This window comes from Olsenella sp. An188 (genome assembly GCF_002160255.1).
GTDB lineage: Bacteria > Actinomycetota > Coriobacteriia > Coriobacteriales > Atopobiaceae > Thermophilibacter > Thermophilibacter avistercoris.
Map to the genome: position 1 here is coordinate 167,321 of NZ_NFKF01000003.1, position 54,517 is coordinate 221,837.

Annotated in this window: 56 protein-coding genes and 1 riboswitch (2 of these 57 cut by a window edge); of the genes, 38 read left to right on the plus strand and 18 right to left on the minus strand. The window is 71.1% G+C overall.

Features of this window, described 5'->3' with window-relative positions; all coding sequences use genetic code 11:
• The 4 genes from B5F23_RS04850 to B5F23_RS04865 all read left to right on the plus strand — a co-directional run.
• Positions 1-65, plus strand: partial view of an MBL fold metallo-hydrolase gene (locus B5F23_RS04850; protein WP_087352336.1) — the 3' end only. The gene continues 772 nt to the left of window position 1, outside the view; 65 of the gene's 837 nt are visible here — the last part of the coding sequence; its start codon lies off the left edge, out of view; the stop codon is at positions 63-65.
• A gap of 77 nt (positions 66-142) precedes the next feature.
• On the plus strand, positions 143-337 hold the full coding sequence (locus B5F23_RS04855; protein WP_087352338.1) for a hypothetical protein: 195 nt from the start codon (positions 143-145) through the stop codon (positions 335-337).
• 52 nt (positions 338-389) lie between these two features.
• Positions 390-539, plus strand: a complete 150-nt coding sequence (locus B5F23_RS04860; protein ID WP_206392262.1) for a hypothetical protein — start codon at positions 390-392, stop codon at positions 537-539.
• Between the two features lie 67 nt (positions 540-606).
• The gene (locus tag B5F23_RS04865; RefSeq protein ID WP_087352340.1) at positions 607-1,758 is read left to right on the plus strand and encodes an aldo/keto reductase; all 1,152 of its coding nucleotides are present in this window, start codon (positions 607-609) and stop codon (positions 1,756-1,758) included.
• 58 nt (positions 1,759-1,816) lie between these two features.
• On the opposite strand, the gene B5F23_RS04870 is transcribed toward B5F23_RS04865, so the two are convergent.
• Positions 1,817-2,458, minus strand: coding sequence for a TetR family transcriptional regulator (locus tag B5F23_RS04870; RefSeq protein WP_087352342.1), 642 nt, complete (start codon positions 2,456-2,458; stop codon positions 1,817-1,819).
• A gap of 165 nt (positions 2,459-2,623) precedes the next feature.
• Between B5F23_RS04870 and B5F23_RS04875 the strand changes: the two genes are divergently transcribed.
• From B5F23_RS04875 to B5F23_RS04890, 4 genes are all read left to right on the plus strand, one after another.
• Positions 2,624-3,805: an iron-containing alcohol dehydrogenase gene (locus B5F23_RS04875; RefSeq protein WP_087352344.1), complete on the plus strand. Its 1,182-nt coding sequence runs from the start codon at positions 2,624-2,626 to the stop codon at positions 3,803-3,805.
• Positions 3,806-4,186: 381 nt separating this feature from the next.
• Positions 4,187-4,741 carry a flavin reductase family protein gene (locus B5F23_RS04880; RefSeq protein ID WP_087352346.1) on the plus strand — a complete coding sequence of 185 codons (555 nt, stop codon included), beginning with the start codon at positions 4,187-4,189 and terminating at the stop codon, positions 4,739-4,741.
• Positions 4,738-5,256: a cyclophilin-like fold protein gene (locus B5F23_RS04885; RefSeq protein ID WP_206392265.1), complete on the plus strand. Its 519-nt coding sequence runs from the start codon at positions 4,738-4,740 to the stop codon at positions 5,254-5,256. Before B5F23_RS04880 ends, B5F23_RS04885 begins: the two co-directional genes overlap by 4 nt.
• Positions 5,257-5,301: 45 nt before the next feature.
• Positions 5,302-5,838 (plus strand): flavodoxin family protein, encoded by a 537-nt coding sequence (locus tag B5F23_RS04890; RefSeq protein ID WP_087352348.1) that lies wholly within the window; start codon positions 5,302-5,304, stop codon positions 5,836-5,838.
• Positions 5,839-6,117: 279 nt separating this feature from the next.
• On the opposite strand, the gene B5F23_RS04895 is transcribed toward B5F23_RS04890, so the two are convergent.
• Positions 6,118-7,002, minus strand: a complete 885-nt coding sequence (locus tag B5F23_RS04895; protein ID WP_087352350.1) for a LysR family transcriptional regulator — start codon at positions 7,000-7,002, stop codon at positions 6,118-6,120.
• Between the two features lie 131 nt (positions 7,003-7,133).
• Here B5F23_RS04895 and B5F23_RS04900 point away from each other — a divergent pair, with 131 nt between their 5' ends.
• The 4 genes from B5F23_RS04900 to B5F23_RS04915 are packed head-to-tail and all read left to right on the plus strand — an operon-like array spanning position 7,134 to position 9,788.
• Positions 7,134-7,523 (plus strand): cyclophilin-like fold protein, encoded by a 390-nt coding sequence (locus B5F23_RS04900; protein ID WP_158096123.1) that lies wholly within the window; start codon positions 7,134-7,136, stop codon positions 7,521-7,523.
• 10 nt (positions 7,524-7,533) lie between these two features.
• Positions 7,534-8,550, plus strand: a complete 1,017-nt coding sequence (locus tag B5F23_RS04905; RefSeq protein WP_087352354.1) for an aldo/keto reductase — start codon at positions 7,534-7,536, stop codon at positions 8,548-8,550.
• Positions 8,551-8,609: 59 nt separating this feature from the next.
• Positions 8,610-9,338: a carboxymuconolactone decarboxylase family protein gene (locus B5F23_RS04910; protein ID WP_087352356.1), complete on the plus strand. Its 729-nt coding sequence runs from the start codon at positions 8,610-8,612 to the stop codon at positions 9,336-9,338.
• 27 nt (positions 9,339-9,365) lie between these two features.
• Positions 9,366-9,788: a cupin domain-containing protein gene (locus B5F23_RS04915; RefSeq protein WP_087352358.1), complete on the plus strand. Its 423-nt coding sequence runs from the start codon at positions 9,366-9,368 to the stop codon at positions 9,786-9,788.
• Between the two features lie 232 nt (positions 9,789-10,020).
• Here B5F23_RS04915 and B5F23_RS04920 read toward each other — a convergent pair whose 3' ends face one another.
• Complete coding sequence (locus B5F23_RS04920; protein ID WP_087352360.1) at positions 10,021-10,293, minus strand: GNAT family N-acetyltransferase; 273 nt, start codon at positions 10,291-10,293, stop codon at positions 10,021-10,023.
• A 161-nt stretch (positions 10,294-10,454) separates the two neighbouring features.
• Here B5F23_RS04920 and B5F23_RS04925 point away from each other — a divergent pair, with 161 nt between their 5' ends.
• The gene (locus B5F23_RS04925) at positions 10,455-11,141 is read left to right on the plus strand and encodes an SdpI family protein (RefSeq protein WP_087352362.1); all 687 of its coding nucleotides are present in this window, start codon (positions 10,455-10,457) and stop codon (positions 11,139-11,141) included.
• A gap of 536 nt (positions 11,142-11,677) precedes the next feature.
• Positions 11,678-14,479: a magnesium-translocating P-type ATPase gene (gene mgtA, locus B5F23_RS04930; protein ID WP_087352364.1), complete on the plus strand. Its 2,802-nt coding sequence runs from the start codon at positions 11,678-11,680 to the stop codon at positions 14,477-14,479.
• Between the two features lie 30 nt (positions 14,480-14,509).
• Here mgtA and B5F23_RS04935 read toward each other — a convergent pair whose 3' ends face one another.
• Positions 14,510-15,988 carry an ATP-binding cassette domain-containing protein gene (locus tag B5F23_RS04935; RefSeq protein ID WP_087352366.1) on the minus strand — a complete coding sequence of 493 codons (1,479 nt, stop codon included), beginning with the start codon at positions 15,986-15,988 and terminating at the stop codon, positions 14,510-14,512.
• 613 nt (positions 15,989-16,601) lie between these two features.
• On the opposite strand from B5F23_RS04935, the gene B5F23_RS04940 reads away from it, so the two are divergent.
• The 6 genes from B5F23_RS04940 (at position 16,602) to B5F23_RS04965 (ending at position 23,047) form a co-directional block, all read left to right on the plus strand.
• Complete coding sequence (locus B5F23_RS04940; RefSeq protein ID WP_087352368.1) at positions 16,602-18,620, plus strand: elongation factor G; 2,019 nt, start codon at positions 16,602-16,604, stop codon at positions 18,618-18,620.
• 124 nt (positions 18,621-18,744) lie between these two features.
• Complete coding sequence (locus tag B5F23_RS04945) at positions 18,745-19,935, plus strand: MFS transporter (protein WP_087352370.1); 1,191 nt, start codon at positions 18,745-18,747, stop codon at positions 19,933-19,935.
• A gap of 58 nt (positions 19,936-19,993) precedes the next feature.
• Entirely contained in the window at positions 19,994-20,431 is a 438-nt protein-coding gene (locus B5F23_RS04950) for a hypothetical protein (protein WP_087352372.1), read from the plus strand.
• Positions 20,432-20,659: 228 nt separating this feature from the next.
• Positions 20,660-21,592, plus strand: a complete 933-nt coding sequence (locus B5F23_RS04955) for a GNAT family N-acetyltransferase (RefSeq protein WP_241145801.1) — start codon at positions 20,660-20,662, stop codon at positions 21,590-21,592.
• Positions 21,593-21,614: 22 nt separating this feature from the next.
• Positions 21,615-21,827 carry a hypothetical protein gene (locus B5F23_RS09845; RefSeq protein WP_206392267.1) on the plus strand — a complete coding sequence of 71 codons (213 nt, stop codon included), beginning with the start codon at positions 21,615-21,617 and terminating at the stop codon, positions 21,825-21,827.
• 74 nt (positions 21,828-21,901) lie between these two features.
• Entirely contained in the window at positions 21,902-23,047 is a 1,146-nt protein-coding gene (locus tag B5F23_RS04965; protein ID WP_087352378.1) for a DNA glycosylase AlkZ-like family protein, read from the plus strand.
• Between the two features lie 4 nt (positions 23,048-23,051).
• On the opposite strand, the gene B5F23_RS04970 is transcribed toward B5F23_RS04965, so the two are convergent.
• Positions 23,052-23,588, minus strand: a complete 537-nt coding sequence (locus B5F23_RS04970) for a flavodoxin domain-containing protein (protein WP_087352380.1) — start codon at positions 23,586-23,588, stop codon at positions 23,052-23,054.
• Between the two features lie 2 nt (positions 23,589-23,590).
• On the minus strand, positions 23,591-24,214 hold the full coding sequence (locus tag B5F23_RS04975; protein WP_087352382.1) for a TetR/AcrR family transcriptional regulator: 624 nt from the start codon (positions 24,212-24,214) through the stop codon (positions 23,591-23,593).
• 119 nt (positions 24,215-24,333) lie between these two features.
• Here B5F23_RS04975 and B5F23_RS04980 point away from each other — a divergent pair, with 119 nt between their 5' ends.
• A complete protein-coding gene (locus B5F23_RS04980) occupies positions 24,334-25,170 on the plus strand; it encodes a TipAS antibiotic-recognition domain-containing protein (RefSeq protein ID WP_087352384.1) in 837 nt (278 codons plus the stop codon).
• 111 nt (positions 25,171-25,281) lie between these two features.
• Here the strand turns inward: B5F23_RS04980 and B5F23_RS04985 are convergent, their stop codons facing one another.
• Positions 25,282-26,067: a helix-turn-helix domain-containing protein gene (locus B5F23_RS04985; RefSeq protein WP_087352386.1), complete on the minus strand. Its 786-nt coding sequence runs from the start codon at positions 26,065-26,067 to the stop codon at positions 25,282-25,284.
• Positions 26,068-26,178: 111 nt separating this feature from the next.
• Complete coding sequence (locus tag B5F23_RS04990) at positions 26,179-26,529, minus strand: DUF2200 domain-containing protein (protein ID WP_087352388.1); 351 nt, start codon at positions 26,527-26,529, stop codon at positions 26,179-26,181.
• 48 nt (positions 26,530-26,577) lie between these two features.
• Between B5F23_RS04990 and B5F23_RS04995 the strand changes: the two genes are divergently transcribed.
• Complete coding sequence (locus tag B5F23_RS04995) at positions 26,578-27,324, plus strand: GrpB family protein (protein ID WP_206392274.1); 747 nt, start codon at positions 26,578-26,580, stop codon at positions 27,322-27,324.
• Between the two features lie 234 nt (positions 27,325-27,558).
• Here the strand turns inward: B5F23_RS04995 and B5F23_RS05000 are convergent, their stop codons facing one another.
• The gene (locus tag B5F23_RS05000) at positions 27,559-28,077 is read right to left on the minus strand and encodes an AAA family ATPase (protein ID WP_087352392.1); all 519 of its coding nucleotides are present in this window, start codon (positions 28,075-28,077) and stop codon (positions 27,559-27,561) included.
• A 320-nt stretch (positions 28,078-28,397) separates the two neighbouring features.
• On the opposite strand from B5F23_RS05000, the gene B5F23_RS05005 reads away from it, so the two are divergent.
• The gene (locus tag B5F23_RS05005; RefSeq protein WP_087352394.1) at positions 28,398-29,645 is read left to right on the plus strand and encodes an MFS transporter; all 1,248 of its coding nucleotides are present in this window, start codon (positions 28,398-28,400) and stop codon (positions 29,643-29,645) included.
• A 121-nt stretch (positions 29,646-29,766) separates the two neighbouring features.
• Here the strand turns inward: B5F23_RS05005 and B5F23_RS05010 are convergent, their stop codons facing one another.
• The 3 genes from B5F23_RS05010 to B5F23_RS05020 all read right to left on the minus strand — a co-directional run bounded on the left by B5F23_RS05010 (position 29,767) and on the right by B5F23_RS05020 (position 31,294).
• Positions 29,767-30,216, minus strand: a complete 450-nt coding sequence (locus tag B5F23_RS05010; RefSeq protein ID WP_087352396.1) for a zinc ribbon domain-containing protein — start codon at positions 30,214-30,216, stop codon at positions 29,767-29,769.
• A 302-nt stretch (positions 30,217-30,518) separates the two neighbouring features.
• A complete protein-coding gene (locus B5F23_RS05015; protein ID WP_143786358.1) occupies positions 30,519-31,079 on the minus strand; it encodes a hypothetical protein in 561 nt (186 codons plus the stop codon).
• A gap of 5 nt (positions 31,080-31,084) precedes the next feature.
• A complete protein-coding gene (locus B5F23_RS05020; RefSeq protein ID WP_072372408.1) occupies positions 31,085-31,294 on the minus strand; it encodes a helix-turn-helix transcriptional regulator in 210 nt (69 codons plus the stop codon).
• 195 nt (positions 31,295-31,489) lie between these two features.
• Between B5F23_RS05020 and B5F23_RS05025 the strand changes: the two genes are divergently transcribed.
• Positions 31,490-32,017 carry a YcxB family protein gene (locus B5F23_RS05025; protein ID WP_087352400.1) on the plus strand — a complete coding sequence of 176 codons (528 nt, stop codon included), beginning with the start codon at positions 31,490-31,492 and terminating at the stop codon, positions 32,015-32,017.
• A 42-nt stretch (positions 32,018-32,059) separates the two neighbouring features.
• Here B5F23_RS05025 and B5F23_RS05030 read toward each other — a convergent pair whose 3' ends face one another.
• Positions 32,060-33,061 carry a calcium/sodium antiporter gene (locus B5F23_RS05030; RefSeq protein WP_241145802.1) on the minus strand — a complete coding sequence of 334 codons (1,002 nt, stop codon included), beginning with the start codon at positions 33,059-33,061 and terminating at the stop codon, positions 32,060-32,062.
• Between the two features lie 142 nt (positions 33,062-33,203).
• A riboswitch (guanidine-III (ykkC-III) riboswitch) is annotated at positions 33,204-33,264 on the plus strand.
• Positions 33,265-33,281: 17 nt separating this feature from the next.
• Between B5F23_RS05030 and B5F23_RS05035 the strand changes: the two genes are divergently transcribed.
• Together B5F23_RS05035 and B5F23_RS05040 are read left to right on the plus strand one after the other, a co-directional pair.
• Complete coding sequence (locus B5F23_RS05035; protein ID WP_087352404.1) at positions 33,282-33,605, plus strand: DMT family transporter; 324 nt, start codon at positions 33,282-33,284, stop codon at positions 33,603-33,605.
• Between the two features lie 104 nt (positions 33,606-33,709).
• Positions 33,710-34,624 (plus strand): ketopantoate reductase family protein, encoded by a 915-nt coding sequence (locus tag B5F23_RS05040; RefSeq protein WP_087352406.1) that lies wholly within the window; start codon positions 33,710-33,712, stop codon positions 34,622-34,624.
• A 333-nt stretch (positions 34,625-34,957) separates the two neighbouring features.
• Here B5F23_RS05040 and B5F23_RS05045 read toward each other — a convergent pair whose 3' ends face one another.
• The 3 genes from B5F23_RS05045 to B5F23_RS09850 form a co-directional block, all read right to left on the minus strand.
• Positions 34,958-35,686 carry a nitroreductase family protein gene (locus B5F23_RS05045; RefSeq protein ID WP_087352408.1) on the minus strand — a complete coding sequence of 243 codons (729 nt, stop codon included), beginning with the start codon at positions 35,684-35,686 and terminating at the stop codon, positions 34,958-34,960.
• Positions 35,667-35,900 carry a hypothetical protein gene (locus tag B5F23_RS05050; RefSeq protein ID WP_087352410.1) on the minus strand — a complete coding sequence of 78 codons (234 nt, stop codon included), beginning with the start codon at positions 35,898-35,900 and terminating at the stop codon, positions 35,667-35,669. The genes B5F23_RS05045 and B5F23_RS05050 overlap by 20 nt, the downstream gene beginning before the upstream one ends.
• 390 nt (positions 35,901-36,290) lie before the next feature.
• On the minus strand, positions 36,291-40,100 hold the full coding sequence (locus B5F23_RS09850) for a DUF7601 domain-containing protein (RefSeq protein ID WP_206392276.1): 3,810 nt from the start codon (positions 40,098-40,100) through the stop codon (positions 36,291-36,293).
• A 209-nt stretch (positions 40,101-40,309) separates the two neighbouring features.
• Here B5F23_RS09850 and B5F23_RS05060 point away from each other — a divergent pair, with 209 nt between their 5' ends.
• From B5F23_RS05060 to B5F23_RS05075, 4 genes are all read left to right on the plus strand, one after another.
• The gene (locus B5F23_RS05060; protein ID WP_087352412.1) at positions 40,310-42,283 is read left to right on the plus strand and encodes an oxidoreductase; all 1,974 of its coding nucleotides are present in this window, start codon (positions 40,310-40,312) and stop codon (positions 42,281-42,283) included.
• Between the two features lie 520 nt (positions 42,284-42,803).
• Complete coding sequence (locus tag B5F23_RS05065; RefSeq protein WP_087352414.1) at positions 42,804-43,277, plus strand: DUF4430 domain-containing protein; 474 nt, start codon at positions 42,804-42,806, stop codon at positions 43,275-43,277.
• A gap of 5 nt (positions 43,278-43,282) precedes the next feature.
• Positions 43,283-44,155 (plus strand): energy-coupling factor transporter transmembrane component T family protein, encoded by an 873-nt coding sequence (locus tag B5F23_RS05070; RefSeq protein WP_087352416.1) that lies wholly within the window; start codon positions 43,283-43,285, stop codon positions 44,153-44,155.
• Positions 44,152-45,561, plus strand: a complete 1,410-nt coding sequence (locus tag B5F23_RS05075; RefSeq protein WP_087352418.1) for an ABC transporter ATP-binding protein — start codon at positions 44,152-44,154, stop codon at positions 45,559-45,561. The genes B5F23_RS05070 and B5F23_RS05075 overlap by 4 nt, the downstream gene beginning before the upstream one ends.
• A 22-nt stretch (positions 45,562-45,583) precedes the next feature.
• Here B5F23_RS05075 and B5F23_RS05080 read toward each other — a convergent pair whose 3' ends face one another.
• Positions 45,584-46,021: a hypothetical protein gene (locus B5F23_RS05080; RefSeq protein ID WP_087352420.1), complete on the minus strand. Its 438-nt coding sequence runs from the start codon at positions 46,019-46,021 to the stop codon at positions 45,584-45,586.
• A 45-nt stretch (positions 46,022-46,066) separates the two neighbouring features.
• Here B5F23_RS05080 and B5F23_RS05085 point away from each other — a divergent pair, with 45 nt between their 5' ends.
• A complete protein-coding gene (locus tag B5F23_RS05085; protein ID WP_206392278.1) occupies positions 46,067-46,777 on the plus strand; it encodes an ECF transporter S component in 711 nt (236 codons plus the stop codon).
• Between the two features lie 134 nt (positions 46,778-46,911).
• Complete coding sequence (locus tag B5F23_RS05090) at positions 46,912-47,712, plus strand: YebC/PmpR family DNA-binding transcriptional regulator (RefSeq protein ID WP_087352563.1); 801 nt, start codon at positions 46,912-46,914, stop codon at positions 47,710-47,712.
• A 223-nt stretch (positions 47,713-47,935) separates the two neighbouring features.
• Here the strand turns inward: B5F23_RS05090 and B5F23_RS05095 are convergent, their stop codons facing one another.
• Positions 47,936-48,202 (minus strand): hypothetical protein, encoded by a 267-nt coding sequence (locus B5F23_RS05095; protein WP_087352424.1) that lies wholly within the window; start codon positions 48,200-48,202, stop codon positions 47,936-47,938.
• Positions 48,203-48,308: 106 nt separating this feature from the next.
• Between B5F23_RS05095 and B5F23_RS05100 the strand changes: the two genes are divergently transcribed.
• From B5F23_RS05100 to B5F23_RS05125, 6 genes are all read left to right on the plus strand, one after another.
• Entirely contained in the window at positions 48,309-49,598 is a 1,290-nt protein-coding gene (locus B5F23_RS05100) for an aminotransferase class I/II-fold pyridoxal phosphate-dependent enzyme (RefSeq protein ID WP_087352426.1), read from the plus strand.
• Positions 49,599-49,763: 165 nt separating this feature from the next.
• Positions 49,764-50,549: a tetratricopeptide repeat protein gene (locus tag B5F23_RS05105; protein WP_087352428.1), complete on the plus strand. Its 786-nt coding sequence runs from the start codon at positions 49,764-49,766 to the stop codon at positions 50,547-50,549.
• A gap of 23 nt (positions 50,550-50,572) precedes the next feature.
• On the plus strand, positions 50,573-50,905 hold the full coding sequence (locus B5F23_RS05110) for an STAS domain-containing protein (RefSeq protein ID WP_087352430.1): 333 nt from the start codon (positions 50,573-50,575) through the stop codon (positions 50,903-50,905).
• 37 nt (positions 50,906-50,942) lie between these two features.
• Positions 50,943-51,494: a Sec-independent protein translocase subunit TatA/TatB gene (locus tag B5F23_RS10030; protein WP_087352432.1), complete on the plus strand. Its 552-nt coding sequence runs from the start codon at positions 50,943-50,945 to the stop codon at positions 51,492-51,494.
• Positions 51,495-51,497: 3 nt separating this feature from the next.
• On the plus strand, positions 51,498-52,286 hold the full coding sequence (gene tatC / locus B5F23_RS05120; protein ID WP_087352434.1) for a twin-arginine translocase subunit TatC: 789 nt from the start codon (positions 51,498-51,500) through the stop codon (positions 52,284-52,286).
• Between the two features lie 21 nt (positions 52,287-52,307).
• Positions 52,308-54,517, plus strand: the 5' portion of a protein-coding gene (locus B5F23_RS05125; protein WP_087352436.1) for a DNA topoisomerase I. 313 nt of this gene lie beyond the right edge of the window; 2,210 of the gene's 2,523 nt are visible here — the first part of the coding sequence; its start codon is at positions 52,308-52,310; its stop codon lies beyond the right edge, outside the window.

Sequence of the window (54,517 nt, forward strand, 5' to 3'; positions counted from 1 at the left end):
TCCTGCGCGACGAGCTGGGCGGGCGCGTGAGCTACCTGCACGTGGGCAGCCGCGTGACGCTCTGATCGGCTCGCCGGGACGGGGCGGGCGGCGCGTCGCGTCGGCGGGGTACAATCGGGGAAAGTCGTTCCCGGGAGGTCTGATGCAGGTCGTTGGTGCGCTCCTCGCGTTGCTGCTCGTCGCGTTTGTCGTCTCGCTCGTGATCTCGTTTTTGGTCAACATCGTTGCCGGCGCGCTGTCCATTCTTCCGGCGATCTTTGTGATCGTGGTCATCTGGTTCCTTGTCCGCGGCGGAAGGATCCACATCGAGTTCCCGGACCGCCGCGACCGCCGCTAGGGGGCGGGCATGGCAACGCCTGAGTTCATCGTGCGCCTGCGCGAAGCCGCGCGTGGCCGATGACGAGAGCCTCGAGGTGGGCTGGTTTGCCCCGGACGCGCTGCCGGAGCCGCTTGCGGCCTCGACGCGGGAGCGCTTCGAGGCGCTTGCCGCGTGGCGTGAGGCTGGCTCGTCCGCTGCGCTCTTCTCGCTGGACGCGTGAGCGCCGCCTCGGACCTGCGCCGCCTCTGCTGCGCTACCATGGAGCCACGAGCGAGAGGGGAGCTGGCATGCGCTATCGGGAGCTGGGCCGCACGGGCCTCAAGGTGAGCGAGATCGGCTTTGGCGGCGAGTGGATGGACGGCACGCCGGAGGCCACGCGCGCGGTGGTGGAGGCCGCCGACGCCGCGGGCATCAACGTCCTGGACTGCTGGATGCCCGACCCCACGCGCCGCTCCAACCTCGGTGACGCCCTGCGCGACCTGGGCCTGCGCGGGCGCTGGGTCATCCAGGGGCACCTCGGCTCCACGTGGCAGGGCGAGCAGTACGTGCGCACGCGCGAGCTCTCCGCGGTGAAGCCCGCCTTCGAGGACCTTCTCGCGCGCTTCCACACCGACTACATGGACCTCGGCATGATCCACTACGTGGACCGCGTCGACGACTTCGAGGCCGTCATGTCCGGTCCCTTCATCGACTACGTGCGCGAGCTGCGCGCCTCCGGCACCGTCCGCCACGTTGGCCTCTCCACGCACAACCCCGAGGTCGCGCGCCTGGCCGTGCTGGACCCCGAGGTGGAGATGATCCTCTTCTCCGTGAACCCGGCCTTTGACATGATGCCCGCGACCGACGACCTCGACGCCTACTTCGACGAGCGTGGCGAGTCCGCCGCCATGGACGGCATGACCCCGGAGCGCGCCGAGCTCTACGCGCTGGCAGAGGAGACGGGCACGGGCATCACGGTCATGAAGGGCTACATGGGAGGCCGGCTCTTCGACGCGGCGCAGTCGCCGTTTGGCGTGGCGCTCACGCCGGTTCAGTGCCTCCACTACGCGCTCACGCGCCCGGCGGTGGCAAGCGTGATGGTGGGGTTCGGCGAGCCGGCGCACGTTGCCGAGGCCGTGTCCTACGAGGGCGCCTCGGAGGCCGAGAAGGACTACGCGAGCGTCCTCGCCGGGGCGCCTCGCCACGCCTACCTGGGCAGCTGCACCTACTGCGGCCACTGCGCGCCGTGCCCGCGCGGGATCGACATCGCCTCCGTGAACAAGTTCTTCGACCTGGCGAGCGCCTACGACGAGGTGCCCGACTCGCTGCGCGAGCACTACCGCGCGCTCGGCGCCACGGCCGAGGCGTGCGTCGCGTGCCGCGCGTGCGAGGGACGCTGCCCGTTCGGCGTGCGCGTGGCCGAGCGCATGGCGGCCGCGGCGGAGCTCTTCGGCTGCTAGGGGCGTGGGGGTTGCCCGCGCGGCCCTTCTCGCCCCGCGCTTTTCCTCCGCCGCGCCCCTAGCGGGCGTAGTGGGAGAGGCACATCCCGATGAAGTCGCGCATCTCGGCGCGGAAGTCCAGCTGCGGACGCTCGTGGCCGATCGCCTCGAGCGCCTCGGCGACGAGCGGGTTCTTCCAGCAGGCGCTCACGAACCCCACGGCGTGGTAGTAGATGGCCAGCAGAAGCGGCTCCACGCGCTCGGGGGCCATGTCGAGGATCTGCGGCAGGCGCTCGCGCATGTCGGCCACGCGGTCGTAGTAGGCGCCCTTGAAGTCCGCGAGGCGCTCCACGCTCACGTTGGTCTCGATGATCGTGGAGAGCAGGTCGCCGAGGCGGAAGTACTCCTGGTGCGCGTTGGCGATCCCCGCCCACACCTCGGCGATGACGTCGGGCGCGAGCCCGCAGCCCTCGGGCAGCGCGGCGAGGAGCGCGTCGAAGTAGGCGTCGAGCTCGTCTGCCGTGAGCAGCAGGAAGACCTCCTCCTTGGTGCACACGTACTTGTAGAGGTTGGCGCGCGACCATCCCAGCTCGTCGGCGATGGTGGTGAGCGTGATCTCGTGGTAGGGGCGCGTGGCAAACTGGCGCCGCACCGCGTCCTTGATCTGATCGAGGCGCTGCTCCTTCTGCTCGGCGCTGCGCGCCCGTATGAACTCGGCCATGGGACCCTCCGTGCTTCTCGACACGTGAAGTATAGCGCAGCCGGGGTATCAATTAGCAAATCCGCGTCAATTAACCCTTTACAAGTTACGTGACGTCACGTAACCTATAGAGCAGACGGGAGGGGGAAGGCCCCTTCCCACAAGGGCACGGCGAGAGGAACGGACATGCTCGGCAACTTCACGTACCACAACCCCACCAAGCTCATCTTTGGCGCCGACGCCATGGCCTCGCTCGCGGGCGAGCTCGCGGCGTACGGACCGGTGGTGCAGCTCGTCTACGGCGGCGGCTCCATCAAGAGAAACGGCATCTACGAGGCCGTGACGGAGGCGCTCGCCGCGGCGGGCAAGACCGTCGTCGAGGACGCGGGCGTCATGCCCAACCCCACCGTCGAGAAGCTCTGCGAGGGCGCCCGCATCGCGCGCGAGAACGACGTCGACCTCATCCTCGCCGTGGGCGGCGGCTCGTGCATCGACTACGCCAAGGCCGTGGCCGTCTCCGCCAACCTCCCGGAGGGCGTGGACCCCTGGCAGAAGTACTGGGTGGACTTTGACGAGCCCTCCGCGGACCTCGAGGTGATCCCCGTGGGCAGCGTGCTCACGATGGTGGGCACCGGCTCGGAGATGAACTGCGGCTCGGTCATCACCAACCACGAGGCCAAGATGAAGGTCGGCCACGTCTTCGCGGACGCGCGCGTGTTCCCGCGCTTTGCGGTGCTCAATCCCGAGTTCACCTACACGCTGCCGCGCTACCAGATGGTCGCGGGCATCTTCGACATCATGAACCACATCACCGAGCAGTACTTCTCGGGCACCGACGACAACACCTCCGACTACCTCTCCGAGGGCCTCATGCGCAGCCTCGTGGCCGCGAGCCGCGCAGCCGTGCGCGACCCGCGCGACTACGAGGCCCGCTCCAACATCATGTGGTGCGCCACCTGGGCGCTCAACACGCTCGTTGCCTGCGGGAAGTCCACCGACTGGGAGGTCCACATGCTCGGCCAGGCCGTGGGTGCCCACACCGACGCCACGCACGGCATGACGCTCTCGGCCGTGGCGCTGCCGTACTACCGCCTCGTCATGCCGTACGGCGTGGAGAGGTTCGCGCGCTTCGCCACGAACGTGTGGGGCGTCGACGCGGCGGGCAAGGGCGCCGAGGAGCTCGCGGCGGCGGGCCTCGACGCGATGGAGGCGTGGATGCGCGAGATCGGCTGCGTGATGAGCATCTCCGAGCTCGGCGCCGACGAGTCCATGCTCGAGGGCCTGGCCGACTCCACGCTCATCATGCAGGGCGGCTACCATGCCCTGACGCGCGACGAGGTCATCGAGGTCTTCCGCGCCAGCCTGTAGCGCTTGTCCCGCGGGACCTGGCGTTTCTTATCGCCGCTCGCGCGGCCATCCGCGGAAAACCCTTGCGATTGGGTGGCCCACGCGGTCGAGGTTCTCCGTCCCCAGGGTGTGGCCCCGCACAAAACCCCTGCGATTGGGTGGCAACCTTGATATGCGTCATCAAGAATGCCACCCAATCGCACCCCAGGCGTGGCAGGACGGGCGAGAAGAACGTGTCTGGGGCGCAAAGATCTTCTCGCCGCATCAAAGATGCCGCCCAATCGGAGGTGGTTTCGGTCAGGAGGGGGCCTCTCGACGACGCGAGAGGGGCCAGACGCCCAATCGGGCACGTTTTGTGGCAGGCGCGTGGGCCCGTTCGCCCCGCGGAGAAGGGATTCCATCATGCGAAGGAACATCGGCAGCGCGCTTGCGCTCTACCCCATGCCGGTCACCGTGGTCGGCGCCATGAACGGTGACGAGCCCACCTGGACGCTGGTGGCGCACGTGGGCATCATCGGCCACGACCGCGTGACGGTGAGCCTGGCGTCGGCGCACTTCATCAACGACTGCATCAAGAAGGCCGGGCGCCTCTCGGTGAACCTGGCGAGCGAGCCCATGCTGCCGCAGGTGGCGGTGGCAGGCGCCGTCTCCGGTGCCAAGCAGAGCAAGGCGGACCTCTTTGCGTGGGAGGCGGCGGAGAACGGCGCGCCGCTCATCGGCGAGGCGCCGGTCTCGGTGGCGTGCACGGTGGCGGACGTCTACGAGACGCCGGGCTTCGAGACCTTTGTCTGCACGATCGACGGCACCTACGTGGACGAGGCCGACCTCACCGAGGCGGGCAAGATCGACTACGCGCGCGTCAGGCCGGTCCTCTTTGAGTTCCCCACCTATAGCTACCTGCGCACCGGCGAGGTCATCGGGCCGTGCGCGGACTTTGCGAGGGCGGCGCGAGCATGATGGGCCGAAGGGCGTTCCTTGCCGTTGCGGGCGCCCTGCTCCTGGGCGGCTGCTCGGCGGGCGAGAAGGACGCGGTGCCGGCGGCGCGGGGTCGCGCGGTGGCGTCGGCGGACGCCCCCGCGGACGTGACGGACGAGAGTGACGAGGAGGTGGGCACGGTGGGCGAGCTGCTCATGACCGTGGCCTGCGGGGACGCGGTGGTCACCTACGAGCTCAACGACAGCCCGGCGGCGAGCGCGCTTCTCGCCCAGCTGCCGCTCACGCTGGAGGTTGACGACTTCTCGGACAACGAGAAGGTCTTCTACCCGCCAGCGAGGCTTGACGTGGCGGGCGCGCCGCTCGCCGAGTCCGGCGAGGCGGGGACGCTGGCCTACTACGAGCCGTGGGGCGACGTCGTGATGTTCTACGGGCCCTTCTCGCCCAACGGAGCGCTCTACGAGCTCGGCCAGGCCGTTGCCGGCGAGGACGGGATCGCCGGGCTCAGTGGCACCATCGAGCTCGCGCTGGTGGAGTAGGCGGCGCATGACGCGTGTGCGCCACCCGCAGAGAGAGGGGACAACGTGAACGTCATCATCTTGCAGGGAAGTCCCAACCGGGACGGGTCCACGGCCATCATGGCAGAGGAGTTCGCGCGCGGGGCGCGGCAGGCGGGCCACGAGGTGGAGCGCGTGGACGTGTGCGCGCTCGACGTGGCCCCGTGTAGGGGCTGCGTGGCCTGCGGCTACGGCGCGCGGCCGTGCGTGCAGCGCGACGGCATGGGCCCGCTGCTGGACAAGATCGCGGCCGCCGACCTGCTCGCGCTGGCCACGCCGCTCTACTACTACGGCATGACCGCGCAGCTCAAGTGCGTGATCGACCGGTTCTGCTCGGCAAACTCCGCCATCTCGGCGCGCCGGCTCGACGCGGTTCTTCTCGCCGTTGCGTGGAACGCCGACGAGTGGGCCTTCGACGCGCTCGTCGCGCACTACGAGACGCTCTGCCGCTATCTCAACATGCGCGACCGCGGGCAGGTGCTCGGCTACGGCTGCGGCACGCCGGGCATGACGCGCGCCTCGGCGCACCTGCGCGAGGCGTTTGAGCTGGGGGCGTCGCTCTAGCGGGGCCGGCGGGCGTCGCGGTGCACAAATTCGGAATTGTGCGGGGATGGGCGGCTCCCCCGGAGCAAAGCGCCAGTTGAGGTTCTTCTCGCGCTTAGAGAAGTGGGGTTGTGCGGGGCGTTTTCCGCACAATTTTAAAATTGTGCGGCCGAGAGGGCGCAACGAGGCCGCTTTCCCGGGCGAGAAGAACCACCTGCTGGCACTCTGCCCCGCGGGGGCCTTCGGCCTGCGCACAATTCCGGAATTGTGCGCCCCGGCCACCGGCCACCGGTCGGGCCGTCACGCCTCCCGGAGGCTCTCCAGGAACAGGCGCACCGCGCGCGAGGGCGTCGCGGTGCGCTTCCACACCACGTCGATGATCGAGACCGCGGGCGGGTAGAGCAGGCGGAAGGCGAGGCCGCTGCCCGGGCCCGTCGGCGTGAGCCCCTCGAGGGTGAGCATGCGGCCCACGCCCTCCTGCACGAGCAGCGCGGCGTTGAAGGAGAGGTTGTAGGTCGCCGCGACCTCGACGCCCTCCCCGTCTTCGCCGAACCAGGTGGCGAGCGGCCCCGCGAGGCGCTCTCTCGTCCACGAGCGCTCCGGCATGATGAGCGGGCCCTCGGCGAGGTCGGCGGGCGAGATGACCTCGCGCTCGGCGAGCGGGTCGTCCTCGCGCACGACGAGGCCCCAGGCGTCGCTGAGCGGCAGCCTCAGGTGGGAGCAGCGCTCGTCCTCGGGGTAGGACATGAGCACCGCGAGGTCGTCGAGCCCGTGCTCGAGCCGCTCGACGAGGTCGGTCGCCACCGCGCTGTGCAGGTGGAAGCGGACGTCGGGGTAGCGCTGGCGGAAGGCGCGCACGTGCCGGGCGATGAGGCGCATGCTCGCGCTCTCGCCGGCGCCGATGTGGATGTCGCCCGCCACGATGTCGTCTCCATGCGAGAAGTCTGCCGAGGTCTGGTCGGCCAGCCCCACGATCTCCTGGGCGCGGCGCCGCAGGTAGAGGCCCTTCTCGGTTGGTCGAACGCTGCGGCTGCGGCGCTCGAGCAGCTCGCATCCGAGCTCGCGCTCGAGGCCGGCGATCTGGCGCGAGAGCGCCGGCTGCGTGACGTGCAGCTCCTCGGCGGCGCGCGACATGGTCCCGCACTCGCAGACGACGAGGTAGTAGCGAAGGGCCCTGAGCTCCATGGCCTCCCCCAGACGGCGTAAAACGTATAAGCAAAACGCATATCAGGATATAGATTATAAGCAATTGTATTCCCTTGCGCCCGGGTCCACACTGGAGTCGTACGAGGTGGAGACGGCGAGAGGAGGCGGCCGTGGGAAGGCGAATCGTTGTGCGCCTGGGCGACGTCACCGTGCGCGCCACGCTCAACGACACCCCCGCAGCCCGTGCGCTCGCCGAGCGGCTCCCGCTGACCCTGCGCATGTGCGCCTCGACCGTGGGATGCTGCGGCGCGCTGCCCCTCTCGCTTCCCGCCGACCCCGCGCTCGTCCACCGGGGCTGGACGGACGGGGACCTCAACTACAACCCGGCGGGCGGCTGGCTCGCGATCTTCTTCGACGACGAGAGGAACTCCATGCGCTACGGCGACCAGCTCACCATCGGGCGCGTCGAGGGCTCGCTCGAGCCGCTGCGCGCGCTCGAGGGCCGGCTCGACGCCCTCATCGAGACGGACGAACGCCGGGTCATCCCGGAGACGGACTAGGGAGGAAGACATGAAGTACACGAAACTCGGCAATTCCGGCATAGAGGTCAGCCGCATCTGCCTGGGCGGCATGAGCTTCGGCGTCCCCACGCCGGACCACCACCAGTGGACCATCGACCCCAGCGAGACCCGCGCCGTCATCGCCCGCGCGCTCGAGCGGGGCGTGAACTTCATCGACACGGCCAACTGCTACGCAAACGGAACGAGCGAGGAGTACATCGGCGCCGCCCTGCGCGGGCTGGGCGTTCAGCGCGACAAGGTGGTGCTGGCGAGCAAGGTCTACTTCAACGAGGGACGCCTCTCGGCCGCCGCCATCGAGCGCGAGATCGAGGGCACGCTGCGCAGGCTCCAGACCGACTACCTCGACCTCTACATCATCCACCGCTTCGACTACGACACGCCCGTCGAGGAGACCATGGGGGCCCTCGACGGCCTCGTGCGCGCCGGCAAGGTCCGCGCGATTGGCGCGAGCGCGATGTATGCCTACCAGCTCCACAACATGCAGGTCGCGGCCGAGCGCAACGGTTGGACCAAGTTCACGTCCATGCAGTGCCACTACAACCTGCTCTACCGCGAGGACGAGCGCGAGATGATTCCCGTGTGCCGCCAGTACGACATGGCGCTCACGCCGTACAGCCCGCTCGCGTCCGGCCACCTCTGCCGTCCCACCTGGGACTCCGACTCCGTGCGCAGCCGCACCGACCAGGTCATGGTGAACAAGTACGACGGCGCGCGCGACAACGACATGAAGATCGTGGCGCATGTGGCCGAGGTCGCCGAGCGGCATGAGGTGCCGATGTCGCGCGTCGCGCTCGCGTGGCACTGGGCGCGCGGGGTGGAGGCGCCGATCGTGGGCTGCTCGCGCCCCGAGCGCGTGGACGACGCCGTCGCGGCGCTCGACGTGGAGCTCTCGGCCGAGGAGCTGGCCTACCTCGAGGAGCCCTACGTGGCCCACGAGCTCGTGGGGCCGCTGGGCCGCCCCGGCGAGAAGCCCCTCGCCGGCACGACAGACCCCAACGCAAAGTAGACGCGCCCGCGGGCGACGCCGCCCCCGGCGCCTCCCGACGGACAGAAAGGAGAGGAACCATGGCAGACTATCAGGGCGTCGCGGGGCTCGAGCTGACCGACCCCGAGTTCGCCGAGCGCTTCGCGTACTTCGCGGGTGAGGAGGTGCCCGGCGAGGCCGCGGCGGAGCTGCCGCCCCGCGAGCGCTACCTCGTGGTGCTCGCCGCGCTTCTCGGCTGCCAGGGGCTGGACGAGTTTCGCCTCATGGCCGCCGAGGCGCTCGACGCGGCCGTCACGCCGGTCGAGCTCAAGGAGGTCGTCTACCAGGCGTGCGCCTACCTCGGCATCGGCCGCGTGCGGCCGTTCCTGGATGCCGCCAACGAGCTTCTCGTCGCGCGCGGCGTGGAGCTTCCGCTCGAGCCCCAGGCGACCACCACGCTCGAGACCAGGTGCGCGGCCGGCAACCAGAAGCAGGTCGACTACTTCGGCGAGGGCATGCGCGAGAGCTGGGAGAGCGGGCCCGCGGAGCGCGCGCACGTCAACCGCTGGCTCGCCGAGAACTGCTTCGGCGACTACTACACGCGCGGCGGCCTCTCCGACCTTGACCGCGAGATGGTCACGTTCTGCTACATCGCCGCCCAGGGCGGCTGCGAGCCGCAGGCGGCGGCCCACGCGGGCGGCAACATGAACCTCGGGCGCACCAAGGATTTCATGTACCGCGTGGTCTCGCAGATGCTGCCCTACATCGGCTACCCTCGCAGCCTGAACGCCCTCTCGTGCATCGACAGCGCGGCAGCCGCGCGCGCATAGCGACCCATCGACCAAAGGAGAAGAGCCATGGCAGAAAGCGACGACTTCACCCCCATGTTCGGCAAGGGCGCCCCGAACGAGGCCTTCGCCCAGTACTTCATCGGCAACTCCTACCTCAACCCGCTCACGAGCGCCGCCGAGTGCGGCGTGGGCCTCGCCAACGTGACCTTCGAGCCGGGCTGCCGCAACAACTGGCACGTCCACCACGCCACCAGGGGCGGCGGGCAGATCCTCATCGTGACCGACGGGCGCGGCTGGTACCAGGAGTGGGGCAAGGAGCCGCGGATGCTCACCCCCGGCGACGTGGTGGTGATTCCCGCCGGCGTGAAGCACTGGCACGGCGCCGCCGCAGACAGCTGGTTCTCGCACATCGCCTTCGAGGCGCCGGGCGAGGGCTGCTCCAACGAGTGGCTCGAGCCCGTGGACGACGCCTCCTACCCGCAGGCGTAGCCGGAGCCGGTCTTTCGGCCCGCACAATTTCCGATTTGTGCGGACCTCGCCTCGCTCGCGGCGGATCTTACCGGCGCGAGAAGAACCTCAACTGGCGTTTTTCCTCCAAACGCCCCGCCCCCGCCGCACAATTCCGGATTTGTGCGGCGGGGCGGAGCCGTCTCGCGGCGGCGGGGGCGGAGCCGTCGCGCGGCGGCGAGGGTGGGGCTGTCGCGCGCCCTGCGACCCTGCCCTAGGCGATGAGCGCGGCGCGCTCGGGGTGCTTCTCGAACCAGCTCACGGCATAGGAGCACGTGGGCCGCGCGGCGAGCCCGCTCGCCGCGATGCTTGCCACGGCACGGCCCATAAGCTCGCCCGCGACGCCGCGCCCGCGCAGGGACTCGTCCACGAAGGTGTGGTTGATCTCCGCGACGCCGGGCTCCACCTGGGGGAAGGTCACCTCGGCGAGCACGTTTCCGCCCCCGCCCAGATACTGCACGCGGTCGCGCTCCATGACGACGTCCATGACTGCTCCTCTCGTCTGACTGCCGCCTCCAGTCTAGCAAGCGCCCGCCCCCGCGAGCGGCAGGCTCTTGTCGCCGAGCGTCTGGTCTGCACGGAGCTGGAAAACGCGGCGGGAAAGGGGTATACCGTCGGGGAAGCTGAGGCTCGTCGAAGGAGGCTGCGATGTCTGGCCTGAACCTCGATGGTCGCGACCGCGCCCTGTGGGTGGGGCTTCTCGCCCTGTGCGCGGCGAGCGCCGCGGCGTACCTGCTGTGGGCGCTCCCCGCGATGCCGGAGACCGTCCCCGTGCACTGGGGTGCCGACGGCGCCGCGGACGGGTGGGGCCCCAAGGGGTCGACGGTCTTCATGGGAGCCGTGCTGCCGCTCCTTGTCCTCGCGCTGCTCTTTGCCGTGCCGCGCCTCGACCCGCGCGGCGAGGCCTTCAACCGCTTCAAGGGCGTCTACCAGGGATTCTCTGCCGCCTTTGTCGTGTTCATCGTAGTCGCGGGCTGGCTCACGCCCCTCACGGCGTTCGGCGCGATCCCCTCGGGCTCCCCGGTCGTGAGCCTCATCACCTTTGGGTTCATGGGTCTGCTCTTTGTGGGGCTCGGCGTGGCGTGCCCGCGGATCGAGCCAAACTACACCTTCGGCATCCGCCTGCCGTGGACGCTGGCCGACCCGGACAACTGGCGGCGCACGCACCGCTTTGCGGGCCCGGTCTTCGTGGTCGCGGGCGTGGCCACGGTCGCCCTCGCGCTCTTCTCGGCGTCGCTTCCCGAGGCAACGCTGGTGGCGGCGCTCCTCGTGGTCACCCTCGGGGGCGTGGGCGTGGTCGCGCTCTACAGCTTCGTGATCTGGCGCCGCGGCTGAGGAGTCCCCGCGGCCGTTTGGGGCGTGCCTTGGCCTCTCCTCCCGGTTGTCAGTGGATTTTGGCGAGAAGCCCGAGTAGCCAGCGCCCCTCGTCTCAAAGACCCGCAGGTAGAGAAATGGCACCAGCAAGGTGATACTTCGGGAGGGCAAGAAAAACCACTGACAACCGCCTGGGGGGGACAAGGCGCTGGCGAGAAGGACCGGCGGCCCGGCGCCCGCCCTCGGATGTGGGCGCGCTGTGGGCGGCCTTGCGGCCGCCGGGCCCTTGTGCCATAGTCACGGCACTGCAAGGCGCGCGACGCGCGCGGACCACGAGGAGGTGCGACCATGAACGACCGAAGTAGCGATGCCTGCGGCGCCGGGTCGCATCGACCTTGCGTGAGGGTCGCCTAGGCATCGCCGGGCACCCGCCCAAGACCCCAGACAACCGAGCACGCACGCCGCCGGGCGCCCCGAGGCGCCGGGCGACTCCGTGCGGCCCGCTCGCGGGCATCCCCCTCGACCAGCCGGAACCTTAGGTATTGGGAGGTGTCAGGATGCTGAACCTCAAGAACTTCGCAACCATCGCAACCCGTGCGCGCGGCGTGCGCCCGGGCTCCGACCACCGCGCGCAGGGACGCCCCGGCGCCGGCGAGCTCGGCGCGTGCGTCGAGTACGCCGCCACCGCGCCCGTCGCGGAGCTGCTCGCCGCACTCGGCAGCTCCGAGCGCGGGCTCGACCCCGCCCGTGCCGCCGCGCGCCTCGCGCAGGACGGTCCCAACGAGCCCACGGCCCCGCGTCGCGCCCCCGCGGCCCTGCGCCTCGCGGCGAGCTTCGCGAGCCCGTTCACGCTCATCCTCGTGGCGCTCGCCGCGATATCGCTCTACACCAACGTCCTTCTCGCCGCGCCGGGCGAGGAGGACCCGTCGACCTGCGTGGTGATCGCCGTGATGGTGGTCGTCTCGGGCGTCCTGGGCTTTGTCCAGGAGGACCGCGGGGTGGCCGCGGCGGAGGCCCTGGGCGGTCTTGTGACCTGCACGTGCTGCGTCGAGCGCGCGGGCGAGCCCGGGCGCGAGGTCGCGTTCTCCGAGCTCGTGGTCGGCGACGTCGTGCGCCTGGCCGCCGGCGACCTCGTCCCGGCCGACGCGCGCGTGATCGAGGCCAAGGACCTCTTCGTCAACCAGGCCGCGCTCACCGGCGAGGGCGAGGGCGTCGAGAAGTGCCCGCGGCCCTGCGCCGTCCCCGAGGGCCGGCCGCTCTCCGTCGCGGACTGCGACGACGTGGTCTTCACGGGCACCACCGTGGTGTCCGGCTCCGCCCGCGCGGTCGTGGTCGCGACCGGCGACGACACCTACGTGGGGCGCGTGGCCGTCTCCTGCCGCGGCGGGGCCGCCCGGACGAGCTTCGATGCGGGCGTGGCCTCGGTCTCGCGGGTGCTCGTGGCGTTCATGCTGGTCATGTGCCCCGTGGTCTTTCTCGTCAACGGGCTCACCAAGGGGGACTGGCTCGACGCGCTGCTCTTCTCGGTGTCCGTGGCCGTGGGCATCACGCCGCAGATGCTGCCCGTGATCGTGACCACGTGCCTGGCCCGGGGCGCCCGCGTCATGGCGCGCAACGAGGTCATCGTCAAGAGCATGCCCTCGATTCAGAACCTGGGCGCGATGGACGTGCTGTGCTGCGACAAGACGGGCACGCTCACCGAGGACCGCGTGGTCCTGGAGCGCCACCTCAACGTGGACGGCGAGGCCGACGACCGGGTGCTGCGTCACGCCTACCTCGTGAGCCACTTCCAGACGGGCCTCTCCAACCTCATCGACGAGGCCATCGTCGAGCGCGTGGGGGAGCTCTCCGAGAGGTGCCCCGAGCTCGCCGACGTCGACGCCCGCTACCACAAGGTCGACGAGGTGCCCTTCGACTTCGAGCGCCGTCGCATGAGCGTGGTCGTCGCGGACGGGGCGGGGAAGACGCAGATGGTCACCAAGGGTGCCGTGGAGGAGGTGCTCGCCGCGTGCTCGCACGTGGAGGCGGGCGGCCGCGTGGTGCCGCTCGACGACGCGCTGCGCTCCCGGGTCCTGAGGCGTTCGGCCGAGCTGGGCGCGCGCGGCCTGCGCACCATCGCCGTGGCGCAGAAGACCGACCCGCGCCCGGTCGGCGCCTTCGGCGTGGGCGACGAGCGTGACATGGTGCTGATGGGCTACCTGGCCTTTCTCGACCCGCCCAAGGCGAGCGCGGCCGAGGCCGTCGGGCGCCTCACCGCGGCGGGGGTCTCGGTGCGCGTGCTCACGGGCGACACCGAGGGCGTCGCGGCCGCCGTGTGCCGCAAGGTCGGCATCCGCGTGGAGAAGATGATGCTCGGCCCCGAGGTTGACGTGCTCGACGACGCCGAGCTCGCCCGCCGCGCGGAGGGGACGCAGCTCTTTGCCCGGCTCTCTCCACTGCAGAAGGCGCGCGTGGTGAGCGCGCTGCGCGCCGGCGTGCCGGGGGCGCCCGCCGGGGACTCCGGGCACGTGGTCGGCTTCATGGGCGACGGCATCAACGACGCGGCCGCCATGCGCGCCTCCGACGTGGGGATCTCGGTGGACACCGCCGTCGACGTGGCCAAGGAGAGCGCCGACGTCATCCTCACGCGCAAGGACCTCGCGGTGCTCGGGCGCGCCGTGCGCGAGGGACGTCGCACGTACGGGAACACGATCAAGTACATCAAGGCGACGGCGAGCTCAAACTTCGGCAACGTCCTCTCCGTGCTGGCGGCGAGCGCGTTCCTGCCTTTCCTCCCCATGTCGGCGCTGCAGCTGCTCCTGCTCGGGCTCGTCTACACGCTCTCGTGCGCGGCAATCCCCTGGGATCGCATGGACGAGGAGTTTCTCGCCCGCCCGCGGCGCTGGGACGCGCGCTCCATCGTGGGCTTCATGCTCTGGATGGGCCCCACGAGCTCGGTCTTTGACCTCCTGACGTTTGCGGCGCTGTTCTTCGTGGTCGCGCCCGCGGTGACGGGCGCCCCCTGGGCGGAGCTGGCGGCGTCCGGCGACGTGGCGGGCATGGCCGCCTTTGCCGCCGTCTTCCACACGGGCTGGTTCGTCGAGTCGCTCTGGACGCAGACGCTCGTGCTGCACGCGCTGCGCACCGAGCGCGTCCCGTACGTGCAGAGCCGCCCCGCCCCCGCGCTCGCGGCGGTCACGGTGGTGGGCGTGCTCGTGGTCAGCGCGCTTCCCTACGTCGGCGGCGTGGCCGACGCGCTCGGGCTCGTGGCGCAGCCGGCGGCTTTCTACCCGGTGCTCGCCGGCTGCGTGGTCGGCTACCTCGCGCTCGTGAGCTGGGCCAAGGGCCGCTACGTGCGCCGGTTCGGCTCGCTGCTGTGACGGGTCAAGAGGGGACAGTCCCCTCTTGACTCATTTCTCGGTGACTCGGCCGTCGTGGACCTCCCAGGTGCGCGCGGTGCAGGCCTCGAGGAACCTCCGGTCGTGGCTCACGAGCACGAGCGCCCCGGGGTAGGCGGCGAGCGCCCGCTCGAGAGCCTCGGTGGAGTGGAGGTCCAGGTGGTTGGTGGGCTCGTCCATGACGATGAGCGCCGGGTGGCGCAAGATCCCCTCCGCCAGCAGCAGCTTGCGGAGCTCGCCGGGGCTCGTCCGTCCGCCCTCGAGGATGCGGTCAGGCTCGGAGTTGAGCTGCGCCACCGTGGAGAGCACGCGGCCGCGCTCGGCGGGGGAGAGGGCCGCCACGCGCCCCACGGCCTCGTCGCGCGCGCCCGGGGCGAGCTCCTGCGGGATGTCGAGGACGGCGAGGTCGTCTGCCATGAGGGCGCGCAGGTGCGCGAGCAGGGTCGACTTGCCCGCACCGTTGGGCCCCACCACGCCCACGTGGTCGGCATTTCCCACCCAGAGCTCCGGGATCTTGAGCGTCCCGTCCGGCCCGCAGGGTATCTCCGTCGCGCTCACGTGCAGCACCGTCTTGCGCGGGCTCGGCTCGGCGTCCACCCACAGGTCGCCGTCGTAGCGCTTGTGGACGTGGGCCGCGGCGAGGCGCTCCTGCGCGGCGGCCAGGCGCGCGTCCATCTGCACCGAGAGCCTCCCCGCGTGGCCGTCCTTGCCGGTGAAGCGCGCGAGGTTGATCTTTCCCTTGGCGTCGTGGTCCTTGGGGTCGACGCGGCCCTTGCTGCGCAGGACGTCGGCGCGCGCCGCCTCGTGGGCGCGCGCGTCCTTCTCGGCCGAAAGGCGGGCGAGCTCGCGGCGGGCGCTCTGGCGCTCGGCTGCGACCTCGGCGCGCTCGCGTTCCGCCTGGGCGTGCGCGGCGCTGTAGCCGCCCGGCCGCACCACCACCCCTCCCGGCTCGAAGGACGCGCAGCGCTCGGCGAGCTGGTCCACGAGCTCGCGGTCGTGACTCACGAGGATGCCGATGCCGCGGAAGGATCCGAGCGCGCGGGCGAGCTCGGCGCGGGCGTCGGCGTCGAGGTGGTTGGTGGGCTCGTCGGCCACGAGCACGTCCGGGCTGCCCCAGAGGGCCACCGCCACCTGCAGCTTCTTGCGCTCGCCGAAGGATAGCTCGTGGAAGCGCCAGGGCATGTCGTCCTCGATGCGAAAGGTCTCGCGCAGGCGTCGGGCGTCGCGGCCGTAGTCGAGCGCAAAGTCCGAGAGCCCCTCTGGCGGCTCGTCGGCGTCCTGGGCCACGTAGGCGCAGACGAGCCCGCGCGTCACGGAGCCCGAGTCCGGCCTGAGCTGCCCGCAGGCGAGCCGCGCCAGCGTGGTCTTGCCGCAGCCGTTGTCGCCGAGAAGCGCGGTCCAGCCGCGGGGGAAGGTCACGGTTACGTCGTTGAGTATCGGGTCGATTGCCGAGGGGTAGGCGTACGTGACGCCGGAGAGCATGAGTTGCATAGACATCTCTTTTCTGCGCCGGGACCGCGTCCCACGCGCGTCTGGTGAATCTGGCTGAGAGTGTCTAGCGAATGCCCACGTATCCCCGGTCTTCCTGCCGATCCGACGGCGGCGCCACCCGCGCTGCGGGGCCCATTCCCCACTCGGTCGACGTTGCCAGTATGGCGCGCCCTCCCACGCGCCGTCAAGGGGCGCTCGCTCGGCGCACAATTTCGGATTTGTGCGACCGGCGGGACGCACTGGATGGCAAAACCCCAGTTGGAGGTTCTTCTCGCCCGGGAAAACGCCTCTGCGGTGCTCCGGCTTCCGCACAATTCCGGATTTGTGCGGCCTCGGCGCGCGCGACGATCGCGCTTCTCGCCCCGCCGTCCACCCGGCGCACAATTCCGGATTTGTGCGCTTGCGGAGGGGGCGTCGGTGAGAAACCCCAGCTCGCCGGGACTTCCGCTTAGAAAACCGGAGTCGTCCCCACCCTCATTCCGCACAATTCCAAATTTGTGCGCCGGGCGGGGCCGGCGTGGGGCTCCCGGGCAAGAAGAACCTCGGGGCGAGAAGGACCTCGACGACGTCACCCCGCCCTTTGCTACCATCGGTGGGGCGAGGACGAGAGCGGATGGGGGTCGATCGGGTGAGGCAGGCGGTGGTTGGGCTTCTCGCCCACGTGGACGCGGGCAAGACCACGCTCGCGGAGGCCATGCTCGCCGCCGCGGGCGCCATCCGCGCCGCGGGGCGCGTGGACGACGGCAGCACCCACCTCGACACCGACGCGATGGAGCGCGAGCGCGGCATCACGATCTTCTCGTCGCAGGCCGAGCTCGACTGGGAGGGCGCTCGCCTCACGCTCGTGGACGCGCCCGGCCACGTGGACTTCTCCGCGGAGGCGGAGCGCACCGTGGCCGCCCTCGACGCGGCGATCCTGGTGGTGGGCGCCAACGACGGCGTGCAGGGCCACACCGAGACCATGTGGGAGCTCCTCGAGCGCCACGACGTCCCCACGCTCGTCTTCGTGAGCAAGTGCGACCTGGAGAACCCCGGCCGAGAGGCGCTTCTCGCCGAGCTCGCCGAGCGGCTCTCGCTCGGCTGCCTGGACGCGGCGGCTCTGCTTGCCGGGGACGCTGCCGTCACGGAGGAGGCCGCCGCCACGGACGAGCGCGCGCTCGACGAGTACCTGGAGAGCGGGTCGATCTCCCGCGGCACGATCTTGCGGCTCTTCTCTCGGCGCGCGGTCTTTCCCGTGCTGTTCGGGGCGGCCCTGCGCGGCGAGGGGGTGACGGAGCTGCTCGACGTCCTCGCGGGGCTGGTCCCGGAGCGCAGCTGGCCCGACGAGTTCTCCGCGCGCGTGTACCGCGTCTCTCGCGGCGCCCGCGGCGAGCGACTCGCGTGGGTGAAGGTGACCGGCGGCTCCCTGCGCGCGAAGGCGCAGGTTAGCGGCAGCGAGCGCGGCGTGCCCTGGAGCGAGAAGGTCAACGAGGTGCGCGTCTACCATGGGGCGGCCTACCAGACGGTGCCCGAGGTGGGTGCCGGGCGGGTGTGCGCCGTGACGGGGCTCTCGCACGTGGTGCCCGGCAGCGCCCTGGGCGCCGAGACGGCCGCCGAGCGCCCGACGCTGGCGCCCGTGCTCTCCTACCAGGTGGTCCCCGCGCCCGGGACCGACGTCTCGGCGCTCGTGCGGGCGCTGCGCGAGCTGGCGGGCGAGGACCCGACCCTCGGCGTGACGTGGCACGAGCAGCTCCAGGAGGTGCACGTCCAGCTCATGGGAGAGGTGCAGCAGGACGTGGTGCGCGAGCTGCTGGGCAGCCGCTACGGCATCGACGTCGGCTTCGGGCCGGGCGGCATCCTCTACCGGGAGACCCTGCGCGCGGGCTCGGAGGGCGTCGGCCACTTCGAGCCGCTGCGCCACTACGCCGAGGTCCGCCTCCTGGTGGAGCCGCTGCCGCGCGGCAGCGGGGTGGAGTTCGGCACGCGCTGCCCCGAGGACCAGCTCGACCGCAACTGGCAGCGCCTCATCCTCTCGTGCGCCATGGAGCGCGACCACCTGGGCGTGCTCGTGGGCGCGCCGCTCACCGACGTGCGGGTCACCCTGCTCGCGGGGCGCGCGCACGCCAAGCACACCGAGGGAGGGGACTTCCGCCAGGCCGTCTACCGCGCGGTCCGCCAGGCGCTCATGTGCGCGCGCGAGCGGGGCGACTGCGTGCTGCTCGAGCCGTGGTACCGCTTCCGCCTGACGGTGCCGGCCGAGCGGGTGGGTCGCGCGCTCACCGACCTCACGCGCATGGCGGCCCGCTTCGAGGCGCCCGACGCCTCCGGCGACCAGGCGCGGGTCACGGGCGAAGTCCCGGCCTCGGAGGTGGGCGAGTATGCGCTCGAGGTTGCGCGCTACACGGGCGGCCGCGGGCGGCTCTCGCTCGAGCTCGCCGGCTACCGCGAGTGCCACGACGCGGATGCCGTCATCGCCGCCGCCTGCTACGACCCCGAGGCCGACCTCCCCAACACGCCCGACTCCGTCTTCTGCAGCCACGGGGCGGGCCACACCGTCAAGTGGTTCGAGGTCCCCGAGCGCGCGCACACCGCATACGACCCGGCGCGCCTGCGGACGTGGCGCGCCGCAGACGACTCGTTCTTCTCGGCATAGGATCGCCCGGCGAGAAGGGCGTGCGCCCGGCGTCGCGGCCTGGACGGGGCGCCGGAGGGCGGCTATCATATCCTGGAGTTGGAAACGTTTCCATATACACATACGCACGCACCTCGGAGGCACCATGTCCACCGTCCTTCTCGTCGTCATTTACGTGGCCTTCGTCGGCCTGGGCATTCCCGACTCGCTCTTCGGCGCGGCGTGGCCCGCCGTCTACGCCGACCTCGGCGTCCCCGTCTCGTGGGGGAGCGTTGTCACCATGGTCGTCTCGTGCGGGACCATCGTCTCGAGCCTGGCCTCCGCCGCGGTGATCTCCCGCTTTGGGACGGGTCGCGTCACCGCCGCGTCCACCGCGCTCACTGCCGTGGCGCTCGCGGGCTTTGCCGTGGCGCCCTCCTTCCCGTGGCTGTGCGTGCTCGCCGTCCCGCTGGGCCTGGGCGCCGGCGCCATCGACACGGCGCTCAACAACTACGTGGCGCTGCACTACCGCGCCACACACATGAACTTCCTGCACTGTGCCTACGGGGTGGGGGTGACCGTCAGCCCGTTCATCATGTCCGTCGCGCTCTCGGGCGGCACGTGGCGCGACGGCTACCTCGGGGCGACGCTCTGCCAGGTGCTCATCTGCGTGCTCACGGTGGCCATCCTGCCGCTCTGGGGCCGCGTCGGGCACGAGGCCGACGAGTCGGGCGAGAAGGACGTGGAGACGCGCGCCGTAAGCCCGCTCTCCCTCGTGCGCCGCCACGACGTCCGCCTGGCGTGCCTGGTCTTTCTCTGCTCGGTGGCCATCGAGTGCGTCTGCAACAACTGGGGGACGAGCTACCTCGTCAACGACCGGGGGCTTGATCCCGCCGCAGCCGCGGGCATGGTCACGGTCTACTACGTGGGCGTGACGGCGGGACGCTTCCTCTCCGGCGTGCTCGCCAACCGGCTCTCGAGCAAGCAGCTCGTGGGGCTGGGGCAGATCGTCACCTTCGTGGCCGTCCTCGTCCTGCTCCTGCCGCTTCCGGCGTCGGCCGCGCCGGTGGGGCTGTTCCTCGTGGGGTTTGGCAACAGCCCGCTCTACCCCAACATGCTCCACCTCACGCCCCGCCTGTTTGGCCGCGAGCTCTCCCAGGCGGTGATCGGCGTGCAGATGGCGGCGTCGTACCTGGGGTCGCTGCTGCTCGCCCCGCTCTTCGGCGTGCTCGGCCAGGCGTTTGGGTTCTGGCTCTTCCCGGTGTGCCTGCTCGCGCTCTCCCTGGTGGTGCTGGGCTCCTTCGTGGCGCTCATGCGCCTCAAGGGGTGGCGCCCGCGCCGGCCCGCGCGCTCGTAGGGGCGCGGGGCGCCGCACGGCGGCGGGTGCTATCCTCTTGGGCGAGGAGGGTGGTCGCATGCGCATCTACAAGGGCAATCCCGAGCTTGTGTTCCGCGGTCGGGTGGCGCCGTGGTACGGCGCGGTCTCGGGCCTGGTGTGCGTCGCCGCGGCGGTGCTGGCGCTCCAGCCGGGGATGACCCCGTTCGTGCCGGCCTCGCTGCTCGTCGTGAGTGCCTTCGCGCTGTGGCCCGTGGTGGTCCGCAACCGCGTGGAGCTCTACAAGGACCGCCTCGAGATTGTCTTTGGCTGGGGGCGCACGATCATCCCGTACGACCACGTTCGCGGCGTGCGGCGCTTCGGCGGCGCCGCGCACGAGCAGGCGACGATGCACAACTGCGCCGCCTCTATGGAGGGCGTCTTCATCGAGGCGCCCCGCGACGGCGACGCGGCGGTGTCGGTGATCGGCGACGACGTGCTGGTCGCGGAGCTGCGCCGCCGGGTGGGGCTGGATTAGCCCCTCGCGCCGCGGCGGTCGTTCTTCTCGGCCAAACCGTCCGGAACCTGCACCTTCCCGGAATACGTGCAGCTTGCGGTCGCTTTGGCGAGAAAAACCGTCCGGAACCTGCACGTATCCGGCACACGTGCAGCTTGCGGTCGAATCCGGGCCAAAAACCGTCCGGAACCTGCACGTCCTCCCTCCGGGTGGTATCGTCGACACCGTCGACCGAGGGAGGGGATGCCCGTGCGCCACACGACCGTCTACGACTCGCCGCTGGGCGAGATGCTGCTCGCGAGCGACGGCCAGGCGCTCACGGGCCTGTGGTTCGAGGGCCAGCGCCACGCGGCCGCGGGACTCTCGCCAGACGCGACGCCCCGCGACGACCTGCCCGTCTTCGAGGCAGCCCGCTCCTGGCTCCGCTCGTACTTCTCGGGCGAGAAGAACGTCGAGCCGCCGGCCCTCAGGCTCGAGGGGACCCCCTTCCAGGGCTGCGTCTGGGACGCCCTGCGCGAGGTGCCCTACGGGAGTACCGTCACCTACGGCGAGCTTGCCGCCCGCGTCGGGCGGCGCCTCGGGCGCGCCACCTCCGCGCGGGCCGTGGGGTCTGCCGTGGGCCGCAACCCCGTCTCCGTCATCGTGGGCTGCCATCGGGTGCTCGGCGCGCGCGGCGAGCTCACCGGCTACGCGGGCGGACTCTGGCGCAAGCGAGCCCTTCTCGCCCTCGAGCGCGACGGCGTGGTCGCCCGGGAGGCGACCGAGCGCCCCGCGGCCCTCGTCGCCGCGCTTGCCGACGTCTGGGAGCGCTCGGTGCGCGCGACGCACGACTTCCTGCTCCCGGGCGAGGTCGAGCGCCTGCGCGCGGTGGTGCCGGACGCCCTCGAGGGGGTGCCGCGCCTCCTCGTGGCCGAGGAGGCCGGGACGCCCGTGGGGTTTCTCGGCGCGGACGGCGACTTCGTGGAGATGCTCTTCGTCGACCCAGGCTGGCGGGGCAGGGGAGTGGGCCGCGTCCTCATGTCCCGCGCGACGGAGGCGCTCGGCGCGCGCGAGGTCTCGGTCAACGAGCAGAACCCGCAGGCGGTGGGCTTCTACGAGCACCTGGGCTTCAGCGCCTACCGGCGCACGCCCGTCGACGACGACGGCCGCCCCTACCCGCTGCTCTACATGAGGCTCGCCTAGCGTGCGCCGGCGCAGGGGCGTCGTGGAAGACGGACGGATTGAGACAGATAGGCTGGTGCTTCGCCTCGTGCGCCCGGAGGACGACGCGCCGGCGCTTCTCGCCATGCTCTCCGACGAGCGGGCGGCGGGCCTTGCCTTCCTCACCGCGACGCACGACGAGCTCAACCCCGCGAGCGGGGCCGTCATGCGCGCGTGCGGGCTCACGTATCGCTACCCGCGGCACTGGGTGGACTGAGCGCCGCATGCGGGCCCGCGCCGCCGTGCCCGGCCGGCGCGCTACCATGGGAGCACGACGAGGGAGGAGGCCCCATGAGCACGCCCGCGCGACCCGATCTCACCCGCGGCGAGCTTCTCGCCGTCACGCTGGAGCGCCAGCACCTCCTGCGCCGCGACGCGTCGTGCGTGCAGGTGGCATCCGACCTGCTGGGCCTCCAGGCGCAGTTCTCGACCGGCCCGCGTGACGCCCTGCGCGCCCGCGCGGCCGACTTCTCGCCGCAGGGCTGGGACCGTGGCCTGGTCAAGATCTGGTCGCACCGCGGCACCATCCACGTGGTGCCCGCCCACGAGCTGTGGCTGCACCTCTCCGCGCGCGACAACCGCGGCTCGCTCACCGACCTCTGGGACGGCTGGGGGATCCCGGCCGGGGAGGCCGAGCGCTGGGCGGACGTCATCCGCGCCGAGGTCTCGTCCGGCCCGCGCGGGCGCGAGGAGCTCAAGGAGGCGTGCCGCGCGGCGGGCATGTCGGACTGGCTGCTGGAGCGCGTGTTCAACGGCTGGGGCGGCCTGCTCAAGGAGATGTGCGACCGCGGCATGCTCGTCTACGAGGCGGGAACGGCCAAGCGCTTCGCTGCCGCGCCCTCTCCGGCCAGCTGGCTCCCGCGCGACGAGGCGCGCGCCGAGCTCGCGCGCCGCTACTTCGAGCGCTACGGCCCCGCAACCGTGCAGGACTGTGCGGCCTTCCTGGGCTATCGCGCCTCGGAGGTGGCGTCGCTCGTCCGTCGCTCGGCGCTGCCGCTGCGCGAGCTCACCTGCCGGGGCGCCACGCTCGCCTACCTCGGGGAGCTGCCCTCGCCCTCGGAGGCGCACGTGCCCGGCTGCGTGCTGCTCGCCCCCTTCGACCAGCTCGTGCTCGGGTACCGCGACCGCTCGCGCCTCATCGACGCGCCCGACCTGCCGCGCGTCACCAACCGAGCGGGCATCGTCTTCGCGACGGTCCTCTACCGCGGCCGCGCCCGCGCCCGCTGGAGGCGGGAGGGGAGGCGCGTGACGGTCACGGAGTTCCGCCCGCTCTCGGACACGGCGCGCGCCGCGATTGCGGGCCGCGTGAGGAGGTTCTTCTCGCCGGAGCGTGTGGAGGTTCGCTTTAGGGGCGAGAAGGACGCGCCCGCCCCGCGCCCCTTTGACACGGACGGCCTCCCGAGCGAGCTGCGTGCGCGCGGGGGAGCGGAGGGGTAGCGGCTCAGCCCCGCAGGTGCTCGAGCACCGGCTGCAGGTACTCGCGCCGCGTGCCGTCAAAGCCCTCGCGCATGGCTTCGAGCGCGAAGGCGACGCGCGGGTCGGTCCTGGCCGCCTTGGCCTGCATGCGGAAGAACGCCCGCATGGCCAGCCTGTCGAGCGCGCACAGGCGGTCGAAGTCAAAGCCGCCCTGGCAGTAGAAGCGCGCGAGGCGGGGGTAGCGGTCTTGCGGGAACGCCTGGTCGAAGGCGGCGTCGGTCTCGCTCTTTGGCCACTCGTCGCTCGGCATGGGGTAGGCCCCCACGCCCACGACCACGTAGCGGCGCTCGGGGCGCTCCTCCATGAGGTCGCGCAGCCAGCGTGCGCCCTTGAGCCCTCCCGCGTGGAACCAGCTGAGAAAGACGAGCGTCTCCGCAGCGGCCACGGAGGACGAGGCGCGCTCGTCGAACGGGACGGCCCTGGTCTCGAGGGACTCCGCGAGCCAGCGCGCGTACCTCTCGGTAAACCCGGTCTGCGAGCAGTAGACGACGGCGATGCTCATGCTCACTCCTTCGCTCGGTGCTGGGCGAGAAACGCCTCGAGGTGGCGCTCGACGAGGCGGCGCGCCTCCGGCCAGGGCGTGCCCTCGCAGAGCGCGAGGAACACGGGCCCGTGGAACTGGCGGGCCGCGAGGTCGACCTCGCAGGGGGAGAAGAGGCCGGCGTCGACGAGGCGCGAGAAGATCGCGCGCTGCAGCTCGAGCGGGCGCTCGACGAAGACGGTGCGGTAGAGCTCGTCGCAGCGAGGGTCCGCGTGGCGCGCGCCCTCGAGCACGCGGCGCAGGCGCACGATGCCGGCGTCCGCGAAGAAGGGCTCGTAGCTGGCGAGAACCACCTCGGTGAGCGCGGGACCGTCTGCGAGGTAGGCGCTCGCGTCGTCGGTGGGGTGGGCGAGGGCGCGCCGGGAGCGCAGCGCCTGCGTCAGGCGGTCGAGTTGGTGTTCCACCGCCGCGCCGAAGATGGCCTGCTTGCCGGGGAAGTGGCTGTAGAGCGAGGCCTCGCGCAGGCCCACCGCGGCCGCGACGTCGCGCATCGTCGTCGCGGCGTAGCCCTTCTCGGCAAACACCTCGAGGGCGCGCTCGCAGATGAGGCGCTTGGTGTCGCGCGTTGGCCCGGCCGGTCGTCCCATGCTTCCTCCCGTGGTCGTCAAAACCTAGTATACGCTAGGTTTACGGTGACGGGCAAGGACGGGAGGGCGCTCTGATATGCTGGCCCCAGGCGAGTCGCGCGACGTGCGGAGGAGGGGCCATGGACCTTGCGAGCATCGAGGAACGCCTGCTCTCGCGTCCCGGCGCCACCCGCGCCCTGCACGAGAAGTGGGGCTGGATGGTGTACTGGGTGGGCGGCCGGCAGTTTGCCTGCGAGTTCGAGGTGTCCCCGGACGCCAGGCCGCCCTACGCGGGGCGCCACCTGCTCTCGCTCAAGTGCGACCCCGACCGCATCCGGGAGCTCCGCGAGGAGCGGCCCGACGCGGTGCTGCCGGGCTACTACTCCGACGGGCGGACGTGGATCTCCGTTGACCTGAGCTCGGACCTTCCGGAGGGCCTCGTGCTCGAGCTCTGCGACCTGAGCTACGACCTCGTCTTCTCCCGGCTGACCAAGCGCGCCCAGCGCGAGATCCTTGCCGAGAGCGCTGCCGCGGCGAAAGGGGTCGAGGACATGGACAAGCACGAGGCCTTCGAGGCGCTCAAGCGCCGGGAGATCGAGGAGAACGAGCGCGCGTACGGCCGCGAAGCGCGCGAGCGCTACGGCGACGACGCGGTGGACGCGGCAAACGAGCGCCTGTCCTCGCTTTCTCGCGACGAGTGGGGCGAGAAAGGCCAGCTCGAGCAGGCCATCAAGGAGCAGCTGCGCGCTGCCATGGCGACGGGCGACCCGGCGGGCGACGCTGCCCGCGAGCTCGCGCAGATGCACGAGCGCTGGATTCGCCTGCACTGGGGAGAGGGGCACTACTCGCGCGAGGCGCATCGCGGTCTCGCGCAGATGTATCTTGCGGACGACCGCTTTCGCGCGTACTACGATGAGGCGGCGGGCGAGGGTGCGACGGAGTTTCTGGTCGCCGCGCTCGAGTCATACCTGGCGTAGCCGGCGGGAGGGGCCTCATGGGCGAGAAGGGCGTGCAGCTCACCAACTTCCTCATGGAGAAGGACCTGGGCACTGGGCGGTAGGCAGGTGCCCAGGCCCGCACCCCTCTCGCTATTCGTTCAGCTTGCCCGCCACGAGGATCGGCACGAAGAAGACCGCGCAGCCGAGAAGCCCGACCGTGGTGTTGGCCAGGACGTCTCCCAGCGCAAGCTCGAGCGCCGGCAGCAGCACCGCCGCGGCGGCGGCCGACCAGCGGGCCGCGCGGCAGATGGCGGGCCAGTTGCCGTTGTGGACGCGCATGAGGCAGCCGAGGTTCATGCGGAAGGGGCCCTGCGTCACGAAGGAGATGCGGTTCTCGTCGTAGTATCCGGGCAGGGTCTCGTGGCAGAAGAACGAGAACCACGCCAGCGCCACGAGCATGAGGAGGCCTCCGGCGACGGCCGGATCGGCGAGGCCCGAGAGGAGCTGGTCAAGATTGCGCGAGAAGACCACGCGCGCGGTGAGCAGGCCCCAGACGGCGACCGTCGCCGCAAAGGCGGCGCACCGCAGCGCCCGCTGCCGCCCGGTGAGCGTCGCGCCCGAGAGGTCGAGCGAGGCGGCGATGAGCCAGTCGGCCTCGGCGCGCCCCAGGCGCTCCTCGTTCGGTGCCTCCTCGCAGGCCATGAGCTCGGAGATGGAGAGGCCGAGCGCGTCGGCGAGCGGCACGAGCAAAGGGACACTCGGCAGGCTGAGGCCACGCTCCCACTTGCTCACGGTCTTGTCGCTCACGTAGAGGCGCTCGGCGAGCTGTCGCTGCGTGAGGCCGCGCTCGGCGCGGACGCGGGCGACAAACGCGCCGAGGGTCGCGGCGTCGAGCTGCGGGGTCTTCGGCTCGCGCGGCTTTGGGTCGTCTGCCATGTGGTCTCCTCCTTTGGGTCGAAGCGTGGCCACGATGCTGCGCCGCGGTGCCGGGCGCGTCAATCGACCGTTGGGCGAGTTGGCGTCTACCTGCGAAAACGCATGCGACGGCTACGAGCGCAGGATCTTCTCCATGGCGCGCCCGCGGGCGAGCTCGTCGACGAGCTTGTCGAGGTAGCGGGCGTTCTGTTCCACGGGGTCGGCAATGGCGGCAACGTCAACGCCGCAGACCTTGCCGGTGATGAGCGCGCGGTTGGGGTTCAGCGCGGGAGCCTCCGAGAAGAACGTCTCGTAGTCAACGCCGGCCGCGATCTGGCGCTCGAGGCCGGCGACGTCGTATCCGGTGAGCCAGCAGGTCACCTCGTCGACCTCCTCGCGCGTGCGGCCCTTGCGCTCGGCCTTCTGGACGAGCAGCGGGTAGACCTTGGCGAGCGACATCCTTGCGATCGGCGTGCGCGGCATGGTGCCTCCTTCGCGTGGCGCGGGCGTGCGCCCAGTGTAGCGCGTGGGGTGGCGGCGCGCGGCCTCGAGGAGGTCGACGCCGCGGAGCCGCGTATGCGCGAGGTGGGCTACGAGTGCCTCGGCGAGTTCGGCATCCCGGGGCGGCGCTACTTTCGCAAGGGCGGCGACGAGCGCACGCACCAGGTCCACGTCTTTGACGCGGGCGACCGGGAGAACGTCATCCGTCACCTTGCGCTCTGCGACTACCTGCGCTCCCACGAGGGCACGCGTGACGAGTACGCCGCCCTCAAGCGCTCCCTCGCGCGCCGCTTTCCGTACGACATCGAGGGCTACTGCGACGGCAAGGACCGCTTCGTGCGCGCGCTGGAGGCGCGGGCGCTCGCGTGCTACGACGACTCCTGGGACCGTCTCTACCTCGCCGCCCGGAGCGTGCAGCGCCCCCGCGAGGTCTCCCCGCTCGTGGAGGCGGGCTCCGTCGCGGCGGCGTTGCTCACGGAGGCCGGCAACGTCTACGTGGGCGTCTGCATCGACACGGCGTGCTCGCTCGGGATGTGCGCGGAGCGCTCGGCGATCGCAGCCATGGTCACGGCGGGGGAGTCGCGGATTCGAAGGATCGTCGCCGTCATGCCGGACGGGCGTGCCGGGATGCCGTGCGGGGCGTGCCGCGAGCTCATGATGCAGCTCGACCCCGCGGCGCGGGAGGTCGAGGTGCTTCTCGACTACGAGTCCCGACGCACGGCTCGGCTCGGCGAGCTGGTGCCGGGATGGTGGGCGGACGCGCGCATGGCGCCCTGACCAGACCGCCTCGAGGTTGCCGGCGAGCGGATCGCGGCCGCCTTGAGGAGTGGGGAAATCGGGTTGTCTGTGGTTTTGCCGGGGTTCGTTAAGTATCACCTTGCAAGTAGCATTTTCTGACCTGCGGGTTTGCGGGAACCCAAGGGGTCGGTACTCGAGGGGCTCCCGAAAAACCACAGACAACCCGATTCTTGTCCTGCATGGGGCCCTCAGGTCCGGTGTCGCGCTCTCTTGCTAGGCGACGAGCTCCGCCACCTCGCGGGGCGAGCGCCCGGTGGTGTCCACGAGCTCGGATCCGAGCTCCCGGTAGAGCGGCAGGTAGGCGAGGGCGCGCTCCACCGTGTCTGCCTCGCGCAGCCCGGCGCCCACGTCCCGCTCGATGCGCCCGCGCAGCTCCTCCTCGCTCGCCACGAGCGAGACCCAACGCACCCCCGCGTCGCACTCGGCTATCGGCAGCCGCGCGAGAATCTCCTTGACGATCGCGCGCTCGTGCATCACCCAGCACAGGATCACGTTCTCGTAGGCGTCGCAGCGCAGGAAGTTGCCGAGCGCGTGACAGATGTTGTCGAGCACCACCGCCTTGGTCTCGGGCGTCACCTGAAAGGGGTCTGCCTGCCAGCACCAGTCCCCGTCGAGAAGGACCGAGCGCGGCAGCATGCGGTTGAGCTCGCGGCAGGCCGTCGACTTGCCGACGCCCATCGGCCCGCCGACGAGGTAGAGGGTCTTGCGCGTGGCGGCGGGCGCGTTGTCCATGGGGCTCCCTCGGGGTGCGTGGGGTTGCATGCGGATAGCGTCAGGATAGCTCAGGGGCCGCGACTCGTGGGGGTGGTCGGGGAGTCTCTGCCGTCGTCCCCTCTCCACACAATTTCGAAATTGTGCGGGGAGAAGGTGATCTGGCGAGAAGAAATACCTGTTGGAGGTTCTTCTCGCTCTGAAAAACGCCGTCTTGAGGGGTGCTGGCTCGCACAATTTCGAAATTGTGCGGCGTGGGGGCTCGCAGCGTGGGGGCTCGCGGCGCGGGGCCGCCGCGCGGCTGTGGTAGCATCGTTCACCCGGCCGACGAGAGAGGACGCATGACGGACAGGGCCAGCTCGTGGGGCGCAAAGCTCGCCTTCGTGTGGGGTGGCGAGCTCGTCTCCGTGCTCACGAGCTCCATCCTGCAGATGGGGTTCATCTGGCACATCACCATGACCACGAACTCGGCGAGCATGCTCTCGCTCGCATCGCTCGTGGGCTTCCTGCCGCTCGCGCTTCTCGGCCCGTTTGCGGGGACCATCGTGGACCGGCTCTCGGTGCGCCGCGTGCTCATCGGGGCTGACCTCTTCATCGCGGCGGTCAGCGCCGTCGTGGCGCTCGTCTCGCTGACGGGGGAGCTGCCCGTGGCCGCCGTGATCGTGGCGCTGTTCTTCCGCGCCATCGGCAGCGCCTTCCACACGCCCGCCTTCCAGACGCTCACGCCGCTCGTCGCGCCTCCCGAGCACCTCACGCGCCTGGCGGGCGTGTCGCAGGCGGTGCAGTCGGGCGGCTACATCCTGGGCACCGCGGTGGCCGCGGTGATCTATCCGCTCTGGGGGCTCACGGCCATGATCGCGCTCGACGTGGCCGGCGCCCTTCTCGCCACGGTGGCGGTGCTCGCGGCCCGGCTCGAGCTTCCCGTCCCGGACGGCCCGACCGACCGGCGGGGCTCCGGCATCGCCGCCCAGGTGCGGGCGCTTCTCGCCGAGACCGCGGAGGGCTATCGTGTCCTGCGGGCCCGCCCGGGCCTGTTTGCGCTGCTGTGGTGCGGCTTTGCCTTCACGCTGGTCTTCTCGCCCATCTCGGCGCTCTTTCCGCTGATGAGCCTCGACCACTTTGGGGGCACCACCGGCGACGCCGCCCTTGCGGAGATCGTCTTCTCCGTGGGGATGATCGCGGGCTCGGCGCTGCTTGCCTCGACGGGCGGGCTGCGCAGCCGCGCGCTCACGGTGGTCGCTGCGACGGCGCTCTACGGTGCGGCGACGCTCGTTGCGGGGCTGCTGCCGCCCGGCGGCTTTCCGGCGTTTCTCGCCATGAGCTTTCTCATGGGCCTGAGCTCGCCGTTCTACTCCGGCCCGCAGACGGCGCTTATGCAGGAGAAGATCCCACCCGAGTATCTGGGGCGCGTCTTTGGACTGTACGGGTCCATCATGTCGTGGGCGCTGCCGATGGGTCTTGCCGTGTCGACCCTCTTTGCTGACTCGGTGGGCGCGCCGCTGTGGTTTGCGGGCGCGGGCGGCGCGATGGCCGTGCTCGCGGTGGTGACCTGGGCTATCCCGAGCATCCGCTCCATCGAGCGGGAGTAGCGTCGCCGCGCTCGGTTGGCGGGTCGCCGCACAGTTCCCAAATTGTGCGGCGCGCGGGGGGTTCGGGCGAAGGCACGGGCGAGTGCCGCCTCCGGGCCGCCGTTCTTCTCGCCCCGTTGCCCTACGCGTCGCGCCAGCGCTCGAGGGTGGGCAGCACCGCGCCCAGAAGCGACGCGCTCTCGTCCACGGTCCAGCCCATCGCCTCGGCCATGCGCGGCGCGCAGTCCTCGATCATCTCGTCCATCGTGGTCTCGTAGGTGTAGGCGCCGCCCTCGTAGCACCAGCGGCAGAAGTCGGGGTTCTCGGCGCCGTTGGCGTCGTGCCCGAGCTGGTCGGGCCCGGTGAACATCATGCCGCAGCTCTGGCAGTAGTGCTCGGGCATCTCCAGCAGCTCGGTCACGGGGACGCCCAGCTCGCGCGCGATGAGCTTGGTCATGTCGATCCCGGGCGTGGTCTCGCCGCGCTCCCAGCGACTCACCGCCTGCCGGGTGATGTAGAGCCTGCGCGCCAGCTCCTCCTGCGTGAGCCCGCGCTCGCGGCGCAGGCGGGGCAGCACGTCCTTGATGGCCATGTCGGCCTCCCTTCGGCTTGGTTGCCGGCAACTAGTATCGCCGCACGGGGGTCTCGGTCCAAGCAACGCTTCGTTGCGCGCGGGCGAGGCGGCGGGGCGGCCCCTTGGCCTCCTGCCGGTGCTTCTCGGTCGAAGGGTTCCGGACGTCGCGGCGACTGGCGCACAATTCCGGAATTGTGCGAAACCCGGCTTGCCCGGGCGGCGTTTTCTTAAGCGAGAAGAACCTCCAACAGGGCTTTTGTCCCGTGACGCTCGACCGCCGGCGCACAATTCCGGAATTGTGCGCCGGCGGGTGGGGCGCGCTACTCGACCTCGGCCTCCGCACGGAAGCGCGCCCGGTACGAGAGCTTGATGGCGAGCAGCGCCAGCGAGAGAAACACCAGCGTCGCGGCCACGGCCGCCATCGCCTCGAAGCTCACGAGCGCCCCAGCGAAGATCGCCACCACGGAGAGGGCGGGGATGCCCCGCACGAACGTCCGCGCCACCTCGCGCTCCATGTGGGCCGTGAGCTCGTCGTTCTCGCGCGCGTAGTAGCGGCGCAGCTCCTGCTCGTCTGCGAGCGCGCGCCTGAGCGCCGCGACCTGGCGGACGCTGACGACGCCCGCGACGCAGAAGAGGCCCATGAGAGCGCCGCTCAGGAAGCTGGACGAGAGCGTGCTGCCGCGCAGGGCAGGCAGGCTCTCGGTCACCGCAAGGACGCTCAGGGCGACGATCGAGGCGCAGATGACGGCCACTGAGGCGCTCTCGCGGCCCAGGCGGCGCCGTGCGTCCGCGCGCATGGCGCCGAGGGAGCGTCCGGGCGCGGGGTCCTTCTCGCCGGGGAAGAGGTCGAGGCCGCGGCGCAGGGTGTCAAGCTTGCTCATGTGAATCACAGCTCCTCGTCTATCTCGGAAAAGTCAAAGACCTCCTCGATGGTGAGCCCGAAGTAGCGGGCTATCTTGTGGGCGAGCGGCAGCGATGCCGTGTATCTTCCCACCTCGATGGAGGTGATGGTCTGGCGCGTGGTGCCCACGGCGTCGGCGAGCTCGGCCTGGGAGAGCCTCCGCTCCCGACGCAGCTCTTTGATCCTCGTTCGCACCGCATCGCCTCCTTGGTCGTCGGCCACAAAATGACAAGCGCGCTTTGCAAGATAAGCATAGTACGCTTTGCAAAAAGTGACAAGTAAGCTTTGCATAAGCCGGAGAGAAGGGCGCTGCCGGCGAGAAGCACCTGGGCGAGAGGGCGGCTCACGGCCCGCGGGCTATACTAGGGTCATCCGAGCCGGGAGGTGCCTATGGTCTCCTATCAGATGGACCTGAACGACGAGCGGCGAGCCGTGGCGATTGACGTTGCGCTGGAGAGCCCCGGCAACGTGCGCCGGCGTCGCATCGGCGGGCCCGCCCTCGTCGTCCTGGGGGCGCTGCTCGTCGCGATCGGGGCGCTGCTGCTCGGCTCGGGGTCGGACGTCCTCGGCATCGCCTACCTCGTCCTCGGGGCCGCGGCGATCGTGCTCGGCGCGCGGGCGCGGGCGTTCCAGCGCTTCGTGCTCAGGCGCGCGGAGACGCTCGTCGACGACGCCTTCCGCTCGGGGGAGGTCCGCTACTCCTTCGACGAGGACGGCGTGACCGTCGACTCGCAGGTCGGTCACGGCGTGAGCTACTGGCCCTCCTTCAGGGGGTGGGGGACCATGGGGGACTACCTCTACCTCAGGCGCGGGGACAACAAGCTGGTGCTCGTGGATTGCCGCGAGCTCGCCCCGGAGGAGCTCGAGGAGGTCAGGGCGCTCGTGGAGCGCCACGTCGAGAGCCGCCGGGACGCCTAGGTCCGGGAGGCCCGTCGTTCTTCTCGCCAGCGCCCGCGGGCGCTACCTCAGCACGGACGCCGCGATGTAGGCGGCGTAGAGCACCACGAAGATCACGCCGTTCACGCGGCTCATCTCGTGGCGCCTGCCCACGTAGCAGAAGCCCACGAGCGCAAGCGAGAACGCCGCCACGAGCGCGAGGTCAAGGTTGTACGCCGCGTCGTAGGGGATGGACGAGACGAGCGCCGGGCCGCCCATCACGAGCAGCAGGTTGGCGATGTTGGAGCCGGTGACGTTGCCCACGGCGATGTCGGAGTTGCCGCGCAGCGCGGCCACGACGCTCGTCACGAGCTCGGGCAGGCAGGTGCCGAGCGCCACCACGGTGATGCCGATGACGCGCTCGGAGATGCCGGCGGTGGTGGCGACGAGCGTGGCGTTGTCCACCACGAGGTCGGCGCCCACCTTGAGCATGACGGCGCCCACGACGACGAGCCACAGCGCCCAGGCGACGCTCGGACGCCGTCCGCCCGCGGCCTGCTCCCCGGCGCCCTCCCGCGAGCCCGCGTCCTTCTCGTCCGCGCCCTCCTTCAGGCCCATCTGCGTGGTACGCACGAGAAACGCCGCGAAGGCCAGGAGCAGCACGACTCCCTCGAACCGCGTGACCTCGCCTCCGGTGTTGGCGAGCAGCGCGAGCAGCGCGCAGGCCGCCACGCTCACCGGGATCTCGAAGCGAATGGTGCCGCGCGAGAGCGCGACGGGGGCGATGACGGCGGAGAGGCCGAGGATGAGCAGCAGGTTGGCGAGGCAGCTGCCCACAACGTTGCCGAAGGCCATGTCGGCGTGGCCCGCGGCGGCCGAGGTGATGCTCACGACGAGCTCGGGCAACGAGGTGCCGATGGCGACGACGGTGAGCCCCGCCACGCGCTCGGGCATGCCGAAGCGCGCGGCGAGCCGGCACGCGCCGTCCACGAGGAGGTTGGCGCCGCCCACGAGCAGGCCAAAGCCGACGACGATGGCGAGAAGGCTCAGAAGCACGACGATCCTTTCGGGTCGGGGATACCACATCTAGTATTCCTGAGGGAAAACCGCCCAAGATGCGGTCGCCCTCCGACTCCCAAGCGAATCCACAGATGCGCGTCTACGCGCGCTCACCCGGCGGGCACCGCCATGCTGGCACAACCTCCGCGCGCACGGCGTGCTACACTGCCCTGTGGCCTACCGGGCCCCTGACGAGGGCAGCCGTACCAGGAACGCAAAGACGGCGCATCTACCGAAGGAGGCTTTCATGGACTGGGTCGTGCTCGTGTGCTCCGGGATGCTTGAGGCGGTGTGGGCGCTGGCGCTCGACCGCGCGGAGGGCTTCACCAGGCTCCTGCCCTCGGTCGTCTTCGTGGCGGCGCTCGCGGCGAGCATGCTTGGCCTCAGCCACGCCGTGCGCACCATCCCCATCGGGACCGCGTACGCCGTCTGGGTTGGGATCGGGGCGGCGGTCACGGTGGGCTACGGCATCGCCACCGGGGCGGAGCCCTTCTCGTGGGCCAAGGTCCTGCTGCTCGCGGGGCTCGTCGGCTGCGTGGTGGGGCTCAAGCTCGTAGGCGAGTCCCACTAGCTCGGTCAGAGGCCCGAAGACCCTTCTCGCGCTAAACTGTGACAGGGGGACGGAGGTGTGACAAACCCTCCGTCCCCCTGTCACAACGGGGGCGGGAGGCGCACATGGCAATCGAGAGCGTGGCGATCATCGGGCGCGGCGCGGTGGGGATGCTCTACGGCTCCATCGCCGAGAGGAACCTCGGGCCGGGCGCCGTCGAGTTCGTGATGGACGACGAGCGCTTTGCCCGTCACGCGGGGGAGGTGCCGCTGGTAAACGGGGAGCCGCTGCGGGTGCGCACCCTGCCTGCGAGCGAGGCCGCCCCCGTCGACCTGGTGATCATTGCCACCAAGGCGACCGGGCTCGACCGGGCGCTCCACACCATGGAGCGGCTCGTGGGCCCGCGCACGGCGATCGCCTCGCTGCTCAACGGCATCACGAGCGAGGAGCGCGTGGCAGAGCGCTTTGGCTGGGGGCGCACCGTGCTCTCGGTCGCGCAGGGCATGGACGCCGTCTTCATCGGCGGCGAGATGACCTACACCCATCCCGGCGAGATACGCTTCGGCGCCGCGCAGGGGACCGAGCCGGGCGTAGTGGGCGACGTCGCGGACCTCTACGGGCGCGCCGGCATCCCGCATGTGGTCGAGGCGGACATCCGCCGTCGCATGTGGGTGAAGCTCATGCTCAACGTTGGGATAAACCAGACCTGTATGGCCTACGGCGGCACGTACGGCACCGCGAGCGAGCCGGGCGGCGAGCAGAACCGCTGCTTCGTCGCCGCCATGCGCGAGGCCCTGGCCGTGGCGCGCGCCGAGGGGGTCGACATCACGGAGGCGGACCTCGCGCAGATGGCCGACCTCGTCGCGGGCCTCGAGCCCGACGGCCTGCCCTCCATGGCGCAGGACCGCATCAACCGCAAGCCGACCGAGGTGGAGGAGTTTGCCGGCACCGTCATCCGGTTCGCCGAGAAGCACGGCATCCTCGTCCCCACCAACCGCTGGCTCTACGGGCGCATCCACGAGATCGAGGCGGGCTTCTAGCCGGAGGCTGTGCCACCCGTCCTAGGACCGCGCTGCCCGCTGGGGGCCCGACGTGTCACAAAGTGGCGCCGATTGGGCGTTTGCCGGTCCCCGCGCACCGGAGGGGCGCCCCCGTGCCAGAAACCCCTTGCGATTGGGCGGCATCCTTGATGCCGGGGCGTGCCTCGGGGCCGTCGGAGGACCTCGCGGGCCCGAGGTTCTTCTCGCCACCTGCGGTTTTTCTGGCGAGAAGGACCGCGTGCGGGCCCGCGTATCAAACATGCCGCCCAATCGCACGCGGTTTTGGCCGGGAGGCCCTCGCCCGCGTCCCGGAGAGGTCGTGGCGGCGCCCCGCTACCGCTCGAACGCCCAGTCGCGCGAGACCGCGCCGGCTCCCAGCTCGAAGTGCAGCCTGGCGATGCCGAGGTCGATCTTGCCGCACGAGAGCGCCGGCAGCGCGCGGGCGCGCACCGTGCGCCCGTCCTCGAGCAGCTCGAAGCGGAAGCGCTGCTGGTTCAGGGCCGTCGGGGCCAGGCGCGCCGCCTCGACGCCCGCGGTGAACCACGCGGGCGCCTCGCCGCTCACGCGGCAGAGCCGCTCGACCGGCTTGACCGGGTGCCGCGTGCCGGGCTTCTCGCCGTATCCCAGGGCGATGGCCAACGCGTACCTCTCGCCCGCTCCCACGCGGGCGGGGCTCCTCCTGCGGTCGTAGGTGAGCGCCACCCAGCAGGAGTCCACGCCCAGGGCTCGCGCCAGCAGCACGACCTTCTCGCCGGCGTAGCCCACGGCCTCGTCCAGGCCGGGGCCGGCCGGGCCCACGAGGGCGAGGTGGTTGCGCACGTTGCGGAAGCTTCCGTAGTGGGCGAGCCTGCCGTCGAAGGCGCCCGGCGCGTCAAGGCAGAGCTGCATGTCGAGGCCCGCGCGCTCGTTCTCCGCCGCCACCTGGGCCTCCAGCGCCTCGCGCACCGTGCCCTCGATCGGGCGGTCGGTGAAGGCGCGCACGGAGTGGCGGCCGCGCATGAGCTCGGCGAGGGCGTCGGAGTCGAGCGCGGCGACGCGGGCGTCAAAGGGCGTCGTGGTCATCTGGGTGTTCCTCTCGGTCGGCTGCGTCTTTCCCGTCTCGGCGGGAGCATCCCTCCCCGCGCGCCTCGAGCGCCACCATGGCGCGAACGAAGCGCTCCGCGTCGCTCGTCACGCGCACGAGCTCGCCCCAGCGGGCGCCGCCGTGGCTCTCAAGCAGCGCCATGAACTCGCGCGCGAGCTCGCGCATGGAGCGGGCGATGAGCTCCTGGTCCACACTGCACCCAATGGCTCGCAAGGCCAAACGGATGTCGTGAGGGATTATCCCCGCGAGGCGCCCCCGCGCAACCGTCGGTAAAGAAAGGCGAGACGAACGGCGCGGGTGGCGGCCCTTTGGCTCCGAGCCGCCGCCCGGCCCCGCCGGGGTGTCACAAAGTGGCGCCGATTGGGTGTTTGTGGGCTCCCGCGCTCCCGAGGTTGGCCTCCGTGCCCAAAACCCCGTGCGGTTGGGTGGCATGTTTGATATGCGGGCTCGCGCGTGGTCCTTCTCGCCAGAAAAACCGCAGGTGGCGAGAAGGACCTCGGGCCTTGGGGGCGCCCCGGCGGCCCCGAGGTGTGGTCGGACATCAAACATGCCACCCAACCGCGCGGGGTTTTGGGCACGGGCTCATCGCCCGCCGTGCCTCCTGACTACCACGATGCCGGCGGCCACGAGCGCGGCACCGCACGACCCCACGGCGAGAAGAACCCCGGGGGAGCTCGTCGCGTCGCCGGACTCGGGGAGGGGCTCGGCGTCTGCCTGGCCGTCGGGCGCCTCGCCCGCGGGCTCGGGCTCGGGCGTCGGCTCGGGGTCAGGCTCCGGCGTCGGCTCGGGGTCAGGGTCCGGCGTTGGCGTCGGGTCCGGATCAGGCTCCGGCGTCGGCTCCGGGTCCGGATCAGGCTCCGGCTCGGGGTCCTTCTCGCGCACGTGCACGAAGTAGGTCGCGCTCACGGCGTCCCCGCCCGCGACGGTCCCCTCGGCAGAGGTGGCCTCCCTGCCTGCCGCGACCTCGTCGGCGCTCCCCGCGTAGATGACGTAGCCGTCGGCGAGAAGCGCGTCGGCGTCGAGCTCGCTCACCGTGTACGAGGCCCCCTCCGGAAGCCCGGACACGAGCAGGCCCGATCCCCCCGTGAGCCCCTCGACGCGTGCCACGCCGTCGGTCCCTCCCTCCACGCGCGTGAACACGAGCCGCCCCTGCGTCACCCGGTCGCCCGCGTGGCGCGTCGCCCCGAAGGCGAGCTCGTCCTCGTCGGGGTGCGCCGCGAAGAGGCCGCGCACGACCACCTCGAACGAGACCGCGCGGTCGGGCTCGGAGTCGTTGCCCGCCATCACGCTGGCGATTCCCAGGTCGCCCGCGCCCCACACGTTGGTGAAGGACGCGCGTGCCTCCGCTCCGGCCCCTATGGTCCCCTCGCTGCCCGTTCGCAGCGCGAGGTAGCCGGAGCCCGAGTAGTCGTCCTCCCGCACGAGGTAGCGCGTGCCCTCGGGCAGCCCCTCGACCACGAGCTCCTGTCCGTCGGAGAGCTTCGCCGAGAAGGACCCGCTGCCGTCGAGCGCGGCCGTCTCCGCGGAGTCACCCACGCGATATCCCACCTCCCCGGACAGGGGCGCGCCCCCCGCGTCTAGGAGCGTGACGGTGAAGGCGAAGCTTGCGCCGGGCGCGCCGCCGTCCACGCCCTTGCTCACGCGCAGCGTGCCCAGTCCGACCCCGGCCGGCACGACGAGCGCGCCGTTGTTCCCGAGGCTCGCCGCGAGGTGGACGCCCCCGGACTCGGGAGCCTCCACGGAGAGGCGCTCCACGTAGGGGGCGCTCGCGGTGGCGTTGGGGCTCTTCTCCACCGAGCCGAGCGCCTCGGCCGTGACGTAGCGCGGGGTTCCGGCGAGCGCCACGCACTGCCCGTTGCGCACGGCAAAGCGGCTCGGGGCGTCGGTGGCGTCGACCGCCATCACGTAGGGCACGTACGCCCGCTCGACGCGCGCCGGGACCTCTGCGTCGGGCGAGGGGAGGCTCGCCGAGTACGTGGTCCTCTCGAAGTAGTACGTCTCGCCGGCCACGGGCATCGTGGCGAGCGGCACGTAGGCGCTGCCCTCTCGCACGAACAGGGGAGTGTCGCGCGTGAAGGCGTAGTAGGAGTTCGTCTGGGCGGCCCAGGCGTCAGCCGTCGCCCCCGCCTCGGCGGAGTCTCCCGAGCCGGTGAAGTCGCTCGCAAAGATCAGGCGGCTTGCGAGGGCGCCGTGCGCGACCTTCTCGCCGAGAGCGCCCTCGAGCTCCGCGTCGCTCACGAGCTCGCCGGCCTCCATGCGCTCGAGCAGCGCGGACACGGCGGGCGTGGGGGCAACCTGGTAGGCGAGCCGGATCGGGGTCGTCTCGAGCGCGTTGTCGAGCCGCATGGTGGCGGTGCCGTCCGTCTGCACGCTCACGTCAGCGCGCAGGGCCGGCACGGCCTCCACGGGGACGGAGAGCAGAAGCTCCTGCCGCCCCGTCGCGAGGCTGGTCTCCACCATCACCACGAAGTCGTAGAGGGTGACGTCTCCGCCGTCGTACTGGCTACGGTAGTCGCCGACGTAGAAGTAGGTCTCGCACACGGCGGTCGCGCCCGCCGCCCGGGCGGCCTCGATGCGGCCGCGCACGTCCTCGTCTGCGCGCTCCTGCCAGTCGCCGTCTGCCGCGGCGTCGACCTCCGCCTGCGTGGCGAAGGTGTACGAGCTGCCCTGCGAGGGGACCATCTCGTGCGCGTCGTTCACGTACCAGGAGGCGTGGTTGGAGAAGTCGTCGTCACTCGCGTAGGAGAACTGGCCGTCAACGAGGGCCTGGTAGAAGAGGCTGTAGGTCTCGCTGCCCAGGTCGTAGCGGGCGTTCATCGCCTCCACGAGGTAGCTGAACTCGTGGGTGGCGTCGGGGTTGTACGGGTCCTCGAGGCTGACCTTCACCGCCTGGGCCGCTCCCGCCCCGCTGAGCAGGTGCGACCCGTAGACGATCCCGTCCACGCGCGTGACCTGCATGCCCGCGCCCACCCGGTCGGTGAGCTGGACGCGGCTGCCGCCCGGCGCGTCCTCGCCCGGGCCTCCCGAGGCGGGGGCGGTGTAGGAGACGCCGAGCGAGCGGCCCACGGCCGACCCGAGCGCCCAGGTGAGCGCCCGGGCGCTGCGCGCGGGGAGGTAGTCGTCGACGGGGGAGACCGCGAGCGGGTCGTCGGCCGGGACCAGGCCCGCGGCCACGGGAAGCGTCACCCGGTTGGCGACGAGCCCCCTTTGGCCCGAGCCAAACAGGTCGAGCTCCACGTCCTTCTCGACCCGCCCGGCCGCCTCGGCGTAGGCCTGCGCCGCGGCCCGGAGGTTGTCGCGCAGGTCCTGCCCGGCGGCCTCCCCCGAGCCCAGCAGCTCGTGGGCCGCCTGCTCGAGTGGGGTCTCAAGCAGGTAGGCGGCCGTCTCGCTCGTGTCGAGGCCGACGCTGTAGAAGGCGAGCTCGCGCCCGGCGCCCCACGCCTCGTCCACGCGGCTCGCCTCATAGCGCATGGTGAGCAGCGTGGCTAGAAGCGCGTCGGTGCCGTAGCCCGTCGTGCGGCTCCCGGGCAGCGGGCCCAAAAAGCCGCTGCCGTTCCCCGTGTAGGCGGGCGGGTCGAAGAGGCTCGTGCTCGCCATGGGCGGCGTCTCGACCCCCATCACCACGAGGACGGGCTCGCGCCCGGCGGCTCCGGCGTCGCCTGCCGCCCCCACGAGGGACTCGCCCGCCAGGTGCACGGCGCGCTGCAGGTAGGAGCCGTTGCCGAGCGCGGCGTTCGTGGTCTGGCTCCCGCCCTTCGCGGTTGCCACCACCTCGAGCGAGCCCGCGTCGCCGCCCGAGCCGCCCGTGAAGCGCACGTAGTGGCCGTCCTCCGGCTCGTAGACGTCGAGCGGCATGAGCGTGACCACGTCCGAGTCGTAGCCGATCACGCTGACGCGCGTCGGCGTGGCCGAGCCGTCGTTTTGCGCCATGAGGCGCGCGATGGAGGTGTTGAGCGCGTCGGCGAGGTGGGCGGCCTGGGGCCTCCCGCCAAAGGACAGGTCGGACAGGACCTGGTTCGTGCTCACCACGAACACGACGTCGTGCGCCGGCCCGCCCTCCTGGCGCACGGACACGGCGGAGGAGAGCGCGGAGAGACCCACCACAAACCCGTGCCGCTCGTCGGCGAGCGTGACGTCGAGCCCGGCCGCCCGCGCCTCCTCGGTGCTGCCGTAGACGGACTTGTCGACCCAGATGCGCCCGGCCTGGTCGGTGGAGTAGCCGCCCTCGCCGGCATCGCCCGCAAAGACCGAGGTCCACCGCGCGGACGTGTCGGGGTCGGAGACCTTTGAGACGGCCTGCGCCAGGGCCCCCTCGGGCACGACGCACGCAAGAAGGACGGCAAGCGCAGCGCTGGCGAGAAGAACGGCGATGCGGGTGAGGGTGCGCGACATGCGACCTCGATTCTGTGGGAGGGGGTGCAAATGTATCTTCTTTACCCCTGCCGCCCCCATTCTTTCACGGGGCGCCCCGCGCTCTCGCGGACGGCCGTCCGCCGCGGCGAGCGGTCCCGCTCGTGGGTCCGCGACGGCGCGCGGCGCGCAAGCGCTATGGTTGATGCAACGCCGTATCGGCGCCCCCGTGCGCCCAGGAAGGAAGTTCCATGGCAACCGAGAAGAACGTCGCGTCGAGCTCGTCCGCCTACCCGCTGCTTTTCTCGCCCCTCAAGGTGGGCACCCAGGAGGTGAGAAACCGCGTCTTCATGCCGCCCGTCTCGACCAACCTGGCCGACCACGGCTACGTGACCGACGCGCTCATCGACCACTACGCCTCGCGCGCCGCCGGCGGCGTGGGGCTCATCGTCACGGAGGTCGTGACCGTCGAGCCCACCTACGTCTACCTGCCCGGGGACATGTGCATGGCGGACGACTCCTACGTCGACGGCTGGACGCGGCTCGCCTCCGCCGTCCACGAGCACGGTGCCAAGATCTTGCCGCAGCTCTTCCACCCGGCCTACATGGCCTTCCCGCTGCCGGGGACGCCCCAGCTCATCGCCCCGTCGGCGGTGGGCCCCTACTACGCGCGCGAGGCGCCGCGCCCGGTCACGCGCGAGGAGCTCAAGGTGATCGTGCGCCAGTTCGGCGACGCCGCGGAGCGCATGAGGCGCGCCGGCACCGACGGCGTCGAGATCCACGCCGCCCACGCGCACGGCCTCCTCGGCGGCTTCCTCTCGCCGCTCTACAACAAGCGCACCGACGAGTACGGCGGCGACATCGACGCGCGCCTGCGCCTCACGCTCGAGGTCGTCCGCGAGGTGCGCGAGCGCTGCGGCGAGGACTTCATCATCGACGTGCGCATCTCCGGGGACGAGTACTCCGACGGCGGACTCACGATCACCGACATGTGCCACGTCGCGCGAGAGCTCGAGCGCGCGGGGGTGGACCTGCTGCACGTCTCGGGCGGCACCACCATCAAGCGCGGCAGCGCCATCCCGGCCGCGGGGACGCGGCAGGGGAGCCACGCGGCGGTGGCGCGCCAGATCAGGGGGTGCGTCTCCATCCCCGTGGCGACGGTCGGGCGCATCAACGAGGCCTGGATTGCCGAGGAGCTGCTCGAGGAGGGCGTGGCCGACGCCTGCATGATGGGCCGTGCCAACCTCTGCGACGCCCAGTTCTGCGCCAAGGCGGCCGAGGGCCGCGTCGACGACATCCGCCCCTGCATCGGGTGCCTCCGCTGCCTGACGGGCATCATGTTCGGCAAGCCCATCGCCTGCACGGTGAACCCCGACGTTGAGCACGACGACGGCGCGGTGGAGAGCGCCGCAACGAGGCGCGACGTGCTCGTGGTCGGCGCCGGCCCGGCCGGGATGGAGGCGGCCTTCGTCGCGGCGCGCCGCGGCCACCACGTGGTCGTCGTCGACGCGGCGGACGAGCCGGGCGGCACCATGCGCGTCGCCTCCGTGCCCATCGCCAAGCAGGACCTCGCGCGCGTCATCAAGTTCCAGGCGCGCCGCCTCGAGCAGGCGGGCGTCGAGCTGAGGCTCGGGCGGCGTCTCACCGCGGAGGACGTGGAGCGCGAGTTCTCGGGCTACGAGGTCGTCCTCGCCACGGGCGCCGTCCCGATCGTCCCGGCGTGGGCGGGCGGCTTCCGCCAGGCCGTGACCGCCGACGACATCCTCGCCGGCCGCGCCTTCCCCGGCAAGAGGATCGTGGTGGTGGGCGGCGGCTCGGTGGGCTGCGAGGTGGCCGACTACCTCGCCCCGCTCGTGAACGACCTCGCCCGCGGCAACCGCGACGTCACGCTCGTGGAGATGGGTCCCACGCTCGACCCGACCGAGGGCGCCGCCGGTCGCGCCGCCCTCGTCACCCGCATGCTCGAGAAGGGCGTCCACGTGCTCACCGACGCGCGCGTCACCGGCGTGACTCAGGACTCGATCTCCTACGAGAAGGACGGAGAGGAGCACGTCATCGAGGGCGTGGACACGATGGTGCTCGCGCTCGGCTACCGCCCCGACCAGACGCTGGCCGAGTCCCTGGCCGCCGCGGGCGCACGGGTCCACGTGATCGGCGACGCCGAGAAGCCCGGTAACATCAAGGACGCCATGGCGGCCGCCTACGAGCTCGCTCGGACGCTCTAGCGAGGGGCCGGCCTGACGCCTGCCGGCGCGCTCACCCCCGGCGCGCCGGCAGGCGCACCTCGAAGACCGACCCCCTGCCCGGTGTGCTCTGACTTTTGCTCGAGCAAAACTTGACGCTTCTGGTTTGATCTTTAGTTTTCGCTGGTAGACGGGATGGCGGTTCTTCTCGCCGGGCGAAGCCGCCTCGCCGCCGCGGCACGCCCGCCGCTGTACGCCCGCCACTCGAGTGCGTAATAAATCATAGAATCAAAAGAAAAGACCAGTTGGAGAGAGCGCCGGCGAGAAGCCGGGGACTTTGGTACGCACTCGACTGCGTATAAAATCCGCACGACCTGCTACACTGGGGTCTCCAACAGCATAGAGGGCACGGTTCGAAGAGCTGCTACGCCTAGTAGATGAAAAAAGGATTCCGGTTTGACTCCGGAACAGCACAAGACTGTGTTCATAGGTTGGCGGCCGCGCGCGCCGCCTGTCCTGCCTTGCCCTCCCGACGCCCCCTGGGGGCAGAGAGCGAGGCACGATGTCTCAGAAGAACAGCACTGTCGAGAAGAACCTGCTCACGCGCCTCGGCGCCGCCTTCGCGGCGCTCGCGCTCGTCGCGGGCCTGGCCGCGTGCGGCACCGCGCCCGCCACGGACGGCTCCGCGGCCTCCGGCACCGACGCGGCCCAGGAGCAGCAGGCCACCATCTCCGTCACCGTGGAGATCGACGCCACGGCCGGCGAGGGCGAGTCGACCACCGCCGACGTGGACCTTCCCGAGGGCGCCACGGTCTACGACGCCCTGGTCGCCACCGGCGCCGACGTCAACGCGTCGGACTCCGACTACGGCATGTACGTCCAGGGCATCAACGGCCTCGCCGGAGGGGACTTCGGCGACATGAGCGGCTGGATGTTCGAGGTCAACGGCGAGATGGCCGAGGTCGGCTGCTCCCAGTACGAGCTCAAGGCCGGCGACGTGGTGACCTGGACCTACGTGACCGAGTTCACCGAGTAGCGGCCATGGCGTCCGCGCGCGTCATAGCCTTTGACGCCTGCCACGCGGCCGTCCCGGCGGCGCTGTTCGCCGGGACGGTCGCCGTGGCCGTGTGCGCGGTCGAGCCGGTCTGCGTGTGCGTCTCGCTCGCCGGCGCGCTCGCCTTCTCGGCCGTCGCGCGCGGAGGCCGAGCTACGCTGCGCGGGCTCGCCTGGCAGCTGCCGATGCTCGCGCTCGTGTGCCTGGCCAACCCGCTCTTCTCCGCCTCCGGCTCCACGCTGCTGCTCAAGCTGGGCCCGCGCAGCGTCTACCTCGAGAGCCTTGCGTACGGGGCCACGATGGGCGCGCTGCTCGTGTCCACGGTGCTGTGGTTCGAGGGCGCCGCGGCGGTGCTCACCCAGGACCGGCTGCTCGCCCTCGCGCCCCGGCGCGCCCGGGCGCTTCCGCTCGTGGCATCGATGGCGGCCCAGCTCGTGCCGCAGCTGCTCTCCCGCGCGCGCACCGTTCGCGCGACGCTCGCCGCCTGCACGGCGGCCGGCGGCCGTCCGAGCCTGCGCTCCGAGCTCACCCGCACCTCCACGATGCTGCTCACCTGGTCGCTCGAGGACTCCCTCGAGCGCTCCGACGCCATGCGCGCCCGCGGGTGGGAGTCGGGCGAGCCGCGCACCCGCTACCGCCCCGAGCGCCTCCGCGCCTCCGACGTCGCGGCGCTGGCTGCCGTGGGGGCCCTGGTCGCGCTCGCCGCGGCGGGGGCGTGGGTCGCGTGCTCCGCGTGGCGCTTCTACCCCAGGATGTCCGGGCCCAGCCCCTGGTGGGCCTACGCGCCGTGGGTTCTTCTCGCCGCGACGCCCGCCGCCTGCGAGGTCGTGGCCCGCCTCGTTGAGCGGAGGCTTCCGTGAGCTCGCCGGCCCTCGAGCTCGCCGGCGTGACCTTCTCCTATGCCGGGTCTCCGGCGGGGTCGGCGCCCGTGCTGAGCGGGCTTGACCTCGCGGTCCCGCAGGGGGCCTTCGCGCTGCTCGTGGGGGCCACGGGGTCGGGGAAGTCGACGGTTCTGCGCCTCGCCAAGCCGGAGGTCGCGCCGGCCGGCGAGCTCTCGGGCTCGGTGAGGCTGTTCGGCGAGGAGGCGCGCTCGCTCGGGCCCCGGGCCTCGGCGCGCGCCGCCGGGTACGTCTTCCAGAGCCCGGACGCCCAGGTCGTGTGCGACACGGTCTGGCACGAAATGGCCTTCGGCCTGGAGAACCTCGGCGTCGGCGAGCCCGAGATGCGCCGGCGCGTTGCGGAGACCTGCTCCTTCCTGGGGATGGAGCCGTGGTTTCGGGCGCGCACGGCCGAGCTCTCGGGCGGGCAGCGCCAGCTGCTCTCGCTCGCCGCGGCGCTTGCCCTGAGGCCCCGCGCCCTTCTGCTCGACGAGCCGACCAGCATGCTCGACCCCCTTGCCGAGAAGAACCTCCTGTCGATGCTCTTCCGGGCAAACCGCGAGCTCGGCGTCACCGTGGTCGTCGCCACGCACGCCCCCGTGCCCATGGTCGACTACGCGACGTGCGCCTTCAGGCTGGAGGGGGGGCGCGCCCGGGAGGCGGCGCTCTCCGAGCTGCGGGGGGAGCCGGCGCCCGAGGTGGCGGGGCGGGGCGGCGGGGCGCCCGGCGAGGGCTCCCTGCTGCGCGCGGACGGCCTGTGGCTTCGCTACGCGCGCGACGGCCGGTGGGTGCTGCGCGGGCTCGACCTGGACGTGGCGCCCGGGGAGGTGCGCGCGGTCGTGGGGTCAAACGGCTGCGGCAAGTCCACGCTGCTCCAGGCGCTCGCCGGCGTGGCCCGTCCCCAGCGCGGGCGCGTGCGCAACGCGGCCGCCCGCAGCCAGGCGCTCCTCCCACAGTCGCCCAAGGCGCTGCTCTCGTGCGAGACGGTCGAGGGCGAGCTCCTCGAGTGGTCGGGCGCGGGCGGCTACGGCGAGCGGGAGGTGGGGGAGGCCCTGGATCGCCTCGCCCTCGCGGACGCCGCCCGGCGCCACCCCTACGACCTCTCGGGCGGGCAGCAGCAGCTGGTCGCCCTGGAGAAGCTGCTGCTCGTGCGGCCGCGGCTGCTGCTGCTCGACGAGCCCACCAAGGGGCTTGACCGCGCGGCGAGGGAGCGCGTCGCCGCGCGCGTGGCCGCGGCGCGCGACGGGGGCGCCACGGTCCTTCTCGCCACGCACGACACGGCGTTCGTCCGCGCCGTGGCGGACAGGGTGTCGCTCATGTTCGACGGGTCCCTCACGGTGACCGAGCCGACCGGGGACTTCCTCGCGTCCTCGTGGGTCTACGGCTAGGGCCGCCACGCGCGGACCGAGCCTAGAAGAGCAGGAACGGCTCCTGGGAGACGAGGTCGTCATCGTCGAGGTCGTCCAGGTCCTCGAAGTCGACGTCGTCGGCGTGCTCGTGCTCCTCCTCGTCCTCGCCCCACGCGTAGGCGTTGGCGAAGTCGCTGTCCTCGTCCGTGACGGGCAGCGCGCTCGTGATGCTGCAGAGGCCGTCCATGGCCGGGACGATCTTCTGCCACTGGCAGATGACCGGGTCGCTCGGCGCCCCCTCGAGCTCGGTGAGGGAGTCGAGGAAGATCTCGTGGGCGCCGTCCAGCAGGTCCGAGTCGCGGCGGATCTGCTGGAAGTGCGAGGCGAACTTGTCCATGGCCTCGTCGGCGTTCTCGGCCTCCACGACGCAGGGCATGAGGCAGTAGTTGTCCTTGCTGTCGGAGTCGTCGTTGTAGCTGAAGCTGCCGATGTAGAGCATGGTGTCCTCCTCGCACGCGGCCGGCGCTATGGCAAACTGGTACCCATGATTGACCGGGGGCAAACACCGCGCGCGCTCACCCGCGCTTTTGCCGCCGCTGAGGCGCCCGCCCTCGTGGCGGTCCCGGCGGCGATGGTCGCGCTCGCCGCGGCGGGCGTCCCGGCCACGGCGGGGCTCACGCTCGCGTGCGCGCTTCTCGCCGTGTGCCTCGTGATGGCGAGCTTCGAGGCGTCGCGCCCGGCCCTGCGCCAGCTCATGCCCACGGCGGTGCTCGCCGCGGTTGCCGCCGCCGGCCGCGTGCTCTTCTCGCCGCTCCCGGACGTCAAGCCGGTCTCGGCCATAGCGATCGTTGCCGGGGCCACGCTGGGCAGGCGCAGCGGCTTTGTGGTGGGCGCGCTCGCGGCGCTGCTCTCCAACGTCTTCTTCGGGCAGGGCCCGTGGACGCCCTGGCAGATGTATGCCTGGGGGCTCGTAGGCTACGTCGGGGGCGTGCTCGCCGAGCGCGGGGCGCAGGAGCGTCCGGCCGTGCTGTACGGCTGGGGCTTCGCCTCGGGGATCGTCTACGGCCTCATCCTGAACGGCTACCACGTGCTCGGCTACGTCCAGCCGCTCACCTGGCCCGCCGTGCTCGCCGCGTGCGCGGCGTCGCTGCCGCTCGACGTGGTGCACGGCGCCTCCACGGTGGCGTTTCTCGCGGCGATCCGAGGCGTCTGGGGCCGCGCGATACGTCGTGTCGTGGCAAAGTACGACCTGTGAGGGCGCCGCGCGGACGTGCGCGCACTTTACAAGCGTCTCCCGCTTCGCTATCGTAGGCATGTTTCATGCCACGAGTCAGTTCGAGGGCCCCGCGCGCGCCGGCACGCCGCGGGCGGGACAAGAAGGGGATGTACATGTCCGGACACTCTAAGTGGGCAACCACCAAGCACAAGAAGGCCGCGATCGACGCCAAGCGCTCGTCGCTGTTCTCCAAGCTCTCCCGTAACATCACCGTCGCGGCCAAGCTCGGCGGCGACCCCAACCCGGACAACAACGCGACGCTCGCCGCCGCCGTGGCCCGTGCCCGCATGGTCTCCATGCCCAACGCCAAGATCAAGGCCGCCATCGACAAGGCCTTCGGCTCCGGCGCCGACGCCGCCAACTACGCCGAGATCACCTACGAGGGCTACGGCCCTGCCGGCGTGGCCGTCTACGTCGACTGCCTGACCGACAACAAGAACCGCACCGCCGCCGACGTGCGCTCCGCCTTCTCCCACTCGGGCGGCTCGCTCGGCACCTCCGGCTCCGTTGCGTTCCAGTTTGAGCGCAAGGGCTCCATCGCCGTGGAGAAGGTCATCAAGTCCGAGGACAAGAAGGTGGCCGACCGCGAGAACGCCGTGGACGAGGACGAGTTCATGATGGCCGTGGCCGAGGCCGGCGGCGAGGACTACGAGGACGCCGGCGAGGAGTGGATCGTCTGGACCGCCTACGACAAGATGCAGGACGTCCAGAAGGGCCTCGAGGCCCAGGGCATCGAGGTCAAGGGCTCCGAGCTCACCATGGTCCCCACCACGCCGACCGACGTCTCCGTGGCTGACGCCAAGAAGGTCCAGCGCCTCGTCGACCGCCTCGACGAGCTGGAGGACGTCCAGAACGTCTACCACACCATGAACGTCACCGACGAGATCGCGGAGGCGCTGGCCGAGGACGAGTAGGCCGCGCTCGCTTCGTACGCTTCTGAGGGTGCCCCCGGCGCTTCTCTCCAGCTCACTGCGCGTTGCGCAGAAGTCACTGGCGAGAAGCGCCGGGGGCACGTCGCTTTTGAATCGAAGGTCGCTTACCGGGCGTGCCGGGCGAGAAGGACGGGCGGCTTGTTCGTTCAAATCGAGGGTCGCTTACCGGGTGGGGCTGGCGAGAAGGGCCGCGGCCCGCGGCCCGCTACTCTACCGTTCCGTAGACCGCGCCCCAGCCGTGGCCGACGACGATCGAGTTGAGCTGGTCGCAGAGGCGCTGGCGGGTGTAGGTGCGCGAGGGCAGCGCCTCGACCACCTCGGCGAGGTCGTCGCAGAGGTCGAATATCTCCGCGCGCGCCACCACGTCGAGCTTCGTGCAGGTGGCAGCCGACGAGATGCCCGGCACAAAGACGCTGTCGACGAGCCGCTGCAGCTCGCCGTACTCCTCCGCGCGCATGTCCGCACCGTGCATCTCTCGCCCCTCCCGTTGTAAGCGCTTGTTTTCGTCTGGAACATGGTAGCAGCTCGCCGGGCGCTTGCGTCTATACTCTGACACGACCAACCAGAAGGAGGACCCCATGACATCCGCGTACCAGAAGATGACCGACGCCGAGCTCGACGCCGCCCTCGCCGAGCTCGAGCGCGAGGCCGCCGACCTCAGGGCGGCCGGCCTCAAGCTCGACATGGCCCGCGGCAAGCCGAGCCCGGAGCAGACCGCGCTCTCCCGCCCCATGCTCGACCTCGTGACCTCCGGGTCCGACCTCACCGACGGCGGCTCCTTCGCCGACAACTACGGCGACCCCGACGGCCTGCCTTCCGCGCGCGCCCTCGCCGCCGAGCTCATCGGCGTCGACGCCGCCAACGTCTCCGTGATCGGCTCCTCCAGCCTCAACCTCATGTACGACTGCGTGATGAACGGCTACGTCCACGGCATCGCCGGCGAGAGGCCCTGGTGCCAGCAGGGCACTGTCAAGTTCCTGTGCCCCGCGCCCGGCTACGACCGCCACTTCACCGTGACGGAGAGCTTCGGCATCGAGAACGTGCCGGTCCCCATGCGCGAGGACGGCCCGGACATGGACGTGGTGCGCGAGCTCGTCGAGGGCGACCCGCAGGTCAAGGGCATCTGGTGCGTGCCCCGCTACGCCAACCCCACCGGCGTCACCTACTCCGACGACGTGGTGCGCGCCTTCGCCGCCCTGCGCCCCGCGGCCCCCGACTTCCGCATCTTCTGGGACAACGCCTACTGCGTCCACACCTTCGCGGGCGAGGGCGACCCGCTCATGAACATCTTCGACGCGCTCGCGGAGCAGGGGGGCGAGAAGAACCTTGTGTACGAGTTCGCCTCCACGGCCAAGGTGACCTTCCCCAGCTCCGGCATGGCCTGGGTCGCGGCCTCGCCGGCGGACATGGCCGAGCTTCGCGCGGCCTTCTCCGCCATGCGCGTCTCGCCGGAGAAGATCTCGCAGCTCGCGCACGTGCGCTTCCTGAAGGACGCCGCGGGCGTGGCCGAGCACATGAGGCGCCACGCCGAGCTCGTCGCCCCGCGCTTCGCGCTCGTCGAGGAGAAGCTCTCCGCCGGCCTCGGTGACCTTGGCGTGGCCAGCTGGACGCACCCCAAGGGCGGCTACTTCGTCTCCTTCGAGGGCCCCGAGGGCTCTGCCAAGGCGATCGTGGAGCTCGCCGGCGAGCTCGGCGTCAAGCTCACCCCGGCGGGCGCCCCCTGGCCCTACGGCGCGGACCCGGCGGACACCAACATCCGCATCGCGCCGACCTACCCCTCGCTCGAGGAGCTCGGAAAGGCGCTCGATGTCTTCGTGGTGGCGGTCAGGCTCGTTGCCGCCCGCCTCGCCCGCGCGGAGCGCGCCTAGCCGGGCGGGGGTCCGCGGGTGCGGCGGTGCCGCCCCGCAGAACCCTCCCAGCATTCTGTTATTCTCGCCGGGGCGTCGCCGTTTGCTTGCAAGCGGGGCTTCGTGGCATATTCTTAGAGTTTGCGGGCGCTCGCCCGCAGCTCGAACGTGAGGGGTGTCGTCTGCATGGCAAAGAGGCCAGCGTCCAAGAGCGGGTCCAAGGGGTCCCAGAAGCAGGGTACGGCCAAGGCCAAGCCCGCGCGCAAGCCGGGCGAGCTCTCCCGCTTCCAGAAGGTCGTCATCATCCTCTTTGTGGTGGTCTTCGCGCTCTCCACGCTCGCGGGCGCGCTGGCGTCCGTCTTCCAGGCGCAGCAGAGCCAAAGCGTGGAGTACAACGTCGACTACCTGGACGAGAACTACGAGCCGCTCGTCTCCGACCTCGAGGCGACGCTCGCCGAGAGCCCCGACGACATGTCCACCGTCCTCTCGCTGGCCAACTACTACTCCTCGTGGGGCTCGGGCGTGCTCATGCTCGCCACGACCGACGAGGAGACCTCGCACGGAAACGAGCTCCTCGACAAGGCGGTCGGCTACTACGACCAGTACATCGCGTCGGGCGAGACCGAGAGCGTCGAGTCGGCCAGCACGAGCCGCGCCATGTGCCTGTACTACGGCGGGGACGTCTCCGGCGCGCTCTCCGCGCTCGAGCAGGTCACGCAGGACTGGCCCGAGTACGCCCCCGCGTGGGCCGACCTCGGCCTGCTCTACGAGGTCCAGGGGCAGACCGACGAGGCGCGCACGGCCTACGAGAAGGCCGTCGAGCTCGACCCGGACGACGAGCAGGGCGCCAAGAGCTACGCCGAGGAGCGCCTCTCCGCGCTTGACGAGGCCGCCGAGGACGGCACCGACGAGAGCTCCGACGGCACCGACGCGAGCTCGAACGATTCGACAGACGCGGGCTCCGGCGAGTAGCCACGGCCTGAGAAGGAGAAGCCATGAGTCTTTCCATAACCGTCACCAACAACGTGAGCTCCCAGACGGGCGCCGTCGAGAGCGTCGTCCTCGTCGACGGGGAGGTCGACGTCTCCAACGCAGACCAGCTTCGCACCGTGCTCGACGGGCGCGTCGAGGACGCCCCGACCGAGCTCGTCGTGGACCTCTCCAAGGTCCCCTACATCGACTCCACCGGCATCGGGGTGCTCGTGGGCGCCGCCCACCGCGCCGCCGAGAAGAACGTCCGCTTCGAGGTCGCCAACCCGCAGAGGAACGTCGAGCGCGTGCTCGGGCTTCTCGGCGTGTCGAACGACCTCAACGTCCGCGGGGCCTAGCCCCGGCGTCGTCCCTAAGAGGGAAGGAAATCAACTCGTGTTTGGAATTGGAGAAGGCGAGCTCGTCCTCATCGCGCTCTTCGCGTTCATGATCTTCGGACCCGACAAGCTCCCGGGGATGGGCCGCACCCTCGGCCGCGCGCTGCGCCAGTTCAGGAACGCCCAGGAGGGCTTCACCGAGGTCGTGCAGACCAACATCGTCGACCCCGCGGCCGAGGCCATGAGCGACACGCCCAAGCGGCCCAACCGCAAGCGCGCCGCCGAGCTCGACGAGGACGCGGACATCGACCTCGCCGAGGGCGAGGAGGCGCCGCGCGCTCGCCGCGCGGAGACCTTCGCCGAGCGCAAGGCGCGCCTGGCCGAGGAGAAGAAGGCCCGCGAGGCCGCCGAGGCTGCCACCGCCGACTCCGCCGAGCCCGCGGACGCGGACGCCGACTCCGCCGAGCCCGCGGCGGCCCCCGCCGAGCCGCAGGCCGACACCGCCCCCGCCAAGCCGAGCGTGTCCGACCTCTACACGATGAGGCGTCCTTCTCGCCCCGCCGCGAGCGCCGCTGACGGAGCCACCCCCGACGCCACGAAGGAGGCCTAAGCCATGCCGATCGGACCCGCGCGCATGCCCATCATGGACCACCTCGGCGAGCTGCGCCGCCGCATCACCATCGTGGTGGTCGCCGTCATCGTGACGGCGCTTGTCGTCTACATGGCCACGCCCACGCTGATCGAGCTCATGATCGGCCAGATCGAGGAGGCCATGCACGGACAGGAGCTCGTCGTCCTCTCCGTGCTCGGCGGCTTCACCATCCGCTTCAAGGTCGCCCTGTTCTTCTCGGTGATCATATGCTGCCCGATCATCATCTGGGAGGTCATGGCGTTCTTCCTGCCGGCCCTCAAGCCGAGCGAGCGCAAGTGGGTCGTGCCCACGGTGGCCGCGATGGTCGCCCTCTTCTTCCTGGGCATGGTCTTCTGCTTCTTCGTCATCCAGCCCGCCGCCTTCGGCTGGCTGCTCGACCAGTCCTTCGAGATCGGCTCCATCGTCCCCAACGCGGAGGACTACCTCGACATCTACATGATGCTCGAGATCGGCTTCGGCCTGGCGTTCCAGCTGCCGCTCGTGATCTTCTACCTCTCGATCTTCCACCTCGTGCCGTACAAGACCTTCCGCAGCCAGTGGCGCCTGGTCTACGTGAGCCTCATGGTGCTCTCCGCCGTGGTGACGCCCGACGCCTCGCCGATGACGATGGTCCTCATGTTCGGCGTGCTCATCTTCCTCTACGAGGCCGCGCTCGCGGTCGCGCGCTACATCATCATCGCGCGTGACGGCAAGGAGGCGCTCAAGTGGAGCCGCGAGGACTACGAGCAGCGCGAGTTCGACAAGCTGTAGATCCAAAAGGACGTGCCCCAAGTGAAGCTGATCGTCACCGAGAAGAACGACGCCGCGCAGCAGATCGCGCGCCTGCTCTCCACCTCCGGCAAGCCCAAGGCCGACAAGGTCTATAACACCCCGGTCTATCGCTTCGCCTGGGACGGCGAGGACTGCGTGACCATCGGCCTGCGCGGGCACATCCTCAAGGTGGACTTCCCCGTCCAGCTCACCTTTGACCCCGAGGCGGGGTGGCAGGGCGTGACGGCCGACGGCGAGCTGCTGCCCGCCGACGTGCCCGACGGCCTCGAGCGGCCGCCCTACAAGTCCAAGCGCAAGCCCTACCTCGCCAACGGGATCGACCTCAAGGGCTGGAAGATCGCGAGCCTGCCGTACCTGGTGTGGGCGCCCATCGAGAAGCTCCCGGCCGAGAAGGAGATCATCCGCGCCCTCAAGAACCTCGCCAAGAAGGCCGACAGCGTCATCATCGGCACGGACTTCGACCGCGAGGGCGAGCTCATCGGCTCGGACGCGCTGCGCCAGATCCGCGAGGTGGCGCCCGGCGTGCCCGTCTCGCGCGCCCGCTACTCCGCGTTCACGCGCGCCGAGATCGACCACGCCTTCTCCAACCTCGTCGAGCTCGACCAGGACCTCGCCGACGCCGGCGAGTCCCGCCAGTACATCGACCTCATCTGGGGCGCCGTCCTCACGCGCTACCTCACGGCGGCCCGCTGGAGCGGCCTGGGCAACGTGCGCTCTGCCGGCCGCGTGCAGACGCCGACGCTCGCCCTCGTCGTGGAGCGCGAGCGCGAGCGGCTTGCCTTCAAGCCCGAGGACTACTGGGTGCTCCAGGGCCAGGGCGAGAAGGACGGCGACGCGGCGGGCCCCTTCCGCATCACGCACGCCACGACCCGCTTCTGGGACCAGGGCGAGGCGCAGGCGGCGTTCGGCCACGTGGAGGGCGCCACCGAGGGCCGCGTGACGGCCGTGGAGCGCAAGCGTCGCACGCAGCGCCCGCCCGCGCCGTTCAACACCACGAGCCTGCAGGCCGCGGCCGCCGCGGAGGGCCTCTCGCCCGCGCGCACGATGCGCCTCGCCGAGAGTCTCTACATGGACGGCCTCATCTCGTACCCGCGCGTGGACAACACCGTCTACCCCAAGTCGCTCGACCTGCGCGACTGCGTGCGCATGCTCTCCACCGTGCCCGCCTACGGGGCCGTGTGCCACGAGCTGCTCAAGCAGGACAAGCTCACGGCCACCCGCGGCAAGCAGGAGACCACCGACCACCCGCCGATCTACCCCACGGCGCCGGCCAGCCCGGACAGCCTCCAGCCGGCCGAGTGGAAGCTCTACAACCTCATCGCGCGGCGCTTCCTCGCCACGCTCATGGGCCCGGCAACCATCGAGGGCACCAAGGTCACCGTGGACGTGGCGGGCGAGCCCTTCACGGTGAGCGGCTCGGTGCTCGTGGACGCGGGCTTCCGCGCGGCCTACCCCTACGGCCTCAAGAAGGACGACCAGCTCCCGGCGCTGGCCGAGGGCGACGTGGTGAGTGTCTCCGACATGGAGCTTCTCGCCAAGCAGACCGAGCCCCCCGCGCGCTACAGCCAGGGCAAGCTCATCCAGGAGATGGAGAAGCGAGGTCTGGGCACCAAGTCCACGCGCGCGAGCATCATCGACACGCTCTACGAGCGCAAGTACTTCCGCGGGGACCCGGTCGAGCCGAGCCAGCTGGGCATGGCCATCATCGACGCGCTTACGGCCTACGCCCCGCGCATCACGAGCCCGGACATGACGGCCGAGCTCGAGGACGACATGACGCGCGTGGCCGACGGAGTGGAGACGCAGGAGCAGGTGGTCACGCACTCCCGCGCGCTTCTCGCCGGCCTCATGGACGCGCTCGTGGAGCACACCGACGACCTCTCCGAGCAGATCGCGGACGCCGTGACGGCGGACGCCAAGATCGGCGTGTGCCCCAAGTGCGGGCGCGACCTCGTGGTCAAGACCTCGGCCAAGACGCGCGGCAGCTTTGCCGGCTGCATGGGCTGGCCGGAGTGCGACGTCACCTACCCGCTGCCGCAGGGCAAGATCGTCGCGCTCGAGGGCGAGGCGGCCGTCTGCCCCACGTGCGGGGCGCCGCGCGTCAAGGTGCAGCCGTTTCGCAGCCGCGCCTACGAGGTGTGCGTCAACCCCGCGTGCGAGACCAACCGCGAGCCGGACGTGGACGTGGGGGAGTGCCCCGCGTGCAGGGA

Bases quoted from the DNA above. Each gene is read 5' to 3' on its own strand.
- B5F23_RS05070 (WP_087352416.1), top strand. From the start codon at position 43,283: ATGGCGTCCGCGCGCGTCATAGCCTTTGACGCCTGCCACGCGGCCGTC.
- B5F23_RS05040 (WP_087352406.1), top strand. From the start codon at position 33,710: ATGGCAATCGAGAGCGTGGCGATCATCGGGCGCGGCGCGGTGGGGATG.
- B5F23_RS04905 (WP_087352354.1), top strand. From the start codon at position 7,534: ATGAAGTACACGAAACTCGGCAATTCCGGCATAGAGGTCAGCCGCATC.
- B5F23_RS04920 (WP_087352360.1), bottom strand. From the start codon at position 10,293: ATGGACGTCGTCATGGAGCGCGACCGCGTGCAGTATCTGGGCGGGGGC.
- B5F23_RS05060 (WP_087352412.1), top strand. From the start codon at position 40,310: ATGGCAACCGAGAAGAACGTCGCGTCGAGCTCGTCCGCCTACCCGCTG.
- B5F23_RS04925 (WP_087352362.1), top strand. From the start codon at position 10,455: ATGTCTGGCCTGAACCTCGATGGTCGCGACCGCGCCCTGTGGGTGGGG.
- B5F23_RS04855 (WP_087352338.1), top strand. From the start codon at position 143: ATGCAGGTCGTTGGTGCGCTCCTCGCGTTGCTGCTCGTCGCGTTTGTC.
- B5F23_RS05080 (WP_087352420.1), bottom strand. From the start codon at position 46,021: ATGCTCTACATCGGCAGCTTCAGCTACAACGACGACTCCGACAGCAAG.
- B5F23_RS04940 (WP_087352368.1), top strand. From the start codon at position 16,602: ATGGGGGTCGATCGGGTGAGGCAGGCGGTGGTTGGGCTTCTCGCCCAC.
- B5F23_RS05095 (WP_087352424.1), bottom strand. From the start codon at position 48,202: ATGCACGGTGCGGACATGCGCGCGGAGGAGTACGGCGAGCTGCAGCGG.
- tatC (WP_087352434.1), top strand. From the start codon at position 51,498: ATGCCGATCGGACCCGCGCGCATGCCCATCATGGACCACCTCGGCGAG.
- B5F23_RS04950 (WP_087352372.1), top strand. From the start codon at position 19,994: ATGCGCATCTACAAGGGCAATCCCGAGCTTGTGTTCCGCGGTCGGGTG.
- B5F23_RS05000 (WP_087352392.1), bottom strand. From the start codon at position 28,077: ATGGACAACGCGCCCGCCGCCACGCGCAAGACCCTCTACCTCGTCGGC.
- B5F23_RS04980 (WP_087352384.1), top strand. From the start codon at position 24,334: ATGGACCTTGCGAGCATCGAGGAACGCCTGCTCTCGCGTCCCGGCGCC.
- B5F23_RS04965 (WP_087352378.1), top strand. From the start codon at position 21,902: ATGAGCACGCCCGCGCGACCCGATCTCACCCGCGGCGAGCTTCTCGCC.
- B5F23_RS05045 (WP_087352408.1), bottom strand. From the start codon at position 35,686: ATGACCACGACGCCCTTTGACGCCCGCGTCGCCGCGCTCGACTCCGAC.
- B5F23_RS04875 (WP_087352344.1), top strand. From the start codon at position 2,624: ATGCTCGGCAACTTCACGTACCACAACCCCACCAAGCTCATCTTTGGC.
- B5F23_RS04870 (WP_087352342.1), bottom strand. From the start codon at position 2,458: ATGGCCGAGTTCATACGGGCGCGCAGCGCCGAGCAGAAGGAGCAGCGC.
- B5F23_RS04910 (WP_087352356.1), top strand. From the start codon at position 8,610: ATGGCAGACTATCAGGGCGTCGCGGGGCTCGAGCTGACCGACCCCGAG.
- B5F23_RS05025 (WP_087352400.1), top strand. From the start codon at position 31,490: ATGGTCTCCTATCAGATGGACCTGAACGACGAGCGGCGAGCCGTGGCG.
- B5F23_RS04990 (WP_087352388.1), bottom strand. From the start codon at position 26,529: ATGCCGCGCACGCCGATCGCAAGGATGTCGCTCGCCAAGGTCTACCCG.
- mgtA (WP_087352364.1), top strand. From the start codon at position 11,678: ATGCTGAACCTCAAGAACTTCGCAACCATCGCAACCCGTGCGCGCGGC.
- B5F23_RS04880 (WP_087352346.1), top strand. From the start codon at position 4,187: ATGCGAAGGAACATCGGCAGCGCGCTTGCGCTCTACCCCATGCCGGTC.
- B5F23_RS04915 (WP_087352358.1), top strand. From the start codon at position 9,366: ATGGCAGAAAGCGACGACTTCACCCCCATGTTCGGCAAGGGCGCCCCG.
- B5F23_RS05065 (WP_087352414.1), top strand. From the start codon at position 42,804: ATGTCTCAGAAGAACAGCACTGTCGAGAAGAACCTGCTCACGCGCCTC.
- B5F23_RS04895 (WP_087352350.1), bottom strand. From the start codon at position 7,002: ATGGAGCTCAGGGCCCTTCGCTACTACCTCGTCGTCTGCGAGTGCGGG.
- B5F23_RS04945 (WP_087352370.1), top strand. From the start codon at position 18,745: ATGTCCACCGTCCTTCTCGTCGTCATTTACGTGGCCTTCGTCGGCCTG.
- B5F23_RS05030 (WP_241145802.1), bottom strand. From the start codon at position 33,061: ATGTGGTATCCCCGACCCGAAAGGATCGTCGTGCTTCTGAGCCTTCTC.
- B5F23_RS05110 (WP_087352430.1), top strand. From the start codon at position 50,573: ATGAGTCTTTCCATAACCGTCACCAACAACGTGAGCTCCCAGACGGGC.
- B5F23_RS04865 (WP_087352340.1), top strand. From the start codon at position 607: ATGCGCTATCGGGAGCTGGGCCGCACGGGCCTCAAGGTGAGCGAGATC.
- B5F23_RS05005 (WP_087352394.1), top strand. From the start codon at position 28,398: ATGACGGACAGGGCCAGCTCGTGGGGCGCAAAGCTCGCCTTCGTGTGG.
- B5F23_RS05035 (WP_087352404.1), top strand. From the start codon at position 33,282: ATGGACTGGGTCGTGCTCGTGTGCTCCGGGATGCTTGAGGCGGTGTGG.
- B5F23_RS05105 (WP_087352428.1), top strand. From the start codon at position 49,764: ATGGCAAAGAGGCCAGCGTCCAAGAGCGGGTCCAAGGGGTCCCAGAAG.
- B5F23_RS04935 (WP_087352366.1), bottom strand. From the start codon at position 15,988: ATGCAACTCATGCTCTCCGGCGTCACGTACGCCTACCCCTCGGCAATC.
- B5F23_RS09850 (WP_206392276.1), bottom strand. From the start codon at position 40,100: ATGTCGCGCACCCTCACCCGCATCGCCGTTCTTCTCGCCAGCGCTGCG.
- B5F23_RS05085 (WP_206392278.1), top strand. From the start codon at position 46,067: ATGATTGACCGGGGGCAAACACCGCGCGCGCTCACCCGCGCTTTTGCC.
- B5F23_RS05100 (WP_087352426.1), top strand. From the start codon at position 48,309: ATGACATCCGCGTACCAGAAGATGACCGACGCCGAGCTCGACGCCGCC.
- B5F23_RS05090 (WP_087352563.1), top strand. From the start codon at position 46,912: ATGTCCGGACACTCTAAGTGGGCAACCACCAAGCACAAGAAGGCCGCG.
- B5F23_RS04885 (WP_206392265.1), top strand. From the start codon at position 4,738: ATGATGGGCCGAAGGGCGTTCCTTGCCGTTGCGGGCGCCCTGCTCCTG.
- B5F23_RS04985 (WP_087352386.1), bottom strand. From the start codon at position 26,067: ATGGCAGACGACCCAAAGCCGCGCGAGCCGAAGACCCCGCAGCTCGAC.
- B5F23_RS05015 (WP_143786358.1), bottom strand. From the start codon at position 31,079: ATGAGCAAGCTTGACACCCTGCGCCGCGGCCTCGACCTCTTCCCCGGC.
- B5F23_RS04975 (WP_087352382.1), bottom strand. From the start codon at position 24,214: ATGGGACGACCGGCCGGGCCAACGCGCGACACCAAGCGCCTCATCTGC.
- B5F23_RS04970 (WP_087352380.1), bottom strand. From the start codon at position 23,588: ATGAGCATCGCCGTCGTCTACTGCTCGCAGACCGGGTTTACCGAGAGG.
- B5F23_RS05010 (WP_087352396.1), bottom strand. From the start codon at position 30,216: ATGGCCATCAAGGACGTGCTGCCCCGCCTGCGCCGCGAGCGCGGGCTC.